Source organism: Sellimonas catena (assembly GCF_027924685.1).
Classification (GTDB): Bacteria; Bacillota; Clostridia; order Lachnospirales; family Lachnospiraceae; genus Sellimonas; species Sellimonas catena.
In genome coordinates this window covers 1-57,671 of sequence record NZ_BSBO01000007.1, presented here as the reverse complement: position 1 = coordinate 57,671, position 57,671 = coordinate 1, and the positions used below count along the sequence as shown (strand labels likewise).

50 protein-coding genes (1 of these 50 running past the window's edge) are annotated in these 57,671 nt (G+C 46.7%); 2 read left to right on the top strand and 48 right to left on the bottom strand.

Translation table 11 applies throughout. The features are described from left to right. The 21 genes from rlmH to Selli1_RS04630 form a co-directional block, all read right to left on the bottom strand. Positions 1-179 carry the beginning of a 23S rRNA (pseudouridine(1915)-N(3))-methyltransferase RlmH gene (gene rlmH / locus Selli1_RS04730; protein ID WP_281872411.1) on the bottom strand. The gene continues 301 nt to the left of window position 1, outside the view, so the window shows 179 of its 480 coding nt (coding positions 1-179); it begins with the start codon at positions 177-179; the stop codon falls past the left edge of the window. Positions 180-216: 37 nt separating this feature from the next. Further along, entirely contained in the window at positions 217-1,257 is a 1,041-nt protein-coding gene (locus Selli1_RS04725; RefSeq protein ID WP_118635579.1) for an acyltransferase, read from the bottom strand. A 21-nt stretch (positions 1,258-1,278) separates the two neighbouring features. After that, a complete protein-coding gene (locus Selli1_RS04720; RefSeq protein ID WP_281872431.1) occupies positions 1,279-3,288 on the bottom strand; it encodes a HelD family protein in 2,010 nt (669 codons plus the stop codon). A gap of 63 nt (positions 3,289-3,351) precedes the next feature. Continuing rightward, the gene (locus tag Selli1_RS04715; protein ID WP_087168000.1) at positions 3,352-4,293 is read right to left on the bottom strand and encodes a ketopantoate reductase family protein; all 942 of its coding nucleotides are present in this window, start codon (positions 4,291-4,293) and stop codon (positions 3,352-3,354) included. A 174-nt stretch (positions 4,294-4,467) separates the two neighbouring features. Next, positions 4,468-5,631: an iron-containing alcohol dehydrogenase gene (locus Selli1_RS04710; protein ID WP_138373538.1), complete on the bottom strand. Its 1,164-nt coding sequence runs from the start codon at positions 5,629-5,631 to the stop codon at positions 4,468-4,470. A gap of 97 nt (positions 5,632-5,728) precedes the next feature. Next, positions 5,729-7,114 (bottom strand): NADPH-dependent glutamate synthase, encoded by a 1,386-nt coding sequence (gene gltA, locus Selli1_RS04705; RefSeq protein WP_087252034.1) that lies wholly within the window; start codon positions 7,112-7,114, stop codon positions 5,729-5,731. 1 nt (position 7,115) lies between these two features. Beyond that, on the bottom strand, positions 7,116-8,006 hold the full coding sequence (locus Selli1_RS04700) for a sulfide/dihydroorotate dehydrogenase-like FAD/NAD-binding protein (protein WP_087168003.1): 891 nt from the start codon (positions 8,004-8,006) through the stop codon (positions 7,116-7,118). Between the two features lie 157 nt (positions 8,007-8,163). Continuing rightward, positions 8,164-9,345 carry an iron-containing alcohol dehydrogenase gene (locus Selli1_RS04695; RefSeq protein WP_087168004.1) on the bottom strand — a complete coding sequence of 394 codons (1,182 nt, stop codon included), beginning with the start codon at positions 9,343-9,345 and terminating at the stop codon, positions 8,164-8,166. Positions 9,346-9,624: 279 nt separating this feature from the next. Beyond that, a complete protein-coding gene (locus tag Selli1_RS04690; protein WP_087168005.1) occupies positions 9,625-10,626 on the bottom strand; it encodes a chitobiase/beta-hexosaminidase C-terminal domain-containing protein in 1,002 nt (333 codons plus the stop codon). 7 nt (positions 10,627-10,633) lie between these two features. Continuing rightward, the gene (folD, locus tag Selli1_RS04685; RefSeq protein ID WP_281872410.1) at positions 10,634-11,485 is read right to left on the bottom strand and encodes a bifunctional methylenetetrahydrofolate dehydrogenase/methenyltetrahydrofolate cyclohydrolase FolD; all 852 of its coding nucleotides are present in this window, start codon (positions 11,483-11,485) and stop codon (positions 10,634-10,636) included. 15 nt (positions 11,486-11,500) lie between these two features. Then, positions 11,501-13,171 carry a formate--tetrahydrofolate ligase gene (locus Selli1_RS04680; protein WP_087168007.1) on the bottom strand — a complete coding sequence of 557 codons (1,671 nt, stop codon included), beginning with the start codon at positions 13,169-13,171 and terminating at the stop codon, positions 11,501-11,503. Positions 13,172-13,193: 22 nt separating this feature from the next. Continuing rightward, positions 13,194-15,758 carry an FtsK/SpoIIIE family DNA translocase gene (locus tag Selli1_RS04675; protein ID WP_281872409.1) on the bottom strand — a complete coding sequence of 855 codons (2,565 nt, stop codon included), beginning with the start codon at positions 15,756-15,758 and terminating at the stop codon, positions 13,194-13,196. Between the two features lie 82 nt (positions 15,759-15,840). Next, positions 15,841-16,566: a ClpP family protease gene (locus tag Selli1_RS04670; protein ID WP_087168009.1), complete on the bottom strand. Its 726-nt coding sequence runs from the start codon at positions 16,564-16,566 to the stop codon at positions 15,841-15,843. Between the two features lie 56 nt (positions 16,567-16,622). After that, positions 16,623-17,906 (bottom strand): O-acetylhomoserine aminocarboxypropyltransferase/cysteine synthase family protein, encoded by a 1,284-nt coding sequence (locus Selli1_RS04665; RefSeq protein WP_087252037.1) that lies wholly within the window; start codon positions 17,904-17,906, stop codon positions 16,623-16,625. Between the two features lie 32 nt (positions 17,907-17,938). After that, positions 17,939-18,709, bottom strand: coding sequence for a CFI-box extended C-terminal domain-containing protein (locus Selli1_RS04660; protein ID WP_087168011.1), 771 nt, complete (start codon positions 18,707-18,709; stop codon positions 17,939-17,941). Between the two features lie 34 nt (positions 18,710-18,743). Then, complete coding sequence (locus Selli1_RS04655; protein WP_087168012.1) at positions 18,744-19,475, bottom strand: YebC/PmpR family DNA-binding transcriptional regulator; 732 nt, start codon at positions 19,473-19,475, stop codon at positions 18,744-18,746. A gap of 66 nt (positions 19,476-19,541) precedes the next feature. Further along, positions 19,542-20,363 (bottom strand): hemolysin family protein, encoded by an 822-nt coding sequence (locus Selli1_RS04650; protein ID WP_087168013.1) that lies wholly within the window; start codon positions 20,361-20,363, stop codon positions 19,542-19,544. An 11-nt stretch (positions 20,364-20,374) separates the two neighbouring features. Then, the gene (locus Selli1_RS04645) at positions 20,375-20,725 is read right to left on the bottom strand and encodes a type II toxin-antitoxin system PemK/MazF family toxin (protein WP_087168067.1); all 351 of its coding nucleotides are present in this window, start codon (positions 20,723-20,725) and stop codon (positions 20,375-20,377) included. Positions 20,726-20,805: 80 nt separating this feature from the next. Further along, on the bottom strand, positions 20,806-21,972 hold the full coding sequence (gene alr, locus Selli1_RS04640) for an alanine racemase (RefSeq protein WP_281872408.1): 1,167 nt from the start codon (positions 21,970-21,972) through the stop codon (positions 20,806-20,808). Next, positions 21,969-23,501 carry an NAD(P)H-hydrate dehydratase gene (locus Selli1_RS04635; RefSeq protein WP_281872407.1) on the bottom strand — a complete coding sequence of 511 codons (1,533 nt, stop codon included), beginning with the start codon at positions 23,499-23,501 and terminating at the stop codon, positions 21,969-21,971. The genes alr and Selli1_RS04635 overlap by 4 nt, the downstream gene beginning before the upstream one ends. Positions 23,502-23,597: 96 nt before the next feature. After that, positions 23,598-24,248: a redox-sensing transcriptional repressor Rex gene (locus Selli1_RS04630; protein ID WP_087168016.1), complete on the bottom strand. Its 651-nt coding sequence runs from the start codon at positions 24,246-24,248 to the stop codon at positions 23,598-23,600. A gap of 146 nt (positions 24,249-24,394) precedes the next feature. Here Selli1_RS04630 and abc-f point away from each other — a divergent pair, with 146 nt between their 5' ends. Then, positions 24,395-26,314, top strand: a complete 1,920-nt coding sequence (gene abc-f, locus Selli1_RS04625; RefSeq protein WP_087252040.1) for a ribosomal protection-like ABC-F family protein — start codon at positions 24,395-24,397, stop codon at positions 26,312-26,314. Between the two features lie 81 nt (positions 26,315-26,395). On the opposite strand, the gene Selli1_RS04620 is transcribed toward abc-f, so the two are convergent. The 21 genes from Selli1_RS04620 to mgtE all read right to left on the bottom strand — a co-directional run bounded on the left by Selli1_RS04620 (position 26,396) and on the right by mgtE (position 49,335). Then, a complete protein-coding gene (locus Selli1_RS04620; RefSeq protein ID WP_087252096.1) occupies positions 26,396-27,595 on the bottom strand; it encodes an NADP-dependent isocitrate dehydrogenase in 1,200 nt (399 codons plus the stop codon). Between the two features lie 25 nt (positions 27,596-27,620). Next, entirely contained in the window at positions 27,621-28,268 is a 648-nt protein-coding gene (locus tag Selli1_RS04615) for a GntR family transcriptional regulator (protein WP_087252041.1), read from the bottom strand. A gap of 18 nt (positions 28,269-28,286) precedes the next feature. Then, entirely contained in the window at positions 28,287-29,675 is a 1,389-nt protein-coding gene (locus Selli1_RS04610; protein WP_087168019.1) for a hydroxymethylglutaryl-CoA lyase-like TIM-barrel protein, read from the bottom strand. 148 nt (positions 29,676-29,823) lie between these two features. Further along, positions 29,824-30,234, bottom strand: coding sequence for a hypothetical protein (locus Selli1_RS04605; RefSeq protein WP_087252042.1), 411 nt, complete (start codon positions 30,232-30,234; stop codon positions 29,824-29,826). Positions 30,235-30,252: 18 nt separating this feature from the next. Continuing rightward, positions 30,253-31,467, bottom strand: a complete 1,215-nt coding sequence (ilvA, locus tag Selli1_RS04600) for a threonine ammonia-lyase (protein WP_087168021.1) — start codon at positions 31,465-31,467, stop codon at positions 30,253-30,255. Between the two features lie 30 nt (positions 31,468-31,497). Next, positions 31,498-32,451: a signal recognition particle-docking protein FtsY gene (gene ftsY / locus Selli1_RS04595; RefSeq protein WP_087168022.1), complete on the bottom strand. Its 954-nt coding sequence runs from the start codon at positions 32,449-32,451 to the stop codon at positions 31,498-31,500. A gap of 23 nt (positions 32,452-32,474) precedes the next feature. Continuing rightward, complete coding sequence (smc, locus tag Selli1_RS04590) at positions 32,475-36,032, bottom strand: chromosome segregation protein SMC (RefSeq protein WP_281872406.1); 3,558 nt, start codon at positions 36,030-36,032, stop codon at positions 32,475-32,477. Between the two features lie 7 nt (positions 36,033-36,039). Then, entirely contained in the window at positions 36,040-36,726 is a 687-nt protein-coding gene (rnc, locus tag Selli1_RS04585) for a ribonuclease III (protein WP_087168024.1), read from the bottom strand. Between the two features lie 53 nt (positions 36,727-36,779). Continuing rightward, positions 36,780-37,013 (bottom strand): acyl carrier protein, encoded by a 234-nt coding sequence (gene acpP / locus Selli1_RS04580; protein WP_087168025.1) that lies wholly within the window; start codon positions 37,011-37,013, stop codon positions 36,780-36,782. A gap of 23 nt (positions 37,014-37,036) precedes the next feature. Next, on the bottom strand, positions 37,037-38,050 hold the full coding sequence (plsX, locus tag Selli1_RS04575; RefSeq protein WP_138373557.1) for a phosphate acyltransferase PlsX: 1,014 nt from the start codon (positions 38,048-38,050) through the stop codon (positions 37,037-37,039). Between the two features lie 71 nt (positions 38,051-38,121). Beyond that, positions 38,122-39,357: a threonine/serine exporter family protein gene (locus tag Selli1_RS04570; protein WP_281872405.1), complete on the bottom strand. Its 1,236-nt coding sequence runs from the start codon at positions 39,355-39,357 to the stop codon at positions 38,122-38,124. 207 nt (positions 39,358-39,564) lie between these two features. Further along, a complete protein-coding gene (locus tag Selli1_RS04565; RefSeq protein WP_191434508.1) occupies positions 39,565-40,710 on the bottom strand; it encodes a YkvI family membrane protein in 1,146 nt (381 codons plus the stop codon). A gap of 94 nt (positions 40,711-40,804) precedes the next feature. After that, positions 40,805-42,127: a sarcosine reductase complex component B subunit beta gene (gene grdF / locus Selli1_RS04560; protein WP_087168029.1), complete on the bottom strand. Its 1,323-nt coding sequence runs from the start codon at positions 42,125-42,127 to the stop codon at positions 40,805-40,807. Positions 42,128-42,148: 21 nt separating this feature from the next. Then, entirely contained in the window at positions 42,149-43,435 is a 1,287-nt protein-coding gene (gene grdG / locus Selli1_RS04555) for a sarcosine reductase complex component B subunit alpha (RefSeq protein ID WP_087168030.1), read from the bottom strand. Between the two features lie 218 nt (positions 43,436-43,653). Continuing rightward, positions 43,654-44,346: a TetR/AcrR family transcriptional regulator gene (locus Selli1_RS04550; protein WP_204863892.1), complete on the bottom strand. Its 693-nt coding sequence runs from the start codon at positions 44,344-44,346 to the stop codon at positions 43,654-43,656. 12 nt (positions 44,347-44,358) lie between these two features. After that, positions 44,359-44,748, bottom strand: a complete 390-nt coding sequence (locus Selli1_RS04545; protein ID WP_191427200.1) for a GrdX family protein — start codon at positions 44,746-44,748, stop codon at positions 44,359-44,361. A 156-nt stretch (positions 44,749-44,904) separates the two neighbouring features. Then, a complete protein-coding gene (gene rpmF / locus Selli1_RS04540) occupies positions 44,905-45,087 on the bottom strand; it encodes a 50S ribosomal protein L32 (RefSeq protein WP_087168033.1) in 183 nt (60 codons plus the stop codon). Positions 45,088-45,090: 3 nt separating this feature from the next. Continuing rightward, complete coding sequence (locus tag Selli1_RS04535; protein WP_087168034.1) at positions 45,091-45,609, bottom strand: YceD family protein; 519 nt, start codon at positions 45,607-45,609, stop codon at positions 45,091-45,093. Between the two features lie 80 nt (positions 45,610-45,689). Beyond that, positions 45,690-46,877 (bottom strand): acetate kinase, encoded by a 1,188-nt coding sequence (locus Selli1_RS04530; protein ID WP_087168035.1) that lies wholly within the window; start codon positions 46,875-46,877, stop codon positions 45,690-45,692. 17 nt (positions 46,878-46,894) lie between these two features. Then, positions 46,895-47,890, bottom strand: a complete 996-nt coding sequence (gene pta, locus Selli1_RS04525) for a phosphate acetyltransferase (RefSeq protein ID WP_087168036.1) — start codon at positions 47,888-47,890, stop codon at positions 46,895-46,897. A 113-nt stretch (positions 47,891-48,003) separates the two neighbouring features. Next, positions 48,004-49,335, bottom strand: coding sequence for a magnesium transporter (mgtE, locus tag Selli1_RS04520; protein WP_087168037.1), 1,332 nt, complete (start codon positions 49,333-49,335; stop codon positions 48,004-48,006). An 89-nt stretch (positions 49,336-49,424) separates the two neighbouring features. Here mgtE and Selli1_RS04515 point away from each other — a divergent pair, with 89 nt between their 5' ends. Beyond that, positions 49,425-50,714 carry a nucleotidyltransferase gene (locus tag Selli1_RS04515; RefSeq protein WP_138373082.1) on the top strand — a complete coding sequence of 430 codons (1,290 nt, stop codon included), beginning with the start codon at positions 49,425-49,427 and terminating at the stop codon, positions 50,712-50,714. A gap of 81 nt (positions 50,715-50,795) precedes the next feature. Here the strand turns inward: Selli1_RS04515 and Selli1_RS04510 are convergent, their stop codons facing one another. From Selli1_RS04510 to Selli1_RS04485, 6 genes are all read right to left on the bottom strand, one after another. Beyond that, positions 50,796-51,653, bottom strand: a complete 858-nt coding sequence (locus Selli1_RS04510) for a DegV family protein (RefSeq protein ID WP_087168039.1) — start codon at positions 51,651-51,653, stop codon at positions 50,796-50,798. A 29-nt stretch (positions 51,654-51,682) separates the two neighbouring features. Beyond that, complete coding sequence (locus Selli1_RS04505) at positions 51,683-52,480, bottom strand: MBL fold metallo-hydrolase (protein ID WP_087252049.1); 798 nt, start codon at positions 52,478-52,480, stop codon at positions 51,683-51,685. 24 nt (positions 52,481-52,504) lie between these two features. After that, positions 52,505-53,095 (bottom strand): dephospho-CoA kinase, encoded by a 591-nt coding sequence (gene coaE, locus Selli1_RS04500; RefSeq protein WP_281872404.1) that lies wholly within the window; start codon positions 53,093-53,095, stop codon positions 52,505-52,507. A 19-nt stretch (positions 53,096-53,114) separates the two neighbouring features. After that, the gene (polA, locus tag Selli1_RS04495; protein WP_281872403.1) at positions 53,115-55,775 is read right to left on the bottom strand and encodes a DNA polymerase I; all 2,661 of its coding nucleotides are present in this window, start codon (positions 55,773-55,775) and stop codon (positions 53,115-53,117) included. 48 nt (positions 55,776-55,823) lie between these two features. Continuing rightward, positions 55,824-56,381 (bottom strand): manganese efflux pump MntP, encoded by a 558-nt coding sequence (locus Selli1_RS04490; protein WP_087168042.1) that lies wholly within the window; start codon positions 56,379-56,381, stop codon positions 55,824-55,826. A gap of 468 nt (positions 56,382-56,849) precedes the next feature. Beyond that, a complete protein-coding gene (locus Selli1_RS04485) occupies positions 56,850-57,488 on the bottom strand; it encodes a phosphoribosyltransferase (protein ID WP_087252051.1) in 639 nt (212 codons plus the stop codon). Positions 57,489-57,671 lie beyond the last annotated feature (183 nt).

The window sequence follows — 57,671 nt, the reverse complement described above, 5'->3', positions numbered from 1 at the left end:
CCTTCTTTATCACGGATGCTTTCTTCCACCGCTTCACTGGCCTGATCCGGTGTCTTCTCGTCGGCCACTTCAACGATCTCCAGCTTGCAGTATCGCGAAAGCCGCTTACTGTATTCTGCGATGGCATCTTTCAGATATTTCTCTTTGATTTTTCCTACAGTAATCAGTGTTATTTTCACCTTGTTCTCCTTTTTCTCTTTTACTCCAATGCTCCATTTACGGAACGATGTATTTCAATACCGGAATCTTTTTCAAAATCAGTACCAGTACCACACAGATTCCATAGATCACAAACGGCATAACAAGCCGCCACCACCCGGACTCCATGCTGAGGCCCGTCGCATCCTGGAGGATACGGAAAACGATCATATGCATCAGATAGACACCAAATCCGGTTCCGGCAAGAGTGGTGACAATCCGGCGGATCTTCGGAGTATTTTCCAGCTTGTCCCATGGTCCGTACTTCGCTGCCACAAAGACTCCGACTGCCAGAAAGACCGCCGGAAATTTCATGTATCCCCAGAAAGTCTGATCCAGTCCGGCGCTTTCTGATGATCCAAGAATCGTACTTCCAAACCGGATTCCTGCCCCTGCAAGGCCAAGGATATAGAAAAGAATTCTTGTCTTTCGTGTCATGTCAGTCGTTGCAAGCAGATACCCTAGAATGACATACAGAATATATCCGCCTGCCACAGGGATCTGTATTGATCCGTTCATCGGGATCTGAAACACAATACAGCAGACCGGGTAAACAGAATAAACCAAAAACGCCAACCCCGCCATATAAAGCAGAATATGCTTGTAATCTTTCAAAAGCGACAGTACCGGCATGGAAAGGTAAACCATAAACAGCGGAATGAAAAACCAGTACACATTCTCGGCTGTTGTATTGGTAAACAGGCTGACGATACTGGACAAACCCGGCTCGAATTCCATCTGTTGAAACTGGATTTTGTATGCCAGACTGATCAGCGTCCATGCGGCAAATGGAATCCCTGTCTTCAAAAACCTCTTTTTGAAGAAGACTCTGGTCAGATATTTATCCCGGTAGTCCAGAAGCGTCGCTCCGGATATCATAAAATAGACCGGAACCGCCCAGTATGCAATCGTTTCAATCACCATGCTCTGTCTCCATGCGGCTGTATCGGAATACTGGTGCGCAATCCCGTTGCAATGCATAAAAATCACGCACAGACATGCAAGTATATTTAAAATATCAATATACAATAATCGTTTTTTCTGTTGTGTTTTCCCCATTCCTTTTTCCTCCGTCCGGAATCAGACTCTGTACACGTAAAGCTCATGCAGTGCTCTCGTAGCGCAGATGTACTCTGCCTGTCTGGTCAGGCCCGTCTGCTCCTTACAAGCCGCAGTAAATACCTGGTCAAATTCCAGACCTTTGGCCATGTAAAACGTTGTAACCGTCAGACCGCGTCCGAATCTGGAGCTGTCCCGGTCAATATAATGAACCTGATCTGTCTTTTCCCGGATGTTCTCATAAATCTCTTTTGCTTCCTGTTCTGTCATGGTAAGCACCGCCGCTGTCTCATAGCCGTCCGGTCCGGTTTTTACCTGTTTCAAAATCTGAGAGGTACGTTCTTCCCCGGATGAGAACTCTGCTTCTTCCACCGCCTTTCCATGCCGGTCCAGAAGATCTGTCTCTTTGATGCCGCCGAGTGTTTCTGCATATCTGGCAATCTCCACGGTATTGCGGTAGCTTTTGTTCATCTCGATCTTTCTGAAGTGTTTTCCCAGGATCTGCGGAAGAAATTGTGTCACATCATTTTGCTCTTCCTCCATCGTCTGCGCCCGGTCTCCCAAAATCGTCATCGGACAGGAAAATAGAAGGGAGAGAATCGTATACTGCAGGTAGGAATAGTCCTGCATTTCATCCACTACCAGATGCCGGATCTGGTCCTGTCTTCCGGCCCCTTCAAGTCGGTATTTTAAATACAGCACCGGATAGACATCCTCATAAGAAAGATATCTTCTGTCATACGGGACATCCGGAAGCAGAGGAAGTCCCTGTTCTTCCAGAAACCAGTTATAGATCTTATAGACATCCACTGTCGTATACATGGCATTAAACTTCGTCCGCAGCTTCTCCACCTCTTCTTCCGACAGTTCCGTACTGTATCTGGTTTCGTATTCATCTACAAAATATTCCATGATTGCTCCCATCCTCGCAAGGACAGGAACTTCCTGGAATTTGAAATAAAAGAGACGGATCATCTCTTCCTCTGTCTTTTCCAGACCACGGAAATGAACACCCTTCAGATTGACAAGCCATTCTTCCAGCTGTGCCAGAAATCCTTCCATCGCTCCAATACAGTCTCTGGACTGCTTCCACTGACAGCGTTTCCAGTCTGCTTCATCCATTCCTGCAAGCCGGTGCTCGATCTGATGATACCGGTCTTCACAGTCCGGAACAATCTTTTTCAGCTCCCGGTACGCAAACAGATCCAGACTCATTTCCCGGATATTCTCTTCTCCGAGTTCCGGAAGGATATGGGAAATGTAATCGGAAAATACACTGTTCGGTGAAAGCACCAGTATACTTGACGATTTCAGGTGCTTCCGGTCATGGTATAAAAGATAGGCGATCCGGTGGAGAGCCACCGACGTTTTCCCGCTGCCGGCTGCTCCCTGAATCACCAGGATCTTATCGTTGGTATTCCGGATAATCGCATTCTGCTCTTTCTGAATCGTCCGGACAATATTTTTCAGCTGTACATCGCTGTTTGTTCCAAGCTCCTGCTTTAGAATCTCATCATCGATTTTGACATCGCTTTCAAATCCATAGACCAGTTTTCCTCTTCGGATCTTATACTGCCACTTGGATGTGATTTCTCCCTCCAGCTTTCCTGCCGGTGCTTCGTAAAAGGCCGGTCCTTTATCATAATCATAAAACAGGCCGCTTACCGGAGCTCTCCAATCATAAATCAACGGAACTTTTCCTGCTTCTTCTGCAAAATTCCCGATTCCGATGTAAAATACTTCCGGCTCGTCGTCTCCGTCATAGCAGAAATCCACTCTGCCGAAAAAAGGAGAATCCAACATTTTTTCGTATCTCGCCTTCAGACGCAGAGAATCCTGATTCGCATTGACACGCTGAAGAAGAGCCTGCTGATTATCATAATCTTCGTAGCCATACTGGTCCATCTCTGTATAATTTTCCCAGTAATATTCATGCATGCTCTCGATGTCTTTCTGCCCGGCTGTAATCTCCTCGTCCATCTGTGCAATTTTCTTTGTCAGTTTTTCTATGATTTCATCTAAAAAGTTCATGCTTTCCAATGTTGTTTCCTTCTTTGCTGTCACGTTTCCTACCCCATTTACTAATTTCAGTCTCTAGTCTGCCTTCCCTTTTATTTTTTCTTTTAAACCATCATAAAACTGTTCTGAAAGCGGAACCGGCACTCCAAGCTCTTTTGCCGTCTTAATCAGGTATCCTCCGAATGTCTCAAATTCGGATGGGCGCCCCGCTTCCACATCCCGCTTCAGGGAACTGGTAGATCCTTCATTCAGCCCCAGAAATCTCGTATATTCTTCATCAATATAATGTTCCCTGATGTGGACTCCGGCTGCTTCTGCCACAGCCAGTGCCTCCTCAAGTAATGTATGAAATTCTCTTCTTCTGTCTTCGTGGTCACGGATATTCTCCACAGTTTCCAGATAATACGCCGTAATGACGTTGTAAGCACAATTAAAAATATACTTCTCCCACACCGCCTGTCTGACATCCTCATATACTTCGCAGTCGATTCCTGCCGTCCGGAGAACTCTGAAAACCTCCTGCGCTGCTTCCTTCTCCTGCGGATCAGACGCTCCAAGGATAATTTTTGTATATTGTCCAAGCTGTGTGATGGAATAATCTTTATTTGCGGCGGCAGTCGTGTAGATTACGGAATCTACGACCAGTCCTTTTCCCAGATACTCCCGCACCCTCTGTGCGGTGTCCGCGCCGTTCATCACAGGCACAATGATCGTATGTTCATCCACACAGGAAGCAAGAGTGCTGCATACTTCCTCCAGCGCATAGGTCTTGACACAGAGAAAAATCAGATCCTGTACCGCTCCTGCTTCTGACGCGCTCTCCAGGACGGCTGCGGCTCTGGTTACCATTTCCCCGTTATAATCACTGTGAAGCACTACTCCATGCTCTCTGAGAGCCTCTCCACGTTTTCCTCTTGCAATCAGTGTCAGGTTACTATATTTCTGTCCGGTCATCCCGGCGAGGTATCCGCCTACGCCTCCAATACCGACGATCATCATCTTTTTTTCTTCCATCATTCAAGCCACCTCTTGTATTATATGTATCTTACTATTATACCCTATTTTCTTTCTCTTTCCAAGAAAAAAGGCCGAAACTTCCGGTCCTTTGCAGAGTAACAAAAAAGACACGGAAGTTTGCAGCTGTCCTCCAAGCTTTCGTGTCTCCTTTTACATCTCATTCTGTTTTTCCTGCTACAGTGCCTCCAGATAAATCCGGCGTACCTCTTCCTCGGTAAATACTTTCGGATGATTCTGAATGCTGGCTGCGGAAACTTTAAATGCATTTTTAGTCATCCATTCCACGTCTTCCGCAAGCACTCCTTCTCTGGAAAGGGTCGTGCGAAGATCGAGGCAATCCAGAAGATGTTCAATCACACTCACACAGTCATTCTCGTTTGTTCCTCCCAGGCATTTGGAAATCACTGCAAATTTCTCCGGCGCCGCATCGATTGTCCTGCGGTAAATGACAGGAGTCAGAGCAGCAAGTCCTCTTCCATGGGTGATATTGCGCATACCGCTTGCCGGATGTTCCAGGCCATGCGGTGCTGTTACTCCTGCCTGATGAATCACCATGCCTCCATAGGTACTTGCAAGAGAAACCGCGCTCCATGCATCCATATTCATTTTGGACGGTTCTGTCATCCCCTGCTTTTTCTCCTCGTAAATTGTCAGCAGGTTATTCCCGATCAGTCGGATACCTTCCAGTGCAGTAATTTCCGTGATCGGGTCACAGATCTTGCTCAGATAAGCTTCCATACAATGGCAGAGTGCATCAAATCCGACGGATGCCAGAACAGAAGCCGGCATTGTCGTCATCAGTTCCGGATCAATGATGGATGCCTTTGCAATAACCGCGTTATCCCGAAGAGACTTCTTGTCTTTTGTCTCATCCTCTGTCAGAACCGCAAAGCAGTTTCCTTCGCTTCCGGTTCCGCATGTCGTCGGAACAAGAATCAGCGGAAGGGCTTTCTCTCCTTTTTTTATCCCGTAAATATAGTCAAAAATATTTCCTTCATTGCAGGCGGCAAATGCCACTGCCTTACTGCAGTCCATAATGCTTCCGCCTCCCAGGCCGACGATCACATCACAACCTTCTTCTTTCGCAACAGCTGCACCCTTCATGGCTGTAGAGGCAAGGGGATTTGGCTCCGCCTTGTCAAAGATCACGACTTCCAGGCCCTCTTTTTCCAGAAGCGCCTTTGCCCGGTCAAGAAGCCCGGTTCGCTTTGTACTGTTCTGTCCTGTAACAATCATTGCCTTGCGCCCGTATTTTGCAGTCTCCTTTCCCAGCTCTTCTGTCTTTCCGGCACCAAAAATCAGATTGACCGGAAGATAATGGTTAAATTGTGTCAGCATCTCGTTTCCTCCTGTTTTCCGCGCAGAAGATAAAATGGGACCGCAGATTCATATCTACAGCCCCATTGCTATCTTCGCTTCTCTATTTCTGTCGGTTTTATTTGTCTTTTAAGTATTCGTGGATACCTTTTGCTCCGGCTTTTCCTGCACCCATGGCAAGGATAACCGTTGCCGCACCTGTTACAGCATCTCCACCGGCATAAACACCTTCTTTAGATGTCTTACCGAACTCTTCGTCTGCAACGATGCACTGCCACTTGTTGACTTCCAGGCCTTCTGTTGTAGAAGAAATCAGCGGGTTCGGGGAAGTTCCAAGAGACATGATGACAGTATCAACATCCATCTCAAACTCAGATCCTTCAATGACAACCGGGCGTCTTCTTCCGGATGCGTCCGGCTCACCGAGTTCCATTCTTACACACTTCATACCTTTTACCCATCCGTCTTCTGTCACGATTTCAGTCGGGTTTGTCAGAAGGTCAAAGATAACTCCTTCTTCTTTTGCATGATGAACTTCTTCCACACGGGCTGGAAGCTCTTCTTCACTTCTTCTGTACACAATGTGTACTTCTGCTCCAAGACGAAGTGCTGTTCTCGCTGCATCCATTGCAACATTTCCACCACCGATTACGGCTACTTTCTTTCCTGCAACAATCGGAGTATCGTAGCTGTCATCGAAAGCTTTCATCAGGTTGCTTCTTGTCAGGTACTCATTTGCGGAGAAGACACCGTTTGCTGTCTCACCCGGAATACCCATAAATTTCGGAAGTCCTGCACCGGACCCGATAAATACGGCCTCAAATCCTTCTTCTTCGATCAGCATATCAATCGTTGTGGATTTACCGATTACAACGTTTGTTTCAAATTTAACACCGAGTTCTTTTACTTTCTCGATCTCTTTTGCAACAACTTTCTGTTTTGGAAGACGGAATTCCGGAATACCGTATACAAGTACACCGCCCAGTTCATGGAGTGCTTCGAATACAGTCACATCGTATCCCATCTTAGCAAGGTCGCCTGCGCATGTCAGGCCGGCCGGGCCGGAACCGATTACGGCAACTTTGTGTCCGTTTTTCACTTCTGCTCCAACCGGTTTGATGTCATGTTCCAGAGCGTAGTCCGCAACAAATCTCTCCAGTTTACCGATGGAAACCGGCTCGCCTTTAATACCGCGGATACATTTTCCTTCGCACTGTGTCTCCTGAGGACATACACGTCCGCAGATAGCCGGAAGTGCCGATGAAAGACCGATTGTCTTATATGCGCCCTCAAAATCGCCTTCTTTTACTTCTTTGATGAATGCCGGGATATTGATTGCTACCGGGCATCCCTGAATACATTTCGCATTTTTGCAGTTGATGCAGCGGGAAGCTTCTTCCATGGCTTCTTCTGCATTATATCCTAAACATACTTCTTCAAAGTTTGTAGCTCTCACCTTTGGATCCTGTTCACGGACCGGTACTTTCTTTAATACGTCTCCCATTTTAATTGTCACCTCCACAATTTCCACATCCGCCGTGATGTGTATTGCCTTCCTGCAGTCTCAGCATTGCTCTTCCTTCTTCTGTTCTATACATCTGCTGTCTCTTCATCGCTTCGTCAAAGTCTACAAGATGACCATCAAATTCCGGACCGTCTACGCATGCGAACTTCACTTCGTCGCCTACGTGCAGACGGCATGCACCGCACATTCCGGTACCGTCAACCATGATCGGGTTCATGCTGACGATCGTCGGAATTCCCAGATCCTTTGTCATGAGGCATGTGAATTTCATCATGATCATCGGTCCGATTGCAACACAGACATCATAATGCTTTCCTTCCTCTTTTACAAGCTTCTCCACCATGGAAGTAACCATGCCGGCATGTCCGTAGCTTCCATCGTCTGTGCAGACATAAACGTTACCTGCTACTGCCTTCATCTCTTCTTCCATGATTACAAGATCTTTTGTCTTTGCACCGATGATGACATCTGCGTCAACGCCGTGCTCATGCAGCCATTTTACCTGCGGGTATACAGGCGCAGTTCCAAGACCGCCTGCCACGAACAGGATTTTTTTATTCTTTAATGTTTCCGGATCTTCGGAAATGAACTCGGACGGACGTCCAAGCGGTCCTGTGAAATCACGGAAATATTCTCCTTCTTTATACTCTGCCATTTTCTTAGTGGATGCTCCAACCACCTGTACTACAATTGTGATCGTTCCCTTTTCTCTATCGTAGTCACAAATTGTAAGCGGGATTCTCTCACCTTTTTCATCCATTTTTACAATGACAAACTGCCCCGGCTCGCAATGGCGCGCAACACGAGGAGCTTCCACATCCATGAGAAAAATATTTTCTGCAAGGTCTTTTGCTTTTAAAATTTTGTACATCTCCCATGCCTCCTAATTGTTATACTTTAATTATCATAAGATATTGTTCATAAAATATCAAGTAAATTCTTACAGGGAAACTGTTTTTTCGATAAGGAATTCACAATTTCGCCAAAAGGAAACCGCCGCTTCCGAAAAAGCGGCGGTCATACGGTATTTAGAAGTCTACCTCTGTTCCGTAATATGTACATGTGAGAAGTTTTTCCATCTCTGCAGGTGTGATGCTTCTCGGGTTGGATCCTGTACATGCATCGCCGACTGCAAGTTCTGCGATACTGGAAAGTTTTTCTTTAAATTCTTCTTCGTTGATTCCGAATTCTTTTAATGTTTTCGGGATTCCGAGTTCTACATTGAATGCATCAATCTTTGCAACGAGGCTGTTGATTAATGCTTTTTCAGATGTTCCCGGAAGTCCCATCCTGCGTGCGATCTCTGCGTAACGTTTTGCTGCCACAGGATCTTTTGCATTGTATTTGATAACATATGGAAGATAAATTGCATTCGCGCATCCGTGCGGAATATGTCCTGTGGAGAATGCAGCTCCTGTCTTATGAGCCATAGAGTGTACAATACCAAGCAGTGCATTGGAGAATGCCATTCCGGCCAGGCACTGTGCGTAGTGCATCTGCTCTCTTGCGTCCATATCACAATGGTAGGATGCCGGCAGATAATCCAGTACCATCTCGATTGCCTGCAGTGCAAGCGGATCTGTAAATGGTCCATTCAGTGTGGAAACATAAGCCTCAATCGCATGAGTAAGAGCGTCCATTCCTGTGTAGGCAACCTGTTTTACCGGAAGTCCTGCAACAAGATCCGGGTCTACAATGGCGATATCCGGTGTGATGTTGAAGTCAGCAAGCGGATATTTTACTCCTGTCTGATAGTTTGTGATAACGGAGAATGCAGTCACCTCTGTAGCTGTACCGGATGTAGACGGAATTGCTGCAAATTTCGCTTTCTGTCTTAATTCCGGGAAGTTAAACGGTGTGCACAGATCTTCGAATGTTGTATCCGGATATTCATAGAATGCCCACATTGCTTTTGCAGCATCGATCGGTGATCCGCCGCCCATAGCAACGATCCAGTCAGGCTCGAATGCTCTCATGGCTTCTGCACCTTTCATAACTGTTTCAACAGACGGGTCCGGCTCAACTCCTTCAAAGAGCTGTACTTCCATGCCTGCCTCTTTCAGATAATTCACTGCTCTGTCGAGGAATCCCTGACGTTTCATGGAGCCTCCTCCGACTACCAGAATGGCTTTCTTTCCTTTCAGGTTTTTCAGCTCTTCCAAACAGCCCTTACCATGGTAAATATCTCTTGGTAAACAAAATCTGCTCATTGCTTGTCTCTCCTTTTCTTCCATTGATAATTTTTTAACTATCGTTAGTATACTCCTACTTTTAAAATTTTTCAAGTTCTTTCACTTGTTTTTAACAATTTTTATGTCCGGATTTTTAATTGATTGAATATTTCTCTGATTTGGAACAATTATCTTATCCAAGGAGTGCCCTGAAAAAAGAAAAGAGAGGAAGAACCCTCTGAATTCTTCCTCTCTTTCTCCTGTTTTCCCGGCAGATCATTTTCTGTTTTCAGATCATATTCATAAAATCTACGGCCATCAGGAACTGAATCTGTATTTTCTCGTTGTAACTTCACTTTTCTTTCCGTTTCCATCAATCAGTACAACATTCAGTTCCGTATCTTCGTAAACCGCGAATGCGCCGGTATACTGAATAGACTGATCCGACGGTTCGGTTCCGTCCAGTGTATAGTATGCAGTGTAACCGTCCGGCACCTGTATTTCAACGCTGACCGCCTCGGAATACTGTCCCGTTGTCGGTGATACTGCAGGCGCGTCCGCTACCGGAAACTGGATCGTATATGTTTTTTGTACCTCAACACTTGCAATTCCTTTTTTATTGACAAAAATGGCCCGGACTGTCGTCTCTCCTTCCTGATTCAGCTGGATCGGTTCTTTGTATTCTGTACTGTCTGTTGTCGCCTCGCTGCCGTCAAGAGTATAATAGATAGTCCCTTCATCTTCACTGCTCAGTGTCAACTCCTGCACATTATCGTAGACCTTGTCGTCGTCCAGACTGAATTCCGGAATTTTGGCCACATAATCCTTGAGTTCTGTGAGGATCTGCTCATTGGTACAGGTGCTCATGATATAGGCGATTTTTTCCGTCTGCTCTGTGTCTTCATAAAACTCTACCGCAGCGCGGTATACGCCTGTGCTGTCCGGATAGGTATTCACCGCTTCCTGCAGAAGAGTATCTGCCTTATCATCCTGATCCCGGCCGTGATAAAGCTTTGCAAGACTCACGTAGGCATCCTCTTTTTCGCCGTTTTTTTCAATTGCCCTCAGATAGAGGTCTTCCGCTTTTGTAGTATTGCCGCCTGCTTCGGCTCTTTTCCCCTGATTTACCACACCGGTATATGTATTCCGATAGATCAAAACTCCGATTCCGATGATCGCTGCAAGAAACAGGATCATTCCCAGAATCAAAATCCGTCTCAGCCTTCTCTTGCGGCGCATCCGCTCCGCTTTTGCTCTTCTCCTCCGCCTTCTGATCTCTTCCTCTGACAGTCTGTCTCCTGGATTTGTCATTCTTTGCATGGTACCCTTATTCTCTCCTCTTTTTCCGTGCCGCCTCCACACAGTTATTCATCAACATTGCAATTGTCATCGGTCCTACTCCCCCGGGTACCGGTGTGATTGCTTCTGCCTTTTCTTTCACATGTTCAAAATCCACATCTCCGCACAGCTTTCCGTTTTCATCCCGGTTCATCCCGACATCAATGACAACGGCTCCCTCTTTGACATCGTCCGCCTGAATCAGCTTCGGATTTCCGACTGCAACTACAAGAATATCAGCCCGCCTGGTAATCTCACTGAGGTTTTTTGTTCTTGAGTGTACGATTGTTACCGTTCCATTCTGCTCAAGCAGGAGAAGCGCCATCGGTTTCCCGACGTGGTTGCTCCGTCCAACTACTACACACTCTTTTCCCTCGATTGTATAGCCGGACCGTTTAATTAACTCGAGCACTCCGGCAGGAGTACAGGACCGGAATCCTTCCGATCCAATACAAAGCGCGCCAATGCTTTCCGGAAGGAATCCGTCCACATCTTTTTTCGGAGAAATCATTCCGGTAATTTTTTCTTCGTCAATCTGCTCCGGAAGAGGCAGCTGAACAAGGATGCCGTCCACGGTTTCATCTTCATTAAGCTCTCTTACCAGTTTTTCCAGCTCCTGTTCGGTAGTCTCCTTTGGGAGTTCATAAGAACGAGATTCAATTCCGATATATTCACATGCTCTCTTTTTGTTTCTTACGTAGATGGCAGATGCGCTGTCGTCTCCCACCAGTATGACAGCCAGGCACGGGGTGATCCCCTGTGCCTTCAATTCTGCCACTTCCTGTTTCAGTTCCTCTTTGATTTCCGAGGAAATTGCTTTTCCGTCTATCAATACTGCCATTTTTCGTCTCCTTTTTTAGAACAATCCCGTAATCTTTCCGTCATCTGTCACATCAATATTATTTGCCGCAGGCACTTTCGGAAGTCCCGGCATCGTCATTACTGCTCCTGTAAGCACGACTACAAATCCCGCTCCCGCACTTACGTAAACTTCTCTTACATGAATGCGGAATCCTTCCGGACGGCCAAGAAGTGTCTGATCATCGGAAAGGGAATACTGGGTCTTTGCCATGCAGACCGGAACATTGGCGAATCCGAGCTCTTCGATCTTGGCCAGCTGTTTCAATGCGGCCTTATCGTAATCAACGCCGTCTGCCCCGTAAATTTCCTTTGCTACTGTCTCAATCTTATCTTTCAGCGGCATCTCATCCGGATAAAGCGGGTGAAAATGACTTTCTTTTGTCTCCAGTGTCTTCAAAACTTTATTTGCAAGCTCAACACCGCCTTCTCCGCCTTTTGCCCATACATCCGCGATTGCAAATTCACAGTCTCTCTCTTCGCAGAATGTTTTAACAAATTCTTTTTCCGCGTCTGTATCTGCTGAAAAAGCATTCAGTGTAACGACAACCGGCACACCGAACTTCTGCAGATTTTCAATGTGTTTTTCCAGGTTGACAATTCCCTTTTTCAGGGCATCCAGATTTTCCTCATTTAATTCATTTTTCGGTACGCCGCCGTTATATTTCAGTGCACGGATCGTTGCAACCAGAACAACTGCATCCGGTTTCAGTCCGCTCATCCGGCATTTGATGTCCATAAATTTTTCAGCACCCAGATCCGCACCGAATCCGGCCTCGGTGATGGTGATATCGCTCATCTTCAACGCCATTTTTGTTGCCTGTACACTGTTGCATCCATGCGCAATATTTGCAAATGGTCCGCCGTGTACAAGAGCCGGTGTATGCTCCAGAGTCTGGATCATATTCGGCTTGATCGCATCCTTCAAAAGCGCTGCCATGGCACCTGTCGCCTGCAGATCATCTGCTGTCACCGGTTTTCCGTCAAAGGTATAGGCAACGATAATCTTTCCAAGACGTCTTTTGAGGTCTGCAAGGTTGTCAGCAAGACAGAGAATCGCCATAATCTCGGATGCCACAGTGATAACGAAATGATCTTCCCTTACCATACCGTCCATCTTGTTTCCAAGGCCCACAACGATATTTCTGAGAACACGGTCATTCATATCCTCGCAGCGTTTCCATACGACCTGTCTTGGATCAATTCCCAGCTGGTTTCCCTGCTGAATATGATTGTCAAGCAGAGCCGCCAGCAGGTTGTTTGCAGATGTGATTGCGTGAAAATCACCGGTAAAATGAAGATTCAGATCTTCCATTGGAACAACCTGGGCATATCCGCCGCCAGCTGCTCCTCCTTTGATTCCGAAACATGGACCCAGGGATGGTTCACGAAGGGCAATCAATGCTTTCTTTCCGATTTTTGCCATGGCTTCTCCGAGTCCTACCGTCACGGTGGTCTTACCTTCTCCGGCCGGTGTCGGATTGATCGCCGTTACAAGGACAAGTTTTCCATTTGGACGGTCTTTCACCTTATCCCACAGTTCTGCGGATAATTTTGCTTTGTATTTACCGTAGAACTCCAAATCCTCTTCTTCAATCCCGATTGAAGCGGCCACATTTTTGATTGGCTCCATTGTTGCTTCCTGTGCAATCTGAATGTCTGTTTTCATTTTCCTTCCTCCATTTCTTCCCCTAAACATGTTCCTCTATGTACTGGTCAAACTGTTCCTTTGACATCAGAACCTTTCTCGGTTTGGTGCCTTCTTCTTCCCCGACGACACCTGCTTCATAAAGCTGGTCCATGATCCTTGCCGCCCGGTTGAATCCGATTTTGAATACCCTCTGCAGCATGCCGATCGACGCTTTATCCTTTTCAATAATAAAGTATCCTGCGTCTTTAAAATAGACATCTCTTTCCTCGCCGGATCCTCCCGGTCCGGAAGCAGAAGTGCCACTTGCCGCATTGGTCATGTGCGTCTGGACCGCTTCATCATAAGAAGCATTTCCATTATTTTTTACGAGATAATCTACAACCGCCTGAACTTCCTTGTCGGATACAAATGCTCCCTGCACCCGGACCGGCTTCTGATAGCCTGCCGGGTAGAACAGCATATCTCCCTTTCCAAGGAGCTTTTCCGCGCCGTTCATATCGATGATCGTCCTGGAGTCGACACCGGATGACACGGAAAAGGCAATTCTGGACGGCATGTTTGCCTTAATCAGCCCCGTAATGACGTTTACAGACGGCCTCTGAGTTGCAAGCACCAGATGAATTCCTGCCGCTCTCGCAAGCTGCGCAAGACGGCAGATCGACTCTTCCACATCACCGGGTGCAACCATCATCAGATCCGCAAGCTCGTCTACGATAATAACGATCTGTGGCATCTTTTCCGGTTTTTCCTCATTTGTTTCAATATGCCGGACACTCTCTACCTTTGCGTTGAATCCTTCCATATCCCGCACTTTATACTGTTCAAAGAGCTGATAACGCTTCATCATCTCCGCCACGGCCCAGTTCAGTGCTCCGGCCGCCTTTTTCGGATCTGTCACGACCGGAATCAGAAGATGCGGAATCCCATTATAAACACTGAGCTCCACAACCTTCGGGTCGATCATGATTAACTTGACTTCCTGCGGAGAAGCCTTGAACAAAATACTCATAATCAGTGTGTTGATGCAGACGGACTTTCCGGATCCGGTCGCGCCCGCCACGAGAAGATGCGGCATTTTTGCGATATCCGACACCACCGTCCGTCCGCTGATATCTTTTCCGACCGCAAAACTGATTTTAGACTTTGCGGTCCGGAATTCCTCGGTTTCAAGAAGATCCCTGAGCTGTACTGTTGAATTTCCTTTATTTGGCACTTCGATACCGACCGCTGCTTTCCCCGGTATCGGCGCTTCGATCCGGATGTCCGCCGCCGCCAGATTCAGTTTCAGGTCGTCTGCAAGTCCTACAATCTTGCTGACCTTGACGCCCATTTCCGGCTGTACCTCATAACGGGTCACTGACGGTCCGCAGCTGACGTTCGTCACCGTCACATTGACGCCAAATGTCTTTAATGTCTGCTGAAGCTTTGCCGCGGTCTCACGAAGATGGGCATCCGAATCTCCTGCTCCTTTTGTGCCGTGCTTTAACAGACTCATCGGCGGAGCATGGTAGACCGGAGCCGGTTTTGCAATCGACTTCTCAATCTCTGCTGTTACGTTCTTACGGGCCTCTGCCTCCAGTGCCTTCTCGGCAGCTCTGTTCTTCTGTTCCTCCGCCTGAAATACCGATGCATCCGGTGCCGCAGCCTGTGCAGAAGCAACCCTGGATGATGCAGCCGGTTCTTTCATAAAGGTAATTCCCTCCTCCGGAAGTTCGGAAAGATCAGGAACTGCCTCATAAGCCTCTGCCGAAACGCCGTCTTCTGTCCCATACGTTTCTTCTCTTGTAATGGTAAGCTCCTCTTCCGGTGCCCTGACAGATTCTGCTTCTGCTTTTTTATTTTTCTCAGCTTTCGCTGCTCTTTTCTTTTCTTTTTTATCCTCTTTGATCACAAGTTCCTGGATCTCCGGATTGCGTCCTTCCAGTGTTGTGTCAAAAGAAACACCTTCCACTTTGTGTTCCTGGCGTTTTACCGCCTTTTCCTTTTTCTTCTCCTCACGCTGTGCCTTTCGGTGCTCCCTTCCGGATTTTGCCTTTGTCTGAATGTTCTGTCCGGCTCTCTGCATACTCTTCAGAAGAGAACGCTGTGTAATCAGAATCAGACAGATCAGCATCAGAATTACAATTACTACATAGGAACCTACAATTCCAAGCGCCGGTACCATCAGCCCCGCAATCACCTCGCCGATGCTTCCTCCTGCCCGGTTGACAAGTTCCAGAAATGAGCAGATCAATATGACAAGCACCACTGCTGCTCCCAGTTTCGTATATGCCTTTGTGTTCCCTCTGTTGGAAATAACAAATGCGATGCCCGCGAAGAAAAGGAACGGGAAAATATAGGAGAGCTGTCCAAAAATTCCTTCCATAAAATCCGCAATAACTCTGCCTACAGCCCCTCCAAGTCCAAAGTTACTGATCAGCAGAAGAATCGAAAGTGCCAGTGCCACCAGTATAACGATCTCTTCTCTGACAATCGCCTCTCTTTCCAGTTCGGCCTTTGTAGGACGGCCGGAACGGCTGGATTTTGCCCTTGTCCGGGTGGATTTTGCCCCTGTTCTCTTTGTTGTTGTTTTTTTCTTCTTTTTCTGTGGCGTCTTCTGGGCCATGAAAGATCCCCCTTGCTGCTTTCCCGCTTTTTGCGGGTTTTTCGCTTATGTTTCATTATAGCATTTTTAAAATATGATGTCATTATCTATTTTCAACGGCATTCCCGCTGTGTTTTTCTGTTTTCTTTTCATCTGAACGCTTCTCGATCAGTTCATAGATTTTTGCAAATGCTTCCCGTATTCCCCCGACTTCATCAATAATGCCCTCTCTGACGGCATCTTCTCCCTCGAGGAGTGTTCCTACATCTTTGACAAGCTGTGAAGAATCCAGCATCAGTTCCTCAAGCCTTTCCTGTGTGATTCTGGAATGTCCGGAAATAAATCTGGTAATCCTGTCCTGGGTTCGTTCCATATTGCGGTAACTCTGAATCACTCCGATAAACATACCGTTGGACCGGACAGGATGCACGATCATCGTTCCGCTCGGCACAATAAAGGAATAGTCTGCCGATACGGCAAGCGGTCCTCCGATCGAGTGACTTCCTCCAAGAACAAGGGATACGGTCGGTTTGCTCAAAGATGAAATCATCTCCGCAATGGCAAGTCCGGCCTCCACGTCCCCTCCCAGAGTATTGAGCAGGATCAGTACTCCTTCAATCTCGTCATTTGACTCAATCTCCGCAAGTTTCGGAAGAAGATGCTCATATTTGGTTGCTTTCGTATTTCCGGATACCGCTTCATGCCCTTCAATCTCACCGATAATAGTAAGCAGATAGACCTTGTAGTTTCCGTGTCTGCCTTCCAGTTCCAGGCTTCCGGTTTCTTTGATCTGTTCGGTTTCTTTTTCCTGTTTTTCCTGATTTTCCATAAAAAACACCTCCACATTTTCTGCTTAGTATGCGGAGGTGTTTTTTGAAATATGCATTAAACGAGCGCAAGTGCCTGTTCCAGATCCGCAATAATATCGTCAGCATTTTCAATGCCAACGCTGAAACGGATCAGATCCGGCTGTACTCCTGCTTCCAGTAGTTCCTGATCATTCATCTGCCGGTGTGTATGACTTGCCGGGTGAAGTACGCATGTTCTGGCATCTGCCACATGGGTAACGATGGCCGCAAGCTTCAGATTGTCCATCATTTTTACAGACGCATCTCTTCCGCCTTTTAAACCGAACGTAATCACACCGCAGGTACCGTTTGGCATGTATTTCGCTGCCAGATCATGGTATTTATCCCCTTCCAGCATCGCGCAGTTTACCCAGGCAACTTTATCATGTCCTTTCAGATAAGAAGCGACTTTCTTTGCATTCTCGCAGTGGCGCGGCATTCTCAGGTGCAGAGTCTCCAGACCGATATTTAAAAGGAATGCATTCTGAGGAGACTGAATCGATCCCAGGTCACGCATCAGCTGTGCTGTCGCCTTGGTGATGTATGCTCCTTTTCCGAATTTTTCCGTATAAACAATTCCATGGTATGTTTCGTCCGGCTGTGTCAGTCCCGGGAATTTATCCGCATGGGCACTCCAGTCGAAGTTTCCGCTGTCTACGATTGCCCCGCCGACTGTCATGGCATGTCCATCCATGTATTTTGTTGTAGAATGGGTGACAATGTCTGCTCCCCACTCAAACGGGCGGCAGTTGATCGGAGTCGCAAATGTATTATCCACAATCAGCGGAACACCGTGTGCATGTGCCGCCTTTGCAAATTTCTCAATGTCCAGTACTGTCAGTGCAGGATTGGCGATCGTCTCACCGACTACAGCTTTCGTATTTTCACGGAATGCTGCGTTTAACTCTTCTTCCGAACAGTCCGGATCCACAAAAGTAGCTTCCACACCCATTTTACGGATGGTGTGTGCATACAGATTATAGGTGCCTCCATAGAGAGCAGACGAACATACGATATGGTCTCCTTCCTCTGCAATGTTCATAACAGCATAAAAATTTGCTGCCTGTCCGGACGATGTCAGCATGGCGGCATAACCGCCTTCCAGTTCGCAGATCTTTTCCGCTACTGCATCATTTGTCGGATTCTGCAGTCTTGTGTAGAAATATCCGCTGTCTTCCAGGTCAAACAGACGTCCCATCTGTTCGCTTGTATCGTACTTAAATGTCGTACTCTGATAAATCGGAAGGATTCTCGGTTCTCCCTTTTTTGGTTTCCAGCCTGACTGGATACATTTTGTTTCGATATTAAACTGTTCACTCATACCCTTGCTCCTCCTGTATTTTCTTTACCGGATCAGGAAAACAAATATTCCCGTTCCAGTTCGTGTACCATCTTTGTATATACTTCTCTGCATTCTTCCATCTTACCGGTTTCGATCAGTCCGATGCACCGCTCCAGATATTCTTTCCAGATCTTTCGGTAAATCTCATCCGCATTTTTCTGCCGTTCGATTCTTTTTACAATCGTCGGTGCAATATTGTAATACTCGCGGATTGTCTCCCTGCCACCCGGAGAAGATGCCAGATATCTATCCCGGTAGTCCCGAAGAGTTTTCAGCTCATAACACCCGTCCGGTTTATCCAGTGAACGGCAGACGGCTGTTGTCACATAACAAAGCCGGTTTCGGAATCCGCCGTTGATCTCTTCAAAAGTAGACTTTCCGATCTTCATGGTCACATTCTCAAGCTGATTCCAGTTCTTAATTGTCTGGTCTGCCACAGCTTCCAGTTCCGGTTCCCTGCTGTGTAACAGAAGCGGAATGAAAAAGGTTACAAGTGCAAGATTATAATCCATAACCTGATTCTCCCTTTTCCGTTTTCCTGCGATCTCTTCAAGCTTTTCATCTACATAATCCGGAACGCTTTTTCCGGCCCGGGCAATCAGCTCTTCCTGACTTTTTTCTTCCGTCCCCCGGATCTCGCTGAGGAGTTCTTCAAGATCTGTACTGCGTCTCCTGAAAAACTCACGGAAGGCCGGTTCATATGTATTCTTTCGAAAGCGCCCCGACAGTTCCATGGCCTCGTTGAACATGGAAATCATCCGTTTTTCTGGTCCTGCCTGCATAGGACCCCTCCCTTACAGTATATTCCAAAACGCTTTACTCTTCCCAGTTATGGTATACTTCCTGCACATCATCATCGTCATCGAGAAGATCCAGTGTTTTCTGAATGTTTTTGATATCCGTCTCGTCTGTCAGCTCTACATAGGTCTGAGGAATCATGGTCACAGAGGCTTCCATCATAGGGATGCCTGCTGCTTCCAGCTTCTCACGTACCTCGGAAAAGCTGTCCGGATCTGTGATAATCTCAAAGCTGTCCTCCTCTTCCGCGAAATCCTCGGCTCCCGCGTCAAGCGCCAGCATCATCAGCTCATCCGCGTCCATCTCAAACTCTTCCCTGTCGATCAGAATCTGTCCCTTCTTGTCAAACATAAAGGATACGCATCCTGGTGTCCCGATATTTCCGTTTCCTTTTGTAAATGCACTTCTGACATTGGAAGCTGTACGGTTTTTATTGTCGGTCAGCGCCTCTACAATAATAGCTGTTCCGTTCGGCCCATATCCTTCATATACGACTCTTTCGTAATTGTTGGCATCCGCGTCTCCGGCTGCCTTTTTAATGCTTCGCTCAATATTGTCGTTTGGCATGTTGTTTGCTTTTGCCTTCGCAATCACATCGCGGAGTCTGCTGTTGTTCGCAGGATCCGCTCCGCCTCCTTCTTTAACTGCTACAGCGATCTCACGCCCGATCTTTGTGAAAATCTTTCCCTTTGCAGCATCATTTTTTTCCTTTTTATGCTTAATATTTGCGAATTTGGAATGTCCTGACATGTTCTCTACCTCTCTTCGTATGTAATCTCTCTTCCTTCTTCAGGAAAACTCATGTTCTTAATTTTATCATTCTTTCGATTCCGTGACAAGTTCCGTTTTTGTAATCTTCACCTTTTGGATAATATTGTTGTCCACTTCCTTGATCTCAAACAGATAGCCCTCGTAGGAAACACTGCACAGCTCGTCTTCTGCAGGAATCCTCTCAAGCTTTACAATCAGAAATCCATTTAATGTCTCATACTCATTGTCCTCGTCTTCATCCTGAAAAACAATACCAAGTACGTCCGAGAGTTCGGTAAGCCCGCACAGACCGTTCACCTCGTAGGAACCGTCCTCGTTTTTTCGGATCATCTCTTCTTCCTCATCGTATTCGTCCCGGATATTTCCCATAATTTCTTCAATAATATCTTCCATGGCAACGAGTCCTGCTGTCTGACCGTACTCGTCAATCACAACGCACAAATGGATCTGTTTTGCCTTCATCTGCATGAAAAGGCGGCTGATCTTCCTCGTTTCCGGAATAAAACATACCGGCATGAACGCGTCCCGGATTTCTCCAAGTTTCTTGCCCCTCATTTCGGGATTCAGATAGAGCTTCATAATATCCCGGATATGAATGATGCCAAGTATATTGTCGATTTCCTCTTCATAGACAGGAAATCTGGAATATTTTGCCCTGGATGCAAAAGCTGCCACCTCTTCCAAAATATCATTGCAGTTTAATGCGACAATATTTTTCCTGTGAGTCATGACTTCCTTTGCATCTTTATCCAGGAACGAAAAGACATTACGGATCATCCGGTACTCCATCTCCTGAATACTGCCGTCCTTTTCCCCTTCTTTGAGATTTTCCAGAACCTCTTTTCTAATTGTATCCCGTTGGTCCATATTTTCTCCTTCTATGTAGAAAGTGCAATACTGATCTTCAGTGCCTCATCCACTTTTTTCATGATTTCCTGATCCAGGTGGCACACACTTTCCTTTAATCTTTGTTTATCGATTGTACGGATCTGCTCCAGTAGAACAACCGAATTTTTTACTACACCATATCTTCTTGCGTCGATCTCCACGTGGGTCGGGAGCTTTGACTTATGCATCCGTGACGTGATCGCCGCGCAGATTACCGTCGGGCTGTGTTTGTTTCCCATCTCGTTCTGTATAACAAGAACCGGGCGGATGCCTCCCTGTTCGGAACCAACCACCGGACTTAAATCCGCATAAAAAATATCTCCACGATGAACCTGCTGCACTTTCTTCACACTCCATTTTCTAAGATATAGTGAGTATTTCCACCTTTACTTTGAAGTATTCCAAAAGCCGGCCGTCTTTTTTATGCAAAATAGTCAATCTGCTCAATGACTTTTCCGTCTTTGATATATTCTCTTGGTATCCTCTTGTCGAGATCGCAGAGAAACTCATAGTTAAACCTTCCGGACAGTGCACTTAAATCTTCCACTGCAATCTGTTCCCCGCCGCTTTTCCCTACCAGTACGACTTCATCCAGGAAATCTGCATCTTCGATCTCTGTTACATCTGCCATCATCTGATCCATGCAGACTCTGCCAAGAATCGGAGCCCTCTTTCCCCGGATCAGGACATAGCCCTTGTCCGAGAGACTCCTCGGGTATCCGTCCGCATATCCGACAGGGATCGTTGCCACGCGGGTCCGTTTCCCGGCCCGGAAGCACCCGCCGTAACTTACAACAGCTCCGGGCTCGATCCATTTGATATGTACAATACTGCTTACCAGCGACAGTGCCGGCTTCAGATCCAGACGGTCTTTCTTCACCTCGTCAGATGGATAGAGCCCGTAAAGAGCAATACCCGCCCGTACAAGATCCAGATTGGCCTCCGGATGATCGATAATTCCGGCACTGTTGGAGCAGTGGCGGTATTTCGGCTCGATGCCTCTATCCTTTAACCGGTCTGTCATCCAGATATAATGTTCCATCTGCTTGTTTGTAAAGGACTTATCTGCCTCGTCTGCTTTTGCAAAATGAGTAAAAATACCTTCCATCTCAAGATCCGGAAGATGAAAAATCCGTTCGATGGCATCCAGAGAATCTTCACCTGTCTGAAATCCGAGTCTTGACATCCCCGTGTCCAGCTTGACGTGAATCCATGCTTTTTTCTGCTTTACGGATGCCAGGGCGGAGATCGCTTTCGCAGACTCTTCAGTGTAGACTGTCATGCGTATCTCGTTTTCCACCGCCTCCTCATACTGCTCCGGAAAAGTACATCCGAGAACAAGAACCGGTTTCTCAATTCCTGCCTTTCTCAGAAGCACCGCCTCGTCAAGCGTTGCGGTCGCGTATCCCCAGACACAGTCCAGATTCTGAGTCTCTTTTGCGATCCGTGATGCCCCGTGGCCGTAACCGTCCGCTTTTACTACCAGAATCATCTTCGTATCCGGCGAGATATGTTTCCTCATCTGTTCTATATTATATGTAATATGATTCAAATTGATTTTTGCGCATACTCTGCTGTACTTTTTCATTTTGACTGAACCTTTCTTCGCTCGATTTCCTGTAAAACAGCTGATGCCATCTCGATCAGGTCCCCGGCAAGCACGCTGTGCGCCCCGAGTTTTTCCCTTGCCTCGTCTCCGCACAGCCCGTGTATAAATACACCAAGCGCCGCAGCGTCAAAGCGGTCCATTCCAAGGGCCAGGCAGCCTGTAATCATACCTGCAAGTACATCCCCGGAACCTGCTTTTGCCATCGCACCGTTCCCGGATGTATTCAGATATGGAATCCTGCCTTCTCCTGCCACAACTGTTCTGGCATCTTTTGCTGTTAGTATTATATTATAGGTTTTGGCATACTCTTGCGCAAGTCCAATCCTGTTTTTTTTCGTTTCTTCCGTCGTTTTCCCAAGAAGACGCGCGAATTCCCTGATGTGAGGCGTAAAGATCAGGCTGCTTCCCGCTGCTTTTAGATATGTGTTTCTTCTTTCTTCTTCCATTCCGGAAATTAGATTCAGGCCATCCGCATCCATCACGCAGTATTTTCTGTGCGTGCCCAGATACACGAGCAGATGTTCTATTATCATACCGGCCTGTATATCCGTCCCCAGTCCACATCCGGCGCAGATCACATCCGCCCAGTTCAGAAGTTCCTCCAGCTGGTTTTCCAGATCCTCTCCGTAAGGCGTTATGACTGCTTCCGGCAGGGTTGCCTGAAGTACTTCCCGGTTGGATTCCGGCGTCAGTATACGTACCAGTCCGCTTCCCATCCGGTATGCCGCCTTCGCGGAAAGAATCGCGGCGCCTGCCATGCCCTGGCTTCCGGTAATCATCAGCACTTTTCCGTAAGTTCCTTTATGTGCATCGTCTTTTCGCTGCGGACAGAGCCTTCCTACGTCCTTTCTTTCATAAGTCAGATACCGTGTTCCTTCCACGCCGCCGCGCAGATAAATTCCGATATCTTCCACACAGACCTTTCCGGCGCAGAAAGCTCCCGGATACAGAACCATCCCTGCCTTCTGGTATGCAAATGTCACCGTCAGATCCGCGCGAAATGCCGTCCCCAGAATCTCTCCGTTCCCCGCATCAATTCCGGACGGAATATCCACCGCTATTTTCGCTGCGTCCAGTCTGTTCATCTGCTCCAGAATCCCCGCGTAGCGCCCTTCGACCGGCCTGCTCAGTCCGATACCAAATACAGCATCAAATACAGCGGTGTAGCTCTCCTCCGGGATCTCCCGCCTGACAGTTCCTCCGACCGCCTTGAAAATCTGAATCTGTGTCTTTGTCTCTTCGGTACAATGGTCCGGATTCCCAACCAGTACGACGGTCACGCCGTACCCTTTTTCCAGAAGCAGTCTTCCCACTGCAAACCCGTCGCCCCCGTTGTTTCCGCTTCCGCACACAATCAGGCTTTTCGACAGGTTAAGCCTCTCCCTTTCGGCTGCCTCTACCACTTTCAGAGCCGCCCGTTCCATCAGGACAAGAGACGGAATCCCGATCGTCCCAATCGTGTATGCATCCGCTGCTTTCATTGTCCTGCCATCAATGATATATTTCATCTTTACCGCTCCTTTCCCCGCTTTCATTCCGGGATACAGAAAAAAGACGCGGAGTCCCGCATCTGTTGTACGAATCTCTCACGTCCTTCTTTTCTCTTATTTTTTCTTCTGATGTTTTTCCTCATAGCGGAGTACATTGTAGGAGAGCCGCATCAGACTCTCGGAAAGATGTACGTTTTCCACAACAACATTATCCGGAAGATTCAGATCCGTATGCGCAAAATTCCAGATTGCACGGATACCGTTTTCCACGAGCATATTGGCTACTGCCACCGCCTTCGTCTTCGGTATCGTCAGAATCGCAATTTCAATGTCATTATTCCTGATGAAACTTTTCAGCTCGTCCATCATACGGATCTCGATTCCGCGGACCGTAACACCTGCCAAAGTCGGGTTGACATCAAACAGACCCTTCAGCATAAATCCGCTGCGCTCAAAAGCGGTATAGTTTGCCAGCGCCTGTCCAAGGTTTCCGGCTCCGATAATAATCATATTATGTTCTCTGTCCAGCCCCAGGATCTTTCCAATCTCCGAGTGCAAATATTTCACATTATATCCATACCCCTGCTGACCAAAACCGCCGAAATTATTCAAATCCTGGCGGATCTGGGAAGCAGTGACTTTCATGCGTTTGCTCAAGTCGTTGGAGGAAATGCGCTCTACACCGTCTTCCAGTAATTCTCCCAAGTATCTGTAGTATCGAGGCAGTCTTCTGATAACTGCCTGAGAAATTCCTCTTCCTTCCACTTTTAGCACCTTCCTGTTCTTTTCAATACTTTTATTATATGTAATACTTGAAATAAAGTCAAACTTATTATGGGATTTTATGTTGTATTTTGTACAAATTCCGTTATAATGAATACGGTACTTTTGTTTTATCAGAGGAGGATACTATGATACTTGCATGTCACAATCTGGAAAAATCGTTTGGGGACCAGGTCATTGTAAGACATGGCTCTTTTCATATAGAGGATCACGAGAAAGCGGCTCTGACAGGTTTAAACGGTGCCGGAAAATCTACCATTTTGAAAATGATTACCGGAGAGATTCCGGCAGATTCCGGGGATATTATTCTCGCAAAAGGGAAACAGCTCGGGTATCTTTCCCAGCATCCCATGACGGACAGCACACGTACAGTCTATGAGGAAATGCAGACTTCCAAACAGTATCTGATCGATATGGAAAGCCAGATCCGCAAAATTGAGGCGGAGCTTCAGACTTTATCCGGATCTCATCTGGAGGACAGGCTTGCCGCTTATCACAATCTGACTTCCCGGTTTGAACGGGAAAACGGCTATGCCTATCAAAGTGAAATCACCGGAGTCCTGAAGGGACTGGGATTTACAGAAGAAGATTTTGAAAAGCCGGTCGCTTCCCTTTCCGGAGGGCAGCGAACCCGTGTTTCTCTGGGAAAACTTCTGCTTACCAAACCGGATATTCTGCTTCTGGATGAGCCGACCAATCATCTTGATCTGCATTCGATTGCATGGCTTGAGACCTATCTTCTGAACTACCCCGGAGCGGTCCTGATTGTCTCCCACGACCGGTATTTTTTGAACAGGGTCGTTACAAAGATCATTGAAATCGAAGCCGGCACGCTCACTATGTATCTTGGTAACTATCAGGAGTTTGCGAAGAAAAAACAGATGCTCCGGGATGCAAGGCTGAAAGAATACCTTAACCAGCAGCAGGAAATCAAGCATCAGGAAGCGGTCATTGAAAAACTTCGTTCCTTCAACCGGGAAAAATCCATCAAACGGGCCGAGAGCCGGGAAAAGATGCTTGCAAAGATTGAGCGGATTGAAAAGCCGGTTGAGCTTGCTTCAGATATGCATTTAAAGCTGGAGCCTTCTGTTGTCAGCGGAAATGATGTGCTCCGTGTTGATCACCTCAGCAAAGCTTTCCCGAATCAGACGCTCTTTGAAGACATCAGCTTTGAAATCAAACGTGGAGAACACGTTGCGATTATCGGGGACAATGGTACCGGAAAGACGACACTTCTGAAAATCCTGAATGAAGTCATTCCTGCGGATTCCGGAACTTTCACCCTTGGCTCCAATGTCACTATCGGTTACTACGACCAGGAACACCATGTCCTTCACATGGACAAAACGGTTTTTGATGAGATCTCGGACGATTATCCGTCCCTTACGAATACCCAGATCCGGAATATGCTTGCAGCCTTTCTCTTCACCGGGGATGATGTCTACAAGCTGATCGGAGACTTGAGCGGCGGGGAACGTGGACGTGTCTCTCTTGCAAAATTGATGCTTTCCGAGGCCAATTTCCTCATTCTCGACGAGCCGACCAACCATCTTGATGTTGCATCCAAAGAAATCCTGGAGCACGCATTGAATGATTACACCGGCACGGTACTTTATGTTTCCCATGACCGGTATTTTATCAACGAAACTGCCACGAGAATTCTGGAACTGGTCAATCAGAAATTTGTCAACTACATCGGAAATTATGATTATTATCTTGAAAAGAAAGAAGAACTTACCGCTGTTTACGCTGCTCCTGCCGCAGCAGATACGCCGTCTTCCACAGACACTCAGGCTTCGGCCGGAAAGCTGGACTGGAAGGCTCAGAAGGAAGCGCAGGCGAAGGAGAGGAAACGCCAGAACGATCTGAAGCGGACCGAAGAGCGGATTGAGACTCTGGAAACCCGGTGCGGTGAGATCGATGAACTGATGACCCACGAAGATGTATATTCCAATTCCGTCCGGTGCCAGGAGCTGGCAAAAGAAAAGGACAACATCACAGCAGAGCTTGAGACTCTCTATGAACAGTGGGAATCTCTCGCGGAATAAGAGCAGCAGAAAAGAGGCCGAAGCCCGTTTATAACACGGGTCTGCCTCTTTTTCTATGCTCTCTTTGATTTTGACTTCTTTTTATGCAAGCCGTTTTGCGATGGCTTTGATAAAGTCTTCGCTGTTTAATACAACCGGATCTTTCAAAGTCGTTATCAGCGCCAGGTCTTTTGTCATTTCGCCCGCTTCGATGGTATCGATAGTCGCTTTTTCAAGCCGGTCCGCAAACTCCTGAAGCTCCTTGTTTCCATCCAGTTCTCCGCGCTTTCTGAGAGCCCCGCTCCATGCAAAGATCGTTGCCACGGAGTTGGTGGATGTCTCCTCCCCTTTCAGGTGTTTATAATAATGTCTCTGAACTGTTCCATGAGCTGCCTCGTACTCATAGTATCCATCCGGTGAGACAAGAACGGACGTCATCATGGCAAGGGAGCCGAATGCGGAGGAAATCATATCACTCATAACATCTCCGTCATAGTTTTTGCATGCCCAGATATATCCGCCTTCTGATTTCATTACACGTGCCACCGCGTCGTCAATCAGTGTGTAGAAATACGTAATTCCCGCCTGTTCAAACTGCTCTTTAAATTCCGCGTCAAAGATCTCCTGAAAGATATCCTTGAATGTATGGTCGTATTTCTTTGAAATCGTATCTTTCGTTGCAAACCAGAGATCCTGTTTCGTGTCCAGTGCATAGTGGAAACAGCTCCTTGCAAAACTTTCGATGGACTTGTTGATATTGTGCATTCCCTGAATGATGCCGGGTCCGTCAAACTCATGGATCAGTTCTCTTGTCTCGCTTCCGTCCTCAGCGGTGTAGACAAGCTCTGCCTTTCCTTTTCCAGGGATTTTCATTTCCGTTCCTTTATACACATCCCCGTAAGCATGTCTTGCAATGGTGATCGGTTTTTTCCAGTTTCTGACGCACGGCTCAATTCCTTTTACGACAATCGGTGCACGGAATACGGTTCCATCCAGAATCGCACGGATCGTCCCGTTCGGGCTCTTCCACATCTCTTTCAAATCATATTCTTCCATCCGCGCTGCATTTGGGGTGATGGTCGCACATTTTACGGCCACTTTATACTTTTTCGTTGCAAGCGCACTGTCAATCGTCACCTGGTCATCAGTCTCATTACGGTGTTCCAGCCCAAGATCGTAATACTCCGTATTCAGATCAATAAAAGGCAGGAGCAGATGATCCTTGATCATCTTCCAGAGAATTCTTGTCATCTCGTCTCCATCCATCTCAACGATTGGTGTCTGCATCTGTATCTTTGCCATCATACCATCCCTTTCTTTTTCTTTCTTAGATTTCTTCCAGATGTAAATTCTGAACAACATGGCGGATATGCTCTTCCATCAGTTTCTCCGCCCTGTCTTCATCCTTGTCCCGGATTGCCGAGAGGATCTCCGAATGTTCCCTGATGGATTTTTCCGCACGGTTTTCCACTTTAACGGACATCCTCCTCGCCATCTGGACATAGCGGTGGAAATCCGTCAGTACATTTTTCAACATCCTGCTTCCGCAGGCTTCATAAAGGATAAAGTGGAACTTTCCGTCCAGAGTGGAAAGCTGTTCGGTCATCCCCTTTTTCAGATAAAATTCGGAGAGAAGAATCATCTCTTCCATCTCGTCAATCTGCTCCTTCGTAATCCGTCTTGTCGCAAGCCGGGCCGCAAGCCCTTCCAGCCTGGACCGGATCATATAGATATCCTGAACGTCCTCCCTGGAAATGCCGTTGACATACGTGCCTTTGTTTGGAATACTGGTCACCAGTCCTTCCAGTTCCAGCTTCCTGAAGGCTTCTCTGACCGGAGTCCTGCTGACTCCCAGCTCTTTTCCCACGGTCACTTCCCGGAGTTCGTCTCCTTTTTGATATTTCCCGGAAAGGATCTGTTCACTCAGTGTCCGAAACACCTTTCCGCTCAAAGAATAATCTTGATATTCTTCCATGACTGTTACTTCCTTCTATTAAAGAATGATTGACTTCTCACGGCAGATTTCCGTGATCTTCTGAACCATTTCTTCGTCCGTCATCACAGTTACACGTCCGTCGTCATACTGCTTATCCACCCATTCCTTCACTGCCACAACCAGCTCGGAGTCTTTTCCGACTTTTCTGTCCTCCGGAAGCTTGTAGTAGGTATTGATCCAGTGGGCAATTCCTGCGATGCCGGATGTGTTGGACACTGATACTACGGCCGGCCGGTTCAGAAACTTTCCGGTGTCAAAAATATTGTAGATCTCTTCGTTTTTCAGAAGTCCGTCCGCATGGATTCCGGCCCTTGTCACATTAAAGTTCTTTCCCACAAACGGCGTGTGCTCCGGAATATGGTAGCCGATCTCCTTTTCATAGTACTCGGCAAGCTCTGTGATGACAGTCGTCTCCATGCCGTCCAGTGTTCCCCGAAGCTGCGCATATTCAAATACCATTGCTTCCAGTGGTGTATTTCCTGTACGTTCTCCGATTCCAAAGAGAGAACAGTTTACGCCGCTTGCTCCATAAAGCCATGCGGTCGTTGCATTGCTGACTGCCTTGTAAAAGTCATTGTGACCGTGGAACTCGATGAGTTCACTCGGTACTCCGGCATGGATCATCAATCCGTAGATGATACCCGGAATAGACCGCGGAATCACCGCTCCCGGATAGTTGACTCCGTATCCCATCGTGTCACAGACACGGATTTTAATCGGAATCTGATATTCTTCCATCAGATTCATCAGTTCCAGACAAAACGGAATCACGAAACCGTAAATGTCTGATCTTGTAATATCCTCCAGATGGCATCTCGGGCTGATCCCGATTTCCAGACACTGACGGATAATCGAAAGATAATGGTTAAGCGCCTCCCGCCTTGTCATCTTGAGTTTATAGAAAATGTGATAATCGGAACAGCTTACAAGAATCCCTGTCTCTTTCAGTCCGATCTCTTTTACCAGCTCAAAGTCCTTCTTATTTGCCCGGATCCAGCTTGTAACTTCCGGAAACTCATATCCTTTCTCCAGACACTGGTAAACAGCATCCCTGTCTTTTTTACTGTAAAGGAAAAACTCACTCTGACGGATCTTTCCCTTTGGACCGCCCAGACGGTGCAGGTAGTCATAAATCGTCACAATCTGCTCTGTCGTATACGGCGCTCTGGACTGCTGCCCGTCACGGAATGTTGTATCCGTAATCCAGATCTCGTCCGGCATTGAATGCGGTACGATTCGATCGTTGAACGCGATTTTCGGAACTTCGTCATATGGAAACAGATTCCGGAATATATTCGGCTTATCTACGTCCACCAGCGGATACATATGTTCTTCGAGCTGCAGTAAATTATTGTGATGGTTCATGTAAACTTTTCTATTATCCATTTTATACACTCCTTTTCGCTTTGTATAATTGTATACAATTATACAAAGCATGTCAACCCGAAGTTTGATATTTTTATAACCAGCGAAGTTTTCTGATAAACAAAAAGGATCCTGCGCCATGCAGGATCTCTTTCCAGTTTAAAAGTAGTTACCTTCTCTTACGTTCATATTTGATTTTTGTCCGAAGATAGTTCTCAAAATCCAGAAACTGCATTTCTTCGCTTTCTCCGCTCAGGGCGTAGTCCATGCTCTGGGCGGCAGCCTCCAGCAGGTCTTCTGTTACTTCCGGACGGTTTTTCTGAAGAATCGAGAGCTTTTCTTCATTGGAATCTGCCTCCAGAAATCGGAGAAGCAGATCCGATGTATGCCCGTTTTCTGCTTTTTGGAATTCTTTTGTAAAATCAGGAACCGGAACAGCATAGAGGGTCTTCTCTTCCTCCTCTTGAAAAATCAAAAGCTCTTCCATCGTCTGCCAGTGTCTGGACGTGCCGATGAAACGGTAGATCGTGCCCTGCTGATCGGTGTATAAGAAACCTGTTTCAGGCAGTTTTCCCGGCAATCTGCTCCCTCCTTTTCTTTAATACAGTTTTGTTGTAACCAGCTTCGGACGGAATCCGTTGTTTTCCAGAGCCTGCAGAATTTCATGCTTGTGCTCTGTTCCAAATGCTTCCATGGTTACTCTCAGCTCTACAGCCGCATTTCTGTTTGTGCTTACAAACTGGTTGTGTTCCAGCTTGATGACATTGCCCTGTGCGTCCGCAATAGTCTTTGCCACGCGTACCAGTTCGCCCGGCTTATCCGGAAGCAGAACAGAAACAGAAAAGATACGGTCTCTCTGGATCAGTCCGTGCTGTACGATGGAAGCCATGGTGATCACATCCATGTTTCCTCCACTCAGGATGCAGACTGCCTTTTTCCCTTCCAGATTCATCTGTCTGAGCGCTGCTACAGAAAGCAGACCGGAATTTTCCACAACCATCTTGTGATTCTCTACCATATCCAGGAAAACGCCGATCAGGTCATCATCATCGACTGTCAGTATCTGATCCACATTTTTCTGTACATACTCAAAGGTCTGGCTTCCCACGCGTTTTACCGCAGTACCGTCCGCAATCGTATTGGCGCTTGGAAGGGTTACCGGTTCTCCTGCTTTCAGAGCTGCTTTCATACTGGCTGCTTCTGAAGGCTCCACGCCGATGACTTTGATCTTCGGATTAAGCATCTTTGCAAGGGTTGCTACACCTGCAATCAGTCCGCCTCCTCCTACCGGGACAAAGATATAATCAACAGTCGGAAGCTCCTGAACGATCTCCATGGCGATACTTCCCTGGCCCGTCGCTACATCCAGGTCGTCGAACGGATGGACGAATGTGTATCCATGCTCTTCGGCAAGCTCGTAGGCCTTGTCACATGCATCATCATAAACATCTCCGTAAAGAACGACATCCGCTCCCAGATTCTTTGTTCGGTTTACCTTGATCAGCGGCGTAACGGTCGGCATAACGATTGTTGCCTTGCATCCGAACATCTTTGCCGCGTAGGCAACGCCCTGGGCATGATTTCCTGCGGAAGCCGTGATCAGTCCTTTCTGCTTTTCCTCCTCGGACAGCGTACTGATCTTATAATAGGCGCCGCGGATTTTGTACGCGCCCGTATGCTGCATGTTTTCCGGCTTCAGATAAATCTTTCCACCTGTTTCCTCGCTCAGGTATTCACTGTAGACCAGTTTTGTCGGATTTGTGACTTTTTTTACAAGCTCACTTGCTTCTTCAAATTTTTCCAATGTCATCATGGCTGTAACCTTCTTTCCTCTGTGTCATGTTTATTCTGTTTCTTCCTCCGGATGCTCCTCTGTCGTAAAAAGGGCATTGACAAAATCATCGGAATCAAATTTCTGCAGATCATCGATACTTTCTCCGACTCCGATATATTTGACCGGAATGCCAAGTTCCGACTGAATTGCTACCACAATTCCCCCTTTTGCGGTTCCATCCATTTTTGTCAGAACGATTCCCGTAATGTCTGCCGCCTCCGCAAACTGTTTTGCCTGCGAAAGTGCGTTCTGCCCTGTTGTTCCATCCAGAACCACCAGGGTTTCTCTGTACGCGTCAGCGTACTCTCTCTCAATGACACGATTGATCTTTTTCAGCTCTTCCATCAGATTCTTTTTATTATGAAGACGCCCCGCCGTATCACACAGCAGAACATCCGCCTTCCTTGCCTTTGCGGCCGCAACCGCATCGTACACGACAGCTGCCGGATCAGAGCCTTCCTGTCCCCCGATAAACTCTGCATTTGCCCGGTCTGCCCATTCTTTCAGCTGTTCTCCCGCCGCGGCACGGAATGTGTCCGCCGCTGCGATCACAACTTTTTTCCCTTCACCGCGAAGCTTCCCTGCAAGCTTACCGATGGTCGTCGTTTTTCCTACCCCGTTAACTCCAATCACCAGTACTACGGATTTCTGATTTTCAAACTCATATGCTGTCTCCCCGATCTGCATCTGCTCCTTGATACTGTCAATCAGAAGCTGTTTGCAGTCAGCCGGATCCTTGATATGCTGTTCTTTCACCTTTTCTCTAAGGTCATCAAGGATCGAATAGGTCGCCTTGACGCCGAGATCTCCCATAATCAGGATCTCTTCCAGCTCTTCATAAAAGTCTTCATCAATTTTGGAAAACCCGCTGAACAGGCTGTCAAGGCCGGAAACTATATTCTGCCTTGTTTTTGTCAGGCCTGACACAAGCCGCCGGAAAAATCCCTTTTTTTCCTCTGCCATAGTCTCTTCTACTCCTTTATTTTTTATTTGCTGAGCTGGTTTTCAAGCAGATCTACTGAAACCAGCGTAGAAACTCCCTTCTCCTGCATCGTAATTCCATACAGTCTGTCCGCTGCTGTCATTGTTCCTCTCCGGTGGGTAATAACAATAAACTGCGTATTTTTCGTCAGTCTGTGAAGATACTGCGCAAACCTTGTAACATTGGAATCGTCCAGGGCTGCTTCGATCTCGTCCAGCAGACAGAACGGCGACGGTTTCAGATTCTGAATCGCAAAGAGAAGCGCGATCGCCGTCAGCGCTTTTTCTCCACCGGAGAGCTGCATCATATTCTGAAGCTTCTTTCCCGGCGGCTGTGCAATGATCCGGATTCCCGCTTCCAGAATATCCTCGTCCTCCAGAAGCTCGAGTGTCCCTTTTCCGCCTCCAAAGAGCTGGCGGAAAACATTATGGAACTCTTCTTTTATCCTTGCGAACTGTTCCTCAAACTGCCTTCTCATGGCGGTATCCAGTTCTTCAATAATCTGTTTTAAGGTTGCCTCCGCTTCGATCAGGTCTTCATGCTGGTTTTTCAAAAAGAGATACCGTTCTTCCAGATTTTTAAAATCTTCAATGGCATTGACATTGACATTGCCAAGGCTGCGGATCTCTGAGCGAAGCCGCTGAATCTCTTTCTTCATGAAGCCCAGATCTCCAATACTTTCATCCCGGTACTGCTGCGCATGATTATAGGTGATCTCGTATTCTTCCCACATATAATTCATCTGCTTTTCCATCGTCTCCTCCAGCCCGTCCTTCTTTCCGCCAAGCCGGAAGGTTTCTTTATCAAGATCGGAAATCTGTTCCGAGATGGCATCGCGCTTTCCAAGGAATTCCTTATGTCTGCGGGAAAGTGTTTCCTTTTCCCCGGCATACTGCCCGATCTCCTGTTCGATCTCTTCGATCAGTTCTCCGGCTTCCCGGATCTTTTGTCCGGCCCGTTCCATCTCCTGCTCTTTTTCAGCAATCGCTTTCTTATTGTCTCCCTGGTTTTCCTCCAGCAGTTTCTTTTCCTGTGTATACTTCGTATACTCCTGCCAGATACGTTCCTGATTTTCATTCAGGAAGATTTCTTTTTGTCCAAGTTCCGCAAAAACAAGATGTGCGTCCTCGGCACGTTTCTGTAAAATCTGTTCCTCTTCCTTCTTTTTCTCCAGCTTCTTCTGCTCTTCTTCCGTCTCCTTTTTCAGCCTTTCTTCCAGTTCTTCGGAAGTTCCCAGTTCGATTTCAATGGATTCCTGATTCTCCTGAAGTTCCCGGAGCTGGTTTTCATAGCTTTCGTTTTCTTTTAAAAGCTCCGCCTTTCGGTCAAGGATCGACTTCTGCCTGCTTTGTACCTGAGAAAGATTCATCTTTGCGGTATTCTGCCGGACGTATATCTTCTGCATCTCATCTTTGAGGCTGTCCATTTTCGCATAATATCCGGCACGCTCTTCTTTATGACGCTCCAAAGACTCCCTCGTCTGCTCCAGGTCCTTTTTGAGCATCTGTACGGTCTTTTCAAATTCCTCAATCTCACGCCGTCTGCTTAACAAACTGCTGGAATTTTTAAAAGCCCCTCCTGTCATGGATCCACCCGGATTGAGAAGCTCTCCCTCCGGTGTCACCATCCGGACAGTTTGGCGGTATTTCCTTGCAAGACGGATACCCACGTCAATATTTTCCACTACCACGGTACGGCCAAGAAGGTTCTTCATAAGACTTTTGAATTCTTCATCTGTCTCCACAAGCGTATGGGCAAGTCCGATGACACCGTCTTCTCTGAGCACTTCCGGCTTTGGGAACTCGGAACCCTTCACGCTGGTCAGAGGAAGGAACGTTGCCCGCCCGAATTTATGCTGTTTCAGATAAGTAATCATTCTTTTCGCGGTCTCTTCATCCCTCGTTACGATATTCTGGATGCTTCCGCCGAGTGCAGTCTCCACCGCAGTCTCGTACTTTTTCTCTACACGGATCAGATCCGCCACAACTCCAAGGATGCCCTGCTCCCGGTTTTTCTGCTCCATGACTCTCCGGATACTGTTACCGTATCCTTCGTAGCGCTCGGTCATATTTTTCAAAGATTCCAGTCTGGACTGCTCTCTGTGATACGCACTCTGTCCAGTCTGAATCAGTCCATTTTCTTTTGTAATTTCTTCCTGAAGTCTTATAATTTCACTTTCATACTGCGCAATCGTTTCCGAACAGGTACGGATCTGGGCGGAAAGCTCTTTCCATTCACTTTCATACTTTTCATATTCTGTCCGGTATACTTCCGTTTCCTGGGTAATCGTTAAGAGCTGCTGCGCAAGTCCTGTCTTCTGAACCCTGATCTGCTCTTTCATCGTATGAAAACGCTGTAGTTCGGCCTTTGTCGAAGCCCGCACGGAAAGAATCTTCATAATCTCGTTTTTCTTTTCCTCGCTGGAAAGACTGATCCTGGCCATCTCCTCCTGAAGGCTCGTCAGATTCTCTTTTTCTTTCTCGCTCTGCGCTTCCTTCTCCCTCATCTGGGCTTCCAGATCTGCGCGCCGGCTTTTCAGTTCTTCAAGCTCGGTCTCCCGTTTCCGGATCTCTTCCTCAACAGTCTTTTTCCGCTCCAGATAATGGGCGTCGTTCATCCGCACGCTGTTGATCTGCTCTTTGAGAAGGTCAATGCTGTTCTCATACTGCTGCCGGATCAGTCTTGTATCATTCAGCTGCTTTCTCGCGGTCTCCGTCTGAAGGTCAATCTCCCCGATCCGGTTTTCTACTTCGGCATACTCCTCTTTCATGGCGTCATACCGCTTTCTCGATTCATCAAGCTCTTCCTGCGCACGTGCCAGAGCCTCTTCTGTTTCCTTTTCTTCCGCTTTTATCTTTTCTGTCTGAACGAGGAACAGATTGACGTCCAGCTTTTTCATTTCTTCCCGTTTCTTCAGATACTCTCTCGCCGTCTCAGACTGCTTTTTAAGCGGTCCGTACTGCTTTTCCAGCTCCGAAAGGATGTCTGTTACACGTACCAGATTCTGCTGCTCTTCTTCCAGCTTCTTCAAGGATGTATTTTTTCTCCGCTTGAATTTGACAATTCCCGCAGCCTCATCGAACAACTCCCTCCGGTCTTCCGGTTTTCCGCTTAAGATCTTATCGATCTGACCCTGTCCGATGATTGAATATCCCTCTTTCCCGATTCCGGTATCATAAAACAGCTCGTTGATATCTTTCAATCTGCAGCTGCTTCCATTAATCAGGTACTCTGACTCACCGGAGCGATAAAGCTTTCTTGTCACAGTGACTTCCTCAAAATCAATCGGCAGCTTGTGGTCGGAGTTGTCCAGCGTGATCCCGACCGAGGCGTAGCTTAGAGGCTTTCGGTTCTCAGTTCCCGAAAAAATGACATCCTGCATGTTGCCTCCGCGAAGCTGCTTCGCCCTCTGCTCTCCTAATACCCACCGGACCGCGTCCGCGACGTTGCTCTTTCCACTTCCATTCGGCCCTACAATGCCGGTGATTCCATTATGAAACTGAAAGACGATTTTATTTGCAAAAGATTTAAATCCCTGTACTTCAATGCTTTTTAAATACATAGCTCTCCTATCGTTTCTCCTGTAATTTCAAAATCGCCTGATATGCAGCCTGCTGTTCAGATGCTTTTTTGGTCCTTCCTTCGCCTTCCCCGTAGATCTGTTCTCCGATCCTGACTGCCGTACAGAAACTTTTATTGTGGTCCGGTCCTTCCTCCCGGATCAGTTCATAGGAAACCTGATCATCAGAATTTCCCTGTACAATTTCCTGCAGGATAGTCTTGCTATCAAAAAAGAGCTTCTTGTTTTCCAGGTCATTGAGGATAAACCGGTGAATGAACTCTTTTGCGCTAGCAAACCCACCGTCCAGATAAATCGCTCCAATCAGCGCTTCCATCGCGTCAGATGTAACCGAATCCCGTTTTCTTCCGCCCGTTGCCTCTTCACCTTTTCCGAGCATCAGATATTCCCCCAGTTTGATATCTCTGGCACAAAAAGCAAGCGCCGGTTCACATACCATACTTGCCCTCTTTTTGGTCAGTTCACCTTCCGGCATTGTCTCATACTCAAAAAAAAGAAATTCGCTGGATACAACTTCAAGTACTGCATCGCCCAGAAACTCCAGCCGCTCATTACATTCATATTTCTTCATGTGCTTTTCGTTCACATAGGAGCTGTGTCTCAAAGCATGACGCAGAAGTTCCGGATTCCGGAACTGATAATCAATTGTTCTTTCTAGTTCTTTGATCTTTCTCATAAAACCCCCAATTAGCACGAAAAAGCCCTGACGGGCTTTTCCGCATTTATGTTTTAATTATTTGTTGCCGTTCTGATCTGCTCTACTGCGTCTCCCACTGTCACGATTTTTTCCGCATCATCATTATCAATCTCGATATCGAATTCTTCCTCGATTCCCATGATAATCTGGAAAATGTCCAAAGAATCTGCTCCCAAATCGTCTACAAATGTAGTCTCCATTGTGATGTCTGAGGCATCCACATTTAATACATCTGCGATAATCCCCTGTAATTTTTCAAATTCCATAGTTACATTCCTTCCTTAAAAGTTTATTCTTTCTCTTTCTGAATGCATTCTCTGATTTTCTCATTAATCTTCTGCTCTTTGAAGGTCACGCACTGAATAATGGAGTTGCAGACCTCACGTGCCTTTGAGTTGCCGTGTGTCTTTACAACCAGGCCATTGAGACCAAGCAGCGGTGCTCCGCCGTACTCGCTTGCGTCAAATCCCTTCATCGTCTCCTTCAGCGCCGGTTTTACAAGCAGTGCTCCGATTTTTGTCCTGAGGCTCTTCATCATGCCTTCCTTGATCTTATCAACCAGCACCCCTCCGACGCCCTCATAAAGTTTCAGGATAATATTGCCCGCGAAAGCCTCGCAGACAATGACATCCGCGTCACCATACGGAATATTGCGCGCCTCGATGCTCCCGGTAAAATTAATATCCGGGCATGCCTTCAGCATCGGGAACGTCTCTTTCACAAGGGCGTTGCCCTTCTCCTCCTCAGCACCGATATTGACAATCGCCACTTTCGGATTCTTCACGCCCATAACATGCTCCATATAGATCGAGCCCATTTTTGCAAACTGCACCAGATGGGACGGTCTGGCATCTACGTTTGCTCCGCAGTCGATCAAAAGCGAAAATCCCTTTTTGGTCGGTAAAAGCGGTGCAAGGGGCGGCCTCTCCACTCCTTTGATTCTCCCTACAATGACCTGTCCTCCAACGAGAATGGCTCCGGAGCTTCCTGCCGATACAAACGCGTCGGCCTCTCCTTTTTTAACCATATTCATCGCTACGACAATCGAAGAATCCTTTTTTCTGCGGATTGCCATTACCGGCGGCTCCGCGGTCTCAATCACTTCACTGGCGCCCTTGATCTCAATCTGCTCTTTGTCGTAAGTATATTTGGCAAGCTCTTCTTTTATGATGTCTTCTTTCCCGACAATCAATACCTGAATATCCCTGCGCTTATTTACTGCGTCAACAGCGCCTTTAATGATTTCCACCGGGGCATTATCCCCTCCCATGGCGTCGAGCGCCACTTTCGTGTATTCTGCCATGCTTCTACCTCCTGCATTCTATCAGTAATTCTACTAGACATTGTTATAAAAATCAATGCTTTTCTATCTTTTTAAGAACTCTTGCCAACGCGGTATTCCCGTTTCAGCGCACTCATAATGACTCTGGATGCTACATCCACGATATTGAATCCAAAGGCAATCGCAAGACATGTGGTGGCTAGAAGGATTCCTTCACTGGAAATGAGCGCGGAATCATTGCTTACAAAACCGTACATCATATAGTACAGATTTGGTCCCGGAATCAAAGGAAATACAGATGCTGTCAGGAAAATCGTCGATGGTGCCTTATTGACTCTGGACATGATAAATGCATAAAATCCGACAAATACCGCTGCAATCAATGTAGCAAGAAAGTTGCTCGGTTCAATGGCAAATACGAGAGCATAAATTCCCCATGTAATAAACGCACCAACTCCCGAGTAGAATACCTGACGTCCCCGGACTTTAAACCATATGGCAAAACCGATACAGGCAATCGTACAGGAAACAAGCTGCATCGGAACACTTGGTGTCAGCATAAATCCTTCCATGGATCTTGCATGAAAGACCATCATGGGAAGCGCGATCCCAAGAGCAATTCCTGTTGCCCCGAGAATGGAATTTAAAATATTAATGGACCCGGATATAAAGTCCCGCTGCAGTAACTCGCGGAATCCATTGGTCGTACCAAGTCCACTGATCAGCAGCATGACAATCCCGATCATGATTCTGTCGGGATGTGTTCCGATTCCATTTCTGGTCGCCAGGATAATAATGATCTCAGATAAAAAGGCAAGGATCAGATTATAAATCATCAGATTTCCTTCCCTTGTGCTCAGCCATTTTCCAACAAATACAATCATCAGTGAAACAACCACAGCAACAATCGCATCCATAAATCCGCACCCGAAGAATACGGCAAATCCGGCACCTCCCATGACTCCCGCCACATACCGGAGAATTTCCGGCTGTTCCGGCCGGTTCATCACTTCCTCAAACTTGATCTTCAGCTGATCCGCATCCGGCTTATGGGCACAGACATATCTGGAAAGATTGTTCAGATAGTCCAGCCGGTCAAAATCATTCTCCGATGTCTCGATATGCCTTACCTGAGTGATAAACTCTCCTTCCGGCGTCTTCGCTGTCACCTGAATGTTGCTCGGAATAACAAATACATCATATCTGACAAATCCATAACTTTTCAGCATTCTGTAAAGGGCATCCTCCAACCGGAAATTTTCCGCTCCGCTTTTCAGCATCTCTTCTCCGATATCCAGGATGCCTTCAATAATTCTGTTGTAGTCCATCCTTCTACCTCACTCCACTTTCTTTTTTCTTTCTTAAGCACTTTCCTATTCTAGCAAATAATAATCGATTTTTCATCCCTTTTCTAAAAGAATTCCTCTTCTTTTACAAATTTCTTACAATTGTGGTTGAGTCTGCCCGCACTCCACACAAAAAACAGCAACCGTTTCGATTGCTGTTTTTTACAGACAGATATTTTCTGCAAATAGCTATGCTTTTTTCCTTTTAGCAAGGAAATCTGTAATATTTTTCTTAATCATAAACAGAATTAACACTGCTCCGACATAACCATTCAGAACATAAATAACATTAACGAGTGTTCTGAATGGAAGGAACAGCCCGACGATCAGCCCTACAACCGCAAGAACAACTGTCAAAATTTTAAAACGGGAAGTTCCTTCTTTTGCGAAACGGGATGCCGGATTATAGAGCAGCGGAACAGCTGTCGTATAAATACCTGCAAATACAACAATTGCAAAAATAGCAGAAAACGGTTTCCAGATCTTCATGGCAAGAATCAGGTTCGGAATATCTGCATTCCATACATAAGCGCTTCCGTCCTCAAGCGGAGTATTGATATTGGCAATCTGGCCGAAAGAGATCAAAGCAATTGCAACACACACAGCAACCGTGCCGCCTACGATACCATAGTTAAGATCTTTTTTCTTGTTCTTGGATCCCAGCGCTGCCGTAAAACTTGCAAACCACAGAAGAACAAATCCTGCATAGGAAGCTGCTGAAATAAACCAGTTCGCACCTGCATTTTTGATCGTTTCTCCCTCTGCTGCTCCTGCATAGGCACCTGTCCGGATAACTTCCAGTCCTGCCGGAATATTGCCTGCATCCTGAATCACCGTAACAAGACCGATAAAAATACAAAGTACAACGATAATCGGCCCTACGACACCAATGGCATCAACGAGAGAATTCAGTCCGCCGACTACTGTAATTGTCGTAAGGATTGTAAGGATGACTGCACCTGCCCAGTTCGGAAGTCCGTACTCCTGATTCAATGTAGATGCCGCACCGCCGATCATAACCCAAAATGACATATAGCAGAAAATCGTAGAATAATAGTCACAAAATGTTCCTACATATTTTCCGCAAAAATATTTGTAAACATCATTTCCGTGTTCAAACCTCTGTTCAGCGCCTGCTTTCGCAAAGTTAAAATTGTAATACAGAAACATGACCGCAAAGCCAAGAATAACCAGAATTGACTGCCAGCCATATGCTGTATAGTATTGAATGATCTCCTGGCCTGTCGCAAATCCGGATCCGATGGTAAACGCGATTACCGCTCCTGCCAGAATCAGAACTCTCTTCCAGTTCACTGCGCCGTTCTCTTTGCCCATAGAGTCCCCTCCTATCCATCAAAAATTAAAAAACGGGTACAGTACAGATCTGTACTGTACCCGGATTCTGTTATTATTTTTTAGTTATCTTTCTTTAGAAATTGTCTTTTTCAAATACGGTCTGCTCGGTTACTTCAGTTTGAAGTGCTTTGAGCGCCCGGCGTACCATTCTCTTACGGATCTTCTTGGAATCCACTTCGCCCTGGGTTGGATCACCAAGCGGATACGGAATACCAACACCTGGGATAATTCTGTTGGCGCCGATTGTAAGGGAAATCGGAACTACCGTTGCCATATGTACTACCGGAACCCCATATTTTTCGATTCCTTTAACCATCGTTGCACCGCAACGAGTACAGGTACCTCATGTGCTGACGAGGATAACCCCGTCAACATGCTCCTGTTCTGTGAGGATCTTACCGATCTCATCACCAAATTTTGCTGCAGATCCTGTCGCAGTTCCTGTACCTGTTGTTGTACAGAAGAAGTTTACGAGTTCACCGAACTCTCCGTCTCTTTCCATTTCACGAAGTACATCAAGCGGAACTACCAGGTTCGGATTTGCCATAACGAACTGACGGTCATATCCACCATGGATTGTTGTAAACTCTTCCGGGCTCATAGAATCTTTTCCTTCGATGGAGTAGATTCCGAACTTCGTTGCATTGGAAGATTCGATATGATCCGGGTTTCCAACCGGAACAACACCACCGGAAGTAACAACCGCGATCTTCGCATGTTTGATATCCTTGATTGCCGGTGCAGGCGGTACCCTGTCAAATTTCGGCATCGGAAGGTCTGTCTCAAACGGCTCGCCTTTCATCTTCTTTACAAGCATCTTGATGGCACGTTCGGATCCTCTTTCTTCCGCGAAGTAGTTGACACGGATTCCTCTTTCGTGATAATTTTCTTCATTCGGTCCAAGAATCTCTTCGCCTGTTGCCATCTTCTTGATCAGATTTACGATGGACGGAAGTACTTTTCTCATTGTAGCTGCGGAGTTTCCTGTCTTTACTGTGATCACGTCCTTGCGGAACATATCAACACCAGGGTTCTCCTCATAGGCTGCTGTCAGCACCGGAATACCGAGTCTTTCTTCCACTGCTTTACAGATCGTTCCACATGCAACGCCGTAACGTCCTGCGTTGAATGCCGGTCCTGCAAAGAAGACGTCCGGTTCATATTTCTTTACCATGTCGATAATCGTATCGGTTGCTTCATCCAGATTTTCTCCGAAATAGTTGTCACCGCAGATTACTGTAGCTACGATTTCATAATCTTCACCAAGAGCCTGTGCAAGAGCTGCTCCTGGTCCAAGAGCCTCTTCTCTTACTTCCGGTTTGTAATCTGCCTTTTCCTCACCGCCGATACCGGCAAAGAACTGGTTAATATAATGAACAATTTTATATTTTGCCATTTTGGATCCTCCTTCCAAATCTTAATATCCCCTTGCTGCAAGGTGGTTAAAGCCGTTTGCGATCGTAGATGCAATGATGATCTGAAGCTCTGCCTCAAAGGAACCGTCTTCATTGACACATCCTGCCCATCCGCCGATCTGGCTTTCGATGTAATCCATAGTACCGATCACTTTGTCCATAGCCGGGAACTGTAATGTCGCATTTCCCTGTCCACAGGAGGAAAGTGCATCCGCCTCATCGCATGTATCTGCCAGAGACTGGGATTTTCCGTCTTTTCCCGGGAATTCGTCTGTGATCAGAACTACTTTCACGCCTTTGCGTTCTACTTTACGGCAGTTCATCATCAGGTCGGTATCCGGATTTCCGTATCCTTCCTCTGTGATCAGTACGCCATCAAGTCCCATCCATTCTGCCAATTTTGCAACCATGTCAGAATGTCTCTCTTTATCAGCAAGGAATACGTTTTCATTCGTAAGGATGACACCCATAAAGTTGATGTCTTTTCCGTGATGCTTATAGCAGTCCTCGATAACCGGGTTGTGGAAGTGGTGATAGGTCGTAACCTTGTCACACGGAGCTACACAGTTTCCGGATACGATCGCGCCGTCCATGATTTCTGTCGGATACATGAATGTCGGTACGAACTGTTTTGCGTCAACTCCATAGTAATATGTATCGTGGAGGAGTCCCTGTGACTGAAGCATGTGGATATATCCTACTTTCGGAAGATCAGGATACATTGCGGCCTGCTCAAAAATCGGCTTCGTCTCATATGTTTCCAGTGTATCCGGTTCAATGTTTCTTCCTGCTTCTCCAAGGTAAGCTGCAACTTTCAGTCCTGCCATTCTTCCCGCTTTTTCATATACGTGGGTCTCAAGCCCTTCCTGAGGTTCGATTACAACACAGAGATTTACAGTCTTGGAAAACGGACAGTAATCTGCTGCCGGTCCGCTCATGTCGATAACACCTTCCTGGAAACCAACAATCCGTCCAACGGTAACTACGCAGCATCCGTCCAGCGCATGTGTTCTTCCTTCGCCTACTGTCGGTGTTACTTTCCCTACAACTCCAGGGAAAATCTCTCCGCCTGATACTTTTACTCTAGGTTCGATTACATCCTTCACCGGTGTAATACGTGTGCTGTCACCCGGACGGGCGATGTCAAGGCTGCAGCCGATCAATTTGTCATCTTCCAGAACAAGCGCTTCCACTTCTTCCTTATTGACATAGAGCACATGGTCTTTCACATATGTCTTTTCTGCAAATTGGATATCGTCGATCTTAATCTTCCCTAATTCCAATTTCATAGGTAAATCCCTCCTTCTTTGTAATCGCGATAACTTTAAGTCAAAAAAAAACTTTGTTATCTTTTTTCTTGTTCTTTATCCCTATTATATGATTTTGTCTTACAATTATCAAGTTTTTTATTCAATCTTTCTATACATTTTTTCGATAAGTTCTATAAGTTCAGCATTTCCACCAAAAAAAGACGCCTTCAGACAGTTTTCCCGTCTGAAGACGCCCCTTATTGAATTTGATATTCCTTATATCCTTTCAAGTCTTTCGCAAACATTCGAACCAGCTTTTCAATATCACGAATAAAGAGTCTTACCCTTCCGTTTACATCCTTTTCCTCAATTCCATCGTCACAGACCGTCTTGAAATATCCTTTGAACAGAAGGCAGACCATCCGGTTCAACGATACCGCATTATCGTATCCAATCGCATTGGAACGGATACACTTTCTGCACATTTCAAAATCACGCCCCATGAAGTCCCCTGTCTGAAGCATCTCGTGGAAGACCCTGTTGGAGAGCATCAGGTTTTCCGGAAACATCTTATAATACTCTCTGATGGAAACACGCAGCTTGTTATTGTTATTTTCGAAAAAGAGAAGATTATATGCCTCAGGCTTCCGGAATGCCTCCATGGAATAGCAGTACCATACCCCAACATAGATATCCCACACATTTTTCCAGTGCTTCTCCGCCGCGTTCAGACGCTGGATATAATAGTTCAGCTCCCCAAGCTCTGCATAGTATAACAGTTCATCCCTGCTGTCAAAATAGCGGTACAGACTTGCCGTAGAACAGTCCATCTCCTTTGCAATCCGCCGGATCGTCACCGCGCCGATCCCCTCCTGATGAATAATCTCATTCGCTTTCGCAATATAATCCCGTCTTGTCAGTCCTTTAAAGTACTTTTCATTCCTCTTCATATACCAATTCCCTTACATCAGTCTCGGAACGATATTTTCAATTACCGAAAGGTCGATGGTCTTAAAGTCTTCTTCTACGTTTTTCTGATAGTGGTCCGGTGTCGGGGCAATTTCCTGCCACTGTTCGTATGTTTCAATGCATTTTTCAATCAGCATGATATCTTTCGTATTATCTTCCTCCCCTTTCGGGTATACCATAACCGAACGGAACGGCGTCTGGTTCGGCTTCAGGCTGGACGCCTGAGGGTGGGTCAGAAGGATATGCCGGTCATACACAAGGTCTCTTACCTTGATCAGTACGTCTCTGTAAGAGTCCAGAAGAATGACTTCCATGTCATCTTTATATTTTCGGTACACTCTATCGTTGTTTGTCACCAAAGTTACTTTTTCCATATTCCACATCGTATATCAGCCTCTTTTCCGGTTGGTTTCTTTTTATCTTAACATAGTTGCTCTTTTTTCACCATAAATTACGGCAAATTTGTGGTAATTATGTGGTAAACCGGCATGAAAAAAGGGATCTGCATATTTGCAAATCCCCGTTTTTCGGTATTTCCATTAGTCTTCTACGGAAATGATTTCTTTCTTGTTATAGCTTCCGCAAGCTTTGCAAACTCTGTGAGGCATCATAAGTGCGCCGCATTTGCTGCATTTTACAAGATTCGGAGCGCTCATTTTCCAGTTTGCTCTTCTCTTGTCGCGTCTTGCTTTAGAAGTTTTATTCTTTGGACAAATTGACATCGGTTACACCTCCTTAAAATTCTTAAACAGATCGCGGATAACTGACATTCTTGGATCAAGACCCGGATCTTCACAATCGCAGGTACCCTCGTTTAGGTTCTGACCACATACACTGCAAAGTCCTTTGCAGTCTTCCCTGCACAGGGTTTTTGTCGGCCATCCTATCAAAATCTCATAATAGAGTAATTTGTCGACGTCAAGATGATATCCGTCAATATAATCTGATTCTTCGTCTGTCTCTGCAGTCTCTCCACCGACAACGGCATGTCTCTCAAAAGAAATCTCCATCGGAACTTTCACCGGACTGAGACAACGGTCGCACGGAATCACTGCAGTCAGACTGCAGGAACCGGAGACAGAAATCTCTTTTCCTTTTACATGCTCAATATGAATCTGCACGCTGCTCTTCTCCACAAGAGGGAAAGGACCGCCTGGCAGTTTCATCGCCTCCATCTCAAGCGGAAGGACGGCATCAATCGGTTTGTGCTGTTCGGACAGTACATCGGATAGGTTTAACAGCATATTCATTGCTCCTATTCATACCTTGACTATTATATCATGTCATTTCATTTTGTCAACAGTTTTTTTACTGTCTGAGGAGATTAAACCAGTGCTTTTGTCTCACGTGCAATCGCAAGCTCTTCGTTTGTCGGGATGACATATACTTTGACTTTGGAGTCTTCCGTAGAAATCTCGGATGCCACTCCGCGCGCCTGAGCGTTCTTTTCTTTATCAATCTTCACACCAAGGTATCCAAGGTATTCACAGATTTCTTCTCTCATCTGAGTATCGTTTTCGCCTACACCTGCAGTAAATGTGATTGCATCTACACCGTTCATTGCAGCTGTGTAGGAACCGATATATTTTGCCACACGGTATCTGTAAGCGTCAAGTGCCATGATCGCACGTTCATTTCCTTCGTCTGCTGCTGCTCTTACATCACGGAAATCGGAAGATACACCGCTCATTCCGAGAACACCGGATTTCTTGTTCAGGATGTTGAGCATTTCGTTGATATCGATATTCTCATGGTTGCAGATAAACTGCAGGACAGCCGGATCAAGGTCACCGCTTCTTGTTCCCATGATCAGTCCTTCAAGGGGTGTCAGACCCATACTTGTATCAACGCATTTTCCGCCGATGGAAGCTGAGATGCTGGCTCCGTTTCCAAGGTGGCATACGATTACTTTTGCATCGTCTTTTCCGAGGCATTTCAGTGTCTCGCCGGATACGAACATATGGCTTGTACCATGGAAACCGTATCTTCTGATGCTGTATTTCTCATAATATTCATATGGAATTGCGTACATTGCCGCTTTTTCCGGGATCTTCATACCGAAAGCGGTATCGAATACTGCAACGTTCGGTTTGCCCGGCATTGCTGCTTCACATGCTTCGATTCCGATCAGGTTTGCCGGATTGTGGAGCGGTCCAAGGTCAAAGCAGTCACGGATAACTTTCTTAACATCATCGTTGATCAAAGTTGCGTCGCTGTAGATCGTTCCGGCATGCAGTACGCGGTGTCCGATTGCTGTGATATCATCTGTGCTTTCGATAACACCGTGTTCTTTGTCCATCAGAGCGTCCAGCACAAGCTGTACAGCCACTTTGTGGTCTTCCATCGGAGTCTCTACACTGTAGTTTTCTTTTCCTGTCGGTTTGTGTGTCAGTTTGGATCCGTCGATCCCGATTCTCTCGCAAAGTCCTTTTGCAAGAACACTCTCATTTTCCATATCGATGAGCTGGTATTTTAATGAAGAGCTTCCGCAGTTAATAACTAAAATTTTCATTTTTCTTTTCTTCCTTTCTATTTTGACTGGCACTGCACTGCTGTAATTGCAACAACACCTTCGATATCTTTGGCGCTGCATCCTCTGGAAAGGTCATTTACAGGAGCCGCGATTCCCTGAGTCATTGGTCCGTATGCTTCTGCCTTTGCCAGTCTCTGCACTAACTTATAACCGATATTTCCTGCATCCAGGTCAGGGAAGATCAGGACATTTGCCTTTCCTGCAACCGGGCTGTCCGGAGCTTTTGAAGCTCCTACGGAAGGAACGATCGCCGCGTCTAACTGAAGTTCTCCATCCAGCATCAGATCCGGAGCCTGTTCTTTCGCGATCTTAACCGCCTCTACTACTTTTGTGACATCATCATGCTTTGCACTTCCCTTTGAGGAATGAGAAAGCATTGCCACTCTCGGCTCTGCTCCTACAAGCTGTTTGAAGCTCTCTGCGGAGGAAATTGCGATTGCTGCAAGCTCTTCCGGTGTCGGATTCTGATTCAGACCGCAGTCACCGAATACAAATGTTCCGTTTTCTCCCATATCACAGTCCGGTACTACCATGATAAAGAATGCGGATACAAGCTTTGTTCCAGGTTTCGTCTTGAGAATCTGCAGACACGGACGAAGTGTGTCAGCTGTAGAATGGCATGCTCCGGAAACCATTCCGTCTGCGTCGCCCATCTTTACCATCATTACTCCGTAATATGGATAGTTGGTCAGAAGAAGCTCTCTTGCCTGTTCCTCAGTCATACCTTTTTTCTGTCTTAATTCCACCAGCTTTGCAATATAGCTCTCTGTCTTTTCACTCTTTGCCGGATCTACAATCTGTGCACCGCTGATATCGAAGCTTCCCTTATTCTTCGCGATTTCTTCTTCACTTCCGATCAGAACCAGTCTGGCTGTCCCCTCTTTTAAAATTGCCTCGGCAGCCTCATAGGTCCGGGCATCTTCTGTCTCCGGAAGTACAATTGTCTTGAGATCTGCTTTGGCCTTTGCCTTGATTTCATCAATAAATCCCATGATTTAATGACTCCTTTCCATATATTCTCAGATATCACTATTATAACGTAAAGGGAAATTGTATACAAGAGATAATCTGTCTCTTTTTTAGTACAATTTCCCTTTTTAAGCGTTTATAATTCAAACATCATTGTGACAATCGCAAAATAAACAAGGATTGTCCCTGTGTCAAGAAGCGTGGAGATCAAAGGTGTCGCCATGAGAGCCGGATCCAGTCCGATTCTCTTTGCGATCAGCGGCAGGGTACATCCCACCACTTTTGCCATACAGACAATGGCTATGATCGTCACACCGATCACGATACCAAGCTTGATATCATTATACATAATATAAATCCTGATTCCATTCGCGACAGAAAGGACCGCGCCGACAATCAATGCAATCCGGAGTTCTTTGAAAATCACCCGGAAAATATCTTTAAAACGGATTTCCCCGACCGCAAGTCCGCGGATCATCAATGTGGAGCTCTGAGAGCCGCAGTTTCCGCCCGTTCCCATCAGCATCGGAATCAGCGTAATCAGAATCGGCATGGCTGACATGGCATTTTCATAGTAGGCAAGCAAAAGTCCGCTTGCCGTCGCAGAAAGCATTAAAAACAGCAGCCACGGGATACGGGAAAGGGCGTGGCGCCAGACGCTCGTTCCGAAGTACGAGTCATCGTTCGGACTGACACCGGCCATCATACTGATATCTTCCGTTGCTTCTTCCTGCAGGACAATCATCGCGTCGTCAACGGTAACGATACCGACCATGCACATCTCGTTATCCACAATCGGGATTGCCACAAGACCGTACTTCCGGATCATACTGGCTACGTCTTCCTGATCATCATGGGTATGCGCGTAAAGGACGTTCGTATCCATAATCTCTTCAATCGTCTTACTTTCACTGGATGTCAGAAGATCTTTGATATCCACCCATCCGATCAGCTTCTTCTTTTCTGTCACGTAACAGGTATAAATCGTCTCCCGGTTAATACCGACCTGGCGGATCTTCAAAATCGCCTCTTCTACCGTCATTTCTTTCCGGAAACTGACGTAGTCGATATTCATGACACTTCCGGCACTGTCCTCCGGATACTGCAAAAGCGCGTTGATCTGCTTTCTCGTCTCTTCATCAGTCGCCATCAGAAGCCTGTCTACCACATTGGCAGGCATTTCTTCCAGGACGTCGACTGTATCATCAAGGTACATCTCATCCATGACTTCTTCCAGCTCGGAATCCGTCAGCGCATTAATCAGGAATTCTCTTGTCTCGCTGCTCATATAGGTAAAGGTCTCTGCCGCTTCTTCCTTGCCGAGGAGACGGAAAATCAGAACAATCTGCCTTTCATCTACCTCCTCCAGCAGTGCGGCAATATCGACAGGATACATATTCCCAAGTTCTTCTTTCAGTTCTTTAAATTTTCGTTCATCCAAAAGCTCCAGCAGATTTGTTTCGTTCATGTGTATCCTCCTTTCCTGCCGCCATATTATTTTGCAAGCGGATTCCTTTTATAGTATAATCACAACAAGGAGGATATTACAAGAAAATTATGAAAATAGTTGGTTTAATTACAGAATACAATCCATTTCACAATGGGCACGAATATCATATACAGAAGTCAAAAGAAGTGACCGGAGCAGACGCTGTGATCGTCGTCATGAGCGGAAATTTTGTACAAAGAGGCGCTCCTGCCATCATGCCCAAACATCTCAGGGCTAAAGTGGCTCTGAAATCCGGGGCATCCCTTGTTCTGGAGCTTCCGGTCTGCTTTTCCACCGGGAGCGCCGAGTATTTTGCACAGGGTGCCGTTGCGCTTCTGGACAGTCTGGGCTGTGTTGATTCCCTTTGTTTTGGAAGCGAATGCGGAGAGATTGATTCTTTAACCCGGATTGCGCGGGTACTTGCGGATGAGCCTGAAGAGTACCGCACAATTCTGCGTTCTTACTTAAAAGAGGGGTTTGCGTTTCCTCTCGCCAGAGAAAAGGCATTGACCGATTATCTGCAGGACAGATCCCTTTCCCGGATTCTTTCCAGTCCGAATAATACGCTTGGGGTGGAGTACATCAAGGCTTTGATCCGTCTAAAAAGTTCCATACGGCCCTATACGATTCTTCGGAAAGATTCCCGGTATCATGCGGACACACTGGAGACGGACGGCGGTTTCAGCTCCGCTACCGCTATTCGGAAACTTCTTTTGTTCTCCGGCAGTTCCCTTCGGACAGACATGGATACTCCTTACGATGAGCCAAAGCTTTCCTCTGTTCTGACAAGACTGGAAGACCATGTGCCGCCGGAATGTGTCTCCCTGCTTGAGCGGACCCACCTGATCCGCTATCCGGTATACAGCAATGATTTTTCATTGCTCGTCAAATACCAGCTGATGCAGGAAAGCCGCGGGACCCTGACCCACTATGCCGATATTTCCGAAGAGCTTGCCAACCGGATCATGAAACATCTGAATGACTTTCAGAATTTTGACCAGTTCTGCGACCTGTTAAAGACAAAAGAAGTGACGTATTCCAGGATCAGCCGGGCGCTTCTGCACGTCATCCTCGGAATCCGTTCCTCCCTCTTTGAACAGTTAAGAGAAGACCGGATGGTTCATTATGCCAGAATGCTTGGATTCGTACGGAAAGACAGGGAAGTCCTTTCCCTGATCAAAAATCGTTCGTCAGTTCCGCTGATTCCCAAACTCAGCGATATGGACGCACTGTCTGAACGCGGCGAACAGATGCTTCATCTGGATATTTTTGCATCCAACCTGTATGAATCTGTCATCAGCAACAAATTTAAAACTCCGTTCTGCAATGAATACAGTCATCCGCTTGTGATTGTATAGTCGTATAAAAAAGAGACTCTCTTTGGGAGCGTAGATGATTTCTTTTCATCTTCCGTCTCAAAAGAGAGTCTTTTTCTGATTTTAAAGTGTAATCACTTTGGAACATGCAATGGCCATCGCCCCCGGTCCAATGTGGCAGGCAACACTTAAGGAAAGGCGGTCCATCTCCACTTTATACTGAGGAAATCTGTCCTCAATCTCTTCTTTCCACTTCTGCGCTTCCTCATCAGAGCAGGTGTATGCTGCTTCGAGGTGTACCGGCTGATTTCCAAAACGGTGAAGCAGGTCTTTTTCCATGGCGTCGAGCATTGTCTTCTTCGCCTGTTTCCATCCTCTGACCTTGGCATAGGCATCCAGCTTTTCTCCCTGGATCTGCAGAACCGGTTTCAGATTCAGGACTGTTCCGATTGCTGCAGCGGCCGGTGTGATTCTTCCGCCCTTTTTCAGATATTTCAGCGTGTCCACAGTAATGTAAATACTGGATTCAAATTTGTTTTTTTCCAGAATTTCCCGGATCCCGGCTGCGGATTTTCCTTCGGATGCAAGCCAGATGGCGTCCTTGACAGACTGCCGCTGCGTCACGGAAATCCTCTGGTTGTTGACTACCTGCACACGTCCGTCATAATCATCCGCCAGCATCATGGCAGTCTCGCAGGAACTGCTCAGCCCGCTGGACATCGGAATATAGACAATTTCATCGTACTCTTCCAGATATTTGTCCCACAATCCCATGACATCCCCCGGCGCAGGCTGGGAAGTTTTAATATCATGATTTGCTTTCAGGCGCTCGTAAAATTCTTCCTGGGATAAGGTAATTTCCTCAAAATATTCTTCCCCATCGATAAAAAACGGCATCGGAAGGATTCCGATTCCAAGTTCCTTCCCTTCTGCCTGTGTAATTCCACTGTTGCTGTCCGTCAAAACGGCAACACGACTCATACCATCCTCTCCTTTTCTTTGTTTTCTTCCTATACGGTAATGATATCCGATCTGGTGTCTCTTTTGGCAACCATAATCGGAATGTCCTCTCCTTTGTATGGATTATCCCCGAGAGTGACTTCCAGTTTCACTGTTTCATAGGCCAGCTCGGCATAATTATTCTCCTTGCTCAGATGTCCAAGCATCACGCATTTCAGATCATCGTGCAGGATGTCGCACAGCAGTCTGCCGGAAGATTCATTGGAAAGATGTCCCCGGTTTCCCATCACCCGCTGTTTCAGGTAATACGGGTAGACACCGACTTCCAGCATATGTATGTCATGATTGGCCTCCAGAAGAACCGCGTCCAGATTTTTCAGATTCTCCACAGTATAATCATCATAGATCCCCAGATCTGTCGCAACAGCGGCCGCTTTCTTTCCATTTTCGAAGCGGTATCCTGTCGGTTCATTTGCATCGTGTGAAATCCGAAATGGCCGGACTGTCAGCTCTTTTAAAGTAAACGGCTCATCCGCGCGAATCTCATGGAGCAGTCCCTCCGGCATTTTCCCAAGACTTTTATAATTCCGGATTCCTTCGATCGTTCCTTTTGTGGCGTAGATCGGAATGCCGTACTTTCTGCTGAAAACTCCAAGCCCCTGAATATGGTCGGCGTGCTCATGGGTAATAAAAATCCCGTCCAGCTCGTCCCCTTTCACATCCAGATCCTTCAGTCCTTCCTCGATCCGCTTCTTGCTGATCCCGGTATCGACCAGCACGTGTGTATGTTCATCTCCTACATAAATACAGTTTCCGCTGCTTCCGCTGGCTATACTGCAAATTCTCATGTTTTCCTTTCTCCTTCAAAGTTTCTAGTACGATTCTAACGCTTCTTTGATCTGGATGCAAGTCTCTTTAAAATCCTCTCCGTTTTCAATCACTACGCTGCATGCGTTCCGGAACTGTTCTTCCGATTTCTGGTTCTTCATGATTCCGTCTATCCTTTCGTCCGTATATCCCCGGCTTTCTTTCAGCCGCTTTCTGCGGACTTCATCCGACGTATGGATATACCAGAGTTCATCACAGATCTCCTCATAATGATCCTCGATCAGAAGCGCTGCCTCGACGACAAAAATCCGCGTACCAGCCTCTTTTTCTTCCTCTTTTTTCTTTCGGATGTATTCCTTGACCCGGGGGTGTACAATCCGGTTCAGTCTTTGAAGCTGTTTTTCATCAGCAAACACCATGTTTCCCAGCTTTTTCCGGTCAATCTTTCCATCCCCGTCAAGAATTCCGCATCCAAACTTCTCTATAATTTCCTCATAGCAGACCTCTCCAGGCTCCTGAAGCTTATGCGCCACCTTGTCCGCTTCGCAGACAACTGCCTGAAAGTCTGTCTCCAGGAAGCCGAGGACCGTGCTTTTTCCGGCCCCGACTCCTCCTGTTATTCCTATTGTTTTCATCTGAATTCCTGACTTTTCTCTATTTGGCCTCATACCAGTTTGATCCGACGCTCATATCTGCAATCAGCGGAACCTTCAGATCTGCGGCATGTTCCATCTCTTCTTTCAGTATCTCTTTAACTTTCTCTACTTCATCGATTCTGGCCTCTACCAGAAGCTCATCGTGTACCTGAATGACAATGCGGGACTCCATCTGTTCCTCACGAAGCCGCTGATTGACACGGATCATCGCAATCTTCATGATGTCTGCCGCTGCCCCCTGAATCGGGGAATTCATTGCCACACGTTCTCCAAAACTTCTCTGCATGAAGTTGCTGGAAGAAAGCTCCGGAACCGGTCTTCTTCTTCCAAAAATCGTTGTCACATATCCGTGCTCTTTTGCAAAAGCAACTTCTCCGTCCAGATATGCCTTGACCCCCGGATAGGTTTCAAAATAGCGGTCAATATATTCTGCCGCTTCTTTTCTTGTAATGCTCAAGTCCTGACTAAGTCCAAAGGAACTGATCCCGTAGACAATCCCGAAATTGACCGCCTTCGCATTTCTTCTCTGCAGGTCCGTCACCTCGTCAAACGGTGTATGGAATACCTGGGATGCCGTCGTCCTGTGGATGTCCTTTGCTTCCTTATATGCCTGAATCAACGCCTCATCATCCGAACAGTGTGCCAGAATCCGAAGCTCAATCTGGGAATAATCCGCATCCACAAACACGAATCCTTCCTCCGGCACAAAGACTTTCCGAATCTGTCTTCCCAGTTCCATCCGGATCGGGATATTCTGAAGATTCGGCTCCGTACTGCTGATCCGGCCGGTCGCCGTAACAGTCTGGTTAAAAGTACCGTGAATCCGGTGATCCTCCGAAATAAAATTCACCAGGCCGTCCGCGTAGGTGGATTTCAGCTTTGCCAGCTGCCTGTATTCCAGAATCTTCGATACGACCGGATAGTCCGGCGCCAGCTTTTCCAGAATATCTGCCGCTGTGGAATATCCTGTCTTCGTCTTCTTTCCATGAGGGAGCTCCAGGTGTTCAAAAAGAACGACTCCCAGCTGTTTCGGAGAATTGATATTAAAGGTTTCCCCTGCCAGTTCAAAAATCTCCGCCTCCAGTCTTTCGATCTGGACGCCAAGATCCTGTCCGTATTCTTTCAGGGCTTCCGCTTCCACTTTCACGCCTGCCTGCTCCATATCAAAAAGTGCAAACACAAGCGGCATCTCGATTTCATCAAAAAGTGCTTCCATGCCGTATTCTTTCAGCTTTTCCCGGAGTACGTCTGCTGCCCGGTACATCGTATACGCCTCATAACAGCTCTTTTTCTCTTCAGAAAGCTTCGCATCAATCGTAAGATCCAGATATTCTCTTGCCACATCGTCAGGCTCATAGGAGCTCTTGAGCGGATTTAACAGGTAGGCGGCCACATGAACATCAAAGAAATTCTCCCGTCTGCATGTCCGGACATGCGGCAGTTCTTTTTTTACGTCAAACATGGAAATCTGCGCCCGGCTTTCTGTCAGAGCGGACAGACGTTCCATAAGAGCATCCGCGGAAATCCCGTTTCCGGTCTGAATGGAAACGATCTCGTCCTTCCCGTCTGCTGAAAAGGCAAGCACCGCTCCGGAAATACCGCTCATTGCGGCAAATAACGGAAGAACATTCTCCGTATTCCGCTCCAGAACAACACCTACAGTCCCGGCCCCTGCCGCCTTTTCAAATACAGCATCCATGCCGGCAGGGTCTGTTACGGTCACAAAACTGTCCTCAATTTCGGAAGCCGGAGCCTGAATCTCAAACTTTCCAAGCAGATTTTTAAATTCCAGCTTCTGGAACCACTCATATGCTTCAGCAGTAAAGAGTTCTCCAATCTTTCCTTCTTCCACTTCATACGGAAAATCCGCATGGACATTGATCGTCGCAAGTTCCTTGCTCATCTGTGCCAGATCGTAATGCTCTTTCAATGCTTTTGCCGCCCTCGGAGGCTTAAGTTCGTCCACATGGGCATATGCATTCTCGATCGTCTGATACTCCACGATAATCTTCGTCGCTGTCTTCTCTCCGATGCTCGGAACGCCCGGAATATTGTCAGAAGTATCTCCCATCAGCGCCTTGACATCGATAAACTCTTTCGGCGTCACCTGGTACTTTTCTTTTACATCCTCTTCCAGATAATCTTCCACTTCAGTCCGTCCCTGCTTCGTCTTCGGGATACGGATTTTTACTTTCTTTGTGGCAAGCTGAAGAAAATCCCGGTCTCCGGAAAGGACAACGACCTGCATGCCCGCCTCCTCGCAGCGTCTGGAAAGTGTCCCGATCAGGTCGTCCGCCTCGAGTCCTGCCTGTTCAATCAGTCGGATCCCCATCGCTTTCAGAACCTCTTTGATCACCGGAACCTGCTGCCGGAGCTCTTCCGCCATCGGCTTTCTCGTGCCTTTATACTCCTTGTACATCTCATGCCGGAATGTCGGCGCATGAACATCAAAGGCAACCGTCAGATATTCCGGCTTTTCCTCCTCGAGTATTTTAAAAAGAATATTTAAAAATCCATAAACTGCATTCGTATGAAGTCCTTCGGCATTGGTCAGATCCGGAAGTCCGTAAAATGCCCTGTTCAGAATACTGTGTCCGTCAATCAGGACAATTTTCTGGTCTTGAAATTGTTTTTCATTCATTGTCAAACCCCGTTCCATGTCAAAATACTTCTTTTATTTTACTTCGTTTTGCCCTCTTTTACAATGCTAAAATATGCCAAGATGCTCCAGAAGAATTTTGAGTCCGATCAGAATCAGGACAATTCCGCCGAAACATTCCGCTTTATTTCTGTATTTTGTTCCGAATACCGTACCGATTTTCAGGCCGGCTGCTGAAATCACAAATGTCAGGCAGCCGATAAACGCTGCTGCCGGGGCAATATTGACATCCAGAAACGCAAATGTCACGCCGACTGCCAGAGCATCGATACTGGTCGCCACTGCCAGCGCAGTCATTTCCTTCACGTCAAACCGTGCACCCACGCATTCCTCTTCTCCTCTGGACTCCCGGATCATATTTCCTCCGATGATGGCCAGCAGAATAAATGCGATCCAGTGATCCACACTCTGAATAGCTCCCTTAAAATTCACACCTACAAAATATCCGATGGTCGGCATCAATGCCTGAAAGCCTCCGAAATAAAGTCCTACACACAATATGTATTTCGGTTTTGCCACTCCCACAGACAGTCCTTTACAGATGGATACTGCAAATGCGTCCATGGCAAGGCCCACTGCTATGAAAAACAGTTCCAAAAATCCCATTTCTTTTTCCTCCTGGTTGTTTTTTCTTCCCTTAAAATCTGCGCAGAACTTCCGTAAAAAGAGCAAAAAAAAATCGAGTCCTACCCATATCATCTTCTGATACAGATAAGTCTCGTTGTTTCATACAAAGCCAGGATCGCTCCAATATGTTGACTTTGTCACACCGAAAGTGCCAACTACTCCCTTATGCTCATTCTTTCTTTGTCATTTCCGCGCCAGCGTTCATCGCTGTTTTGTATTATAACCGACATTCTGCCTTCTTTCAACATTTTTTTCATGATCTGAGCACTTTCTTTCTCACTGCGTCAAAAACGGCAGTCCTCCTCACCCGGGTAACTGCCGTTTTTTCTTATTTGACAGAAAACTGTTAAATAAAAATGCTCCGCAGAATGCGCACTCGCGCAAAGCAGAAGTTTGCCGCTAAAGCGACCGCGCCCGGCGCGAGAGTTCCGCAAGCGGAACTCTTTGTTATAATTTGGAATATCCGTAACTGTTTACCAGCGCCTCAACACGCTTTCCTTCCCTGCACATCGGGCAGCTCTGCGGAGTGTATGCTTTGTAGTCCGGCAGATCCGCGCTAGTAAAAATAGATTTCACTTCCATATCCGCGATCCTGGACACAGCACTGAAAATTCCTGCAACGCCGCACACCTTCCCGCCGTAATACAGTACAGACTCCGCTGCCTTTAAGATCGTCTTTCCTGTTGTAATCGAAGCCGCCAGAATCAGTACCTGCTTGTTTTCAATCATCCGGATCTTATTATCACGGAACAAAATCTGTCCCATCGTATCAAACTCCGGCGTCACAACAGAAATATTGTTGTCGTGGCTCATGGACATATTTGTCTCGTCCGCCAGAATCTCTGCCATAAATGTACCGATCACTTCCGTTTCATCCAGGCATACGATCGTGTCAATGTACGTATGCGTGTATTCCCCCGCCAGAACCCTGGCTGTCTCCCGCGCATTGTGGTGTCTTGTTTTGACTGTGGACATATCGATATAGGTATTGATATGAGAATTACTTGTGGCAAAATGACCTTTCAGAATCTTGATCCGCGCCTTCGGATTCTTCCCGGAACGCAGATTGGTTAAACGTTCATCCATAGGACTGTCCCTCCTTTTTCATTTCTTTCTGATACGGTAACGGTTTTGATAAAGTCATTGTACCAAGTCGCTAGCGCGACGGCTAGTGCAAGGTACGCATTTCCATCACTTTTTTCCAAAAAAAGTAGCAGTTTTTGTATTTATGTTGTATTGTTGAGTTACCACACACACCAATCTTCATAA

Coding starts and splice junctions, on each gene's coding strand:
- Selli1_RS04725 (WP_118635579.1), bottom strand. CDS start 1,257: ATGGGGAAAACACAACAGAAAAAACGATTATTGTATATTGATATTTTA.
- Selli1_RS04720 (WP_281872431.1), bottom strand. CDS start 3,288: ATGAACTTTTTAGATGAAATCATAGAAAAACTGACAAAGAAAATTGCA.
- Selli1_RS04715 (WP_087168000.1), bottom strand. CDS start 4,293: ATGATGGAAGAAAAAAAGATGATGATCGTCGGTATTGGAGGCGTAGGC.
- Selli1_RS04710 (WP_138373538.1), bottom strand. CDS start 5,631: ATGCTGACACAATTTAACCATTATCTTCCGGTCAATCTGATTTTTGGT.
- gltA (WP_087252034.1), bottom strand. CDS start 7,114: ATGGGAGACGTATTAAAGAAAGTACCGGTCCGTGAACAGGATCCAAAG.
- Selli1_RS04700 (WP_087168003.1), bottom strand. CDS start 8,006: ATGTACAAAATTTTAAAAGCAAAAGACCTTGCAGAAAATATTTTTCTC.
- Selli1_RS04695 (WP_087168004.1), bottom strand. CDS start 9,345: ATGAGCAGATTTTGTTTACCAAGAGATATTTACCATGGTAAGGGCTGT.
- Selli1_RS04690 (WP_087168005.1), bottom strand. CDS start 10,626: ATGCAAAGAATGACAAATCCAGGAGACAGACTGTCAGAGGAAGAGATC.
- folD (WP_281872410.1), bottom strand. CDS start 11,485: ATGGCAGTATTGATAGACGGAAAAGCAATTTCCTCGGAAATCAAAGAG.
- Selli1_RS04680 (WP_087168007.1), bottom strand. CDS start 13,171: ATGAAAACAGACATTCAGATTGCACAGGAAGCAACAATGGAGCCAATC.
- Selli1_RS04675 (WP_281872409.1), bottom strand. CDS start 15,758: ATGGCCCAGAAGACGCCACAGAAAAAGAAGAAAAAAACAACAACAAAG.
- Selli1_RS04670 (WP_087168009.1), bottom strand. CDS start 16,566: ATGGAAAATCAGGAAAAACAGGAAAAAGAAACCGAACAGATCAAAGAA.
- Selli1_RS04665 (WP_087252037.1), bottom strand. CDS start 17,906: ATGAGTGAACAGTTTAATATCGAAACAAAATGTATCCAGTCAGGCTGG.
- Selli1_RS04660 (WP_087168011.1), bottom strand. CDS start 18,709: ATGCAGGCAGGACCAGAAAAACGGATGATTTCCATGTTCAACGAGGCC.
- Selli1_RS04655 (WP_087168012.1), bottom strand. CDS start 19,475: ATGTCAGGACATTCCAAATTCGCAAATATTAAGCATAAAAAGGAAAAA.
- Selli1_RS04650 (WP_087168013.1), bottom strand. CDS start 20,363: ATGGACCAACGGGATACAATTAGAAAAGAGGTTCTGGAAAATCTCAAA.
- alr (WP_281872408.1), bottom strand. CDS start 21,972: ATGAAAAAGTACAGCAGAGTATGCGCAAAAATCAATTTGAATCATATT.
- Selli1_RS04635 (WP_281872407.1), bottom strand. CDS start 23,501: ATGAAATATATCATTGATGGCAGGACAATGAAAGCAGCGGATGCATAC.
- abc-f (WP_087252040.1), top strand. CDS start 24,395: ATGATACTTGCATGTCACAATCTGGAAAAATCGTTTGGGGACCAGGTC.
- Selli1_RS04620 (WP_087252096.1), bottom strand. CDS start 27,595: ATGGCAAAGATACAGATGCAGACACCAATCGTTGAGATGGATGGAGAC.
- Selli1_RS04615 (WP_087252041.1), bottom strand. CDS start 28,268: ATGGAAGAATATCAAGATTATTCTTTGAGCGGAAAGGTGTTTCGGACA.
- Selli1_RS04610 (WP_087168019.1), bottom strand. CDS start 29,675: ATGGATAATAGAAAAGTTTACATGAACCATCACAATAATTTACTGCAG.
- ilvA (WP_087168021.1), bottom strand. CDS start 31,467: ATGATGACATTGGAAAAATTTGAAGAAGCAAGTGAGCTTGTAAAAAAA.
- ftsY (WP_087168022.1), bottom strand. CDS start 32,451: ATGGCAGAGGAAAAAAAGGGATTTTTCCGGCGGCTTGTGTCAGGCCTG.
- smc (WP_281872406.1), bottom strand. CDS start 36,032: ATGTATTTAAAAAGCATTGAAGTACAGGGATTTAAATCTTTTGCAAAT.
- rnc (WP_087168024.1), bottom strand. CDS start 36,726: ATGAGAAAGATCAAAGAACTAGAAAGAACAATTGATTATCAGTTCCGG.
- acpP (WP_087168025.1), bottom strand. CDS start 37,013: ATGGAATTTGAAAAATTACAGGGGATTATCGCAGATGTATTAAATGTG.
- plsX (WP_138373557.1), bottom strand. CDS start 38,050: ATGGCAGAATACACGAAAGTGGCGCTCGACGCCATGGGAGGGGATAAT.
- Selli1_RS04570 (WP_281872405.1), bottom strand. CDS start 39,357: ATGGACTACAACAGAATTATTGAAGGCATCCTGGATATCGGAGAAGAG.
- Selli1_RS04565 (WP_191434508.1), bottom strand. CDS start 40,710: ATGGGCAAAGAGAACGGCGCAGTGAACTGGAAGAGAGTTCTGATTCTG.
- grdG (WP_087168030.1), bottom strand. CDS start 43,435: ATGAAATTGGAATTAGGGAAGATTAAGATCGACGATATCCAATTTGCA.
- Selli1_RS04550 (WP_204863892.1), bottom strand. CDS start 44,346: ATGAAGAGGAATGAAAAGTACTTTAAAGGACTGACAAGACGGGATTAT.
- Selli1_RS04545 (WP_191427200.1), bottom strand. CDS start 44,748: ATGTGGAATATGGAAAAAGTAACTTTGGTGACAAACAACGATAGAGTG.
- rpmF (WP_087168033.1), bottom strand. CDS start 45,087: ATGTCAATTTGTCCAAAGAATAAAACTTCTAAAGCAAGACGCGACAAG.
- Selli1_RS04535 (WP_087168034.1), bottom strand. CDS start 45,609: ATGCTGTTAAACCTATCCGATGTACTGTCCGAACAGCACAAACCGATT.
- Selli1_RS04530 (WP_087168035.1), bottom strand. CDS start 46,877: ATGAAAATTTTAGTTATTAACTGCGGAAGCTCTTCATTAAAATACCAG.
- pta (WP_087168036.1), bottom strand. CDS start 47,890: ATGGGATTTATTGATGAAATCAAGGCAAAGGCCAAAGCAGATCTCAAG.
- mgtE (WP_087168037.1), bottom strand. CDS start 49,335: ATGAACGAAACAAATCTGCTGGAGCTTTTGGATGAACGAAAATTTAAA.
- Selli1_RS04515 (WP_138373082.1), top strand. CDS start 49,425: ATGAAAATAGTTGGTTTAATTACAGAATACAATCCATTTCACAATGGG.
- Selli1_RS04510 (WP_087168039.1), bottom strand. CDS start 51,653: ATGAGTCGTGTTGCCGTTTTGACGGACAGCAACAGTGGAATTACACAG.
- Selli1_RS04505 (WP_087252049.1), bottom strand. CDS start 52,480: ATGAGAATTTGCAGTATAGCCAGCGGAAGCAGCGGAAACTGTATTTAT.
- coaE (WP_281872404.1), bottom strand. CDS start 53,095: ATGAAAACAATAGGAATAACAGGAGGAGTCGGGGCCGGAAAAAGCACG.
- polA (WP_281872403.1), bottom strand. CDS start 55,775: ATGGAACGGGGTTTGACAATGAATGAAAAACAATTTCAAGACCAGAAA.
- Selli1_RS04490 (WP_087168042.1), bottom strand. CDS start 56,381: ATGGGATTTTTGGAACTGTTTTTCATAGCAGTGGGCCTTGCCATGGAC.
- Selli1_RS04485 (WP_087252051.1), bottom strand. CDS start 57,488: ATGGATGAACGTTTAACCAATCTGCGTTCCGGGAAGAATCCGAAGGCG.